Annotated in this window: 62 protein-coding genes (2 of these 62 running past the window's edge); 29 read left to right on the top strand and 33 right to left on the bottom strand. The window is 64.6% G+C overall.

What is annotated here, in order from left to right; genetic code table 11:
* Positions 1 to 64, top strand: the 3' portion of a protein-coding gene (locus tag GC148_RS08925) for a DUF885 domain-containing protein (protein WP_291070328.1). Its footprint begins 1811 nt before the window's first position; 64 of the gene's 1875 nt are visible here — the last part of the coding sequence; its start codon lies off the left edge, out of view; it ends in the stop codon at positions 62 to 64.
* Here GC148_RS08925 and GC148_RS08920 read toward each other — a convergent pair.
* The 3 genes from GC148_RS08920 to GC148_RS08910 form a co-directional block, all read right to left on the bottom strand.
* On the bottom strand, positions 61 to 396 hold the full coding sequence (locus GC148_RS08920) for a hypothetical protein (protein WP_291070327.1): 336 nt from the start codon (positions 394 to 396) through the stop codon (positions 61 to 63). The genes GC148_RS08925 and GC148_RS08920 overlap by 4 nt on opposite strands.
* A gap of 97 nt (positions 397 to 493) precedes the next feature.
* Positions 494 to 829: a DUF2794 domain-containing protein gene (locus GC148_RS08915; protein ID WP_291070326.1), complete on the bottom strand. Its 336-nt coding sequence runs from the start codon at positions 827 to 829 to the stop codon at positions 494 to 496.
* 246 nt (positions 830 to 1075) lie between these two features.
* On the bottom strand, positions 1076 to 1687 hold the full coding sequence (locus tag GC148_RS08910) for a COQ9 family protein (RefSeq protein WP_291070325.1): 612 nt from the start codon (positions 1685 to 1687) through the stop codon (positions 1076 to 1078).
* Between the two features lie 133 nt (positions 1688 to 1820).
* On the opposite strand from GC148_RS08910, the gene rpsU reads away from it, so the two are divergent.
* Together rpsU and GC148_RS08900 are read left to right on the top strand one after the other, a co-directional pair.
* Entirely contained in the window at positions 1821 to 2030 is a 210-nt protein-coding gene (rpsU, locus tag GC148_RS08905) for a 30S ribosomal protein S21 (RefSeq protein WP_034739875.1), read from the top strand.
* A gap of 152 nt (positions 2031 to 2182) precedes the next feature.
* The gene (locus GC148_RS08900; RefSeq protein WP_291070324.1) at positions 2183 to 3883 is read left to right on the top strand and encodes a hypothetical protein; all 1701 of its coding nucleotides are present in this window, start codon (positions 2183 to 2185) and stop codon (positions 3881 to 3883) included.
* On the opposite strand, the gene GC148_RS08895 is transcribed toward GC148_RS08900, so the two are convergent.
* The 7 genes from GC148_RS08895 to GC148_RS08870 form a co-directional block, all read right to left on the bottom strand.
* Complete coding sequence (locus GC148_RS08895; RefSeq protein ID WP_291070323.1) at positions 3880 to 5265, bottom strand: ABC transporter permease; 1386 nt, start codon at positions 5263 to 5265, stop codon at positions 3880 to 3882. The genes GC148_RS08900 and GC148_RS08895 overlap by 4 nt on opposite strands.
* A complete protein-coding gene (locus GC148_RS08890) occupies positions 5265 to 6236 on the bottom strand; it encodes an ATP-binding cassette domain-containing protein (protein WP_291070322.1) in 972 nt (323 codons plus the stop codon). The genes GC148_RS08895 and GC148_RS08890 overlap by 1 nt, the downstream gene beginning before the upstream one ends.
* A gap of 123 nt (positions 6237 to 6359) precedes the next feature.
* On the bottom strand, positions 6360 to 6662 hold the full coding sequence (locus GC148_RS08885; protein ID WP_291070321.1) for an aa3-type cytochrome c oxidase subunit IV: 303 nt from the start codon (positions 6660 to 6662) through the stop codon (positions 6360 to 6362).
* Between the two features lie 98 nt (positions 6663 to 6760).
* Positions 6761 to 7207 (bottom strand): DUF1178 family protein, encoded by a 447-nt coding sequence (locus GC148_RS08880; RefSeq protein WP_291070320.1) that lies wholly within the window; start codon positions 7205 to 7207, stop codon positions 6761 to 6763.
* A gap of 16 nt (positions 7208 to 7223) precedes the next feature.
* On the bottom strand, positions 7224 to 7484 hold the full coding sequence (gene grxC, locus GC148_RS08875; protein WP_291070319.1) for a glutaredoxin 3: 261 nt from the start codon (positions 7482 to 7484) through the stop codon (positions 7224 to 7226).
* 49 nt (positions 7485 to 7533) lie between these two features.
* Positions 7534 to 7662: a hypothetical protein gene (locus GC148_RS15935; RefSeq protein ID WP_366063499.1), complete on the bottom strand. Its 129-nt coding sequence runs from the start codon at positions 7660 to 7662 to the stop codon at positions 7534 to 7536.
* The gene (locus GC148_RS08870; RefSeq protein ID WP_291070318.1) at positions 7647 to 8030 is read right to left on the bottom strand and encodes a hypothetical protein; all 384 of its coding nucleotides are present in this window, start codon (positions 8028 to 8030) and stop codon (positions 7647 to 7649) included. Before GC148_RS08870 ends, GC148_RS15935 begins: the two co-directional genes overlap by 16 nt.
* Positions 8031 to 8111: 81 nt before the next feature.
* Here GC148_RS08870 and GC148_RS08865 point away from each other — a divergent pair, with 81 nt between their 5' ends.
* Positions 8112 to 9023 carry a methyltransferase domain-containing protein gene (locus GC148_RS08865; protein WP_291070317.1) on the top strand — a complete coding sequence of 304 codons (912 nt, stop codon included), beginning with the start codon at positions 8112 to 8114 and terminating at the stop codon, positions 9021 to 9023.
* 3 nt (positions 9024 to 9026) lie between these two features.
* On the opposite strand, the gene GC148_RS08860 is transcribed toward GC148_RS08865, so the two are convergent.
* Genes GC148_RS08860 through GC148_RS08845 form a run of 4 tightly spaced genes read right to left on the bottom strand, consistent with a single transcriptional unit; the run spans position 9027 to position 11788 of the window.
* Complete coding sequence (locus GC148_RS08860; protein ID WP_291070316.1) at positions 9027 to 9167, bottom strand: Flp family type IVb pilin; 141 nt, start codon at positions 9165 to 9167, stop codon at positions 9027 to 9029.
* Positions 9168 to 9210: 43 nt separating this feature from the next.
* A complete protein-coding gene (locus GC148_RS08855) occupies positions 9211 to 9615 on the bottom strand; it encodes a (deoxy)nucleoside triphosphate pyrophosphohydrolase (RefSeq protein ID WP_291070315.1) in 405 nt (134 codons plus the stop codon).
* On the bottom strand, positions 9612 to 10862 hold the full coding sequence (gene argJ / locus GC148_RS08850; protein ID WP_291070314.1) for a bifunctional glutamate N-acetyltransferase/amino-acid acetyltransferase ArgJ: 1251 nt from the start codon (positions 10860 to 10862) through the stop codon (positions 9612 to 9614). Before argJ ends, GC148_RS08855 begins: the two co-directional genes overlap by 4 nt.
* Entirely contained in the window at positions 10859 to 11788 is a 930-nt protein-coding gene (locus GC148_RS08845; protein ID WP_291070313.1) for a peptidylprolyl isomerase, read from the bottom strand. The genes argJ and GC148_RS08845 overlap by 4 nt, the downstream gene beginning before the upstream one ends.
* 186 nt (positions 11789 to 11974) lie before the next feature.
* On the opposite strand from GC148_RS08845, the gene secA reads away from it, so the two are divergent.
* The gene (secA, locus tag GC148_RS08840; protein ID WP_291070312.1) at positions 11975 to 14722 is read left to right on the top strand and encodes a preprotein translocase subunit SecA; all 2748 of its coding nucleotides are present in this window, start codon (positions 11975 to 11977) and stop codon (positions 14720 to 14722) included.
* Between the two features lie 23 nt (positions 14723 to 14745).
* On the opposite strand, the gene GC148_RS08835 is transcribed toward secA, so the two are convergent.
* From GC148_RS08835 to GC148_RS08820, 4 genes are all read right to left on the bottom strand, one after another.
* Positions 14746 to 14874: a hypothetical protein gene (locus tag GC148_RS08835; protein ID WP_291070311.1), complete on the bottom strand. Its 129-nt coding sequence runs from the start codon at positions 14872 to 14874 to the stop codon at positions 14746 to 14748.
* 27 nt (positions 14875 to 14901) lie between these two features.
* Positions 14902 to 15144, bottom strand: coding sequence for a YdcH family protein (locus tag GC148_RS08830; protein WP_291070310.1), 243 nt, complete (start codon positions 15142 to 15144; stop codon positions 14902 to 14904).
* 73 nt (positions 15145 to 15217) lie between these two features.
* Entirely contained in the window at positions 15218 to 16120 is a 903-nt protein-coding gene (locus GC148_RS08825) for a hydroxymethylglutaryl-CoA lyase (RefSeq protein ID WP_291070309.1), read from the bottom strand.
* Positions 16121 to 16128: 8 nt separating this feature from the next.
* Positions 16129 to 16959 carry an enoyl-CoA hydratase gene (locus tag GC148_RS08820; RefSeq protein ID WP_291070308.1) on the bottom strand — a complete coding sequence of 277 codons (831 nt, stop codon included), beginning with the start codon at positions 16957 to 16959 and terminating at the stop codon, positions 16129 to 16131.
* Positions 16960 to 17070: 111 nt separating this feature from the next.
* Here GC148_RS08820 and hisI point away from each other — a divergent pair, with 111 nt between their 5' ends.
* Positions 17071 to 17472 (top strand): phosphoribosyl-AMP cyclohydrolase, encoded by a 402-nt coding sequence (gene hisI, locus GC148_RS08815; protein ID WP_291070307.1) that lies wholly within the window; start codon positions 17071 to 17073, stop codon positions 17470 to 17472.
* 35 nt (positions 17473 to 17507) lie between these two features.
* A complete protein-coding gene (locus tag GC148_RS08810) occupies positions 17508 to 18389 on the top strand; it encodes an N-acyl homoserine lactonase family protein (protein ID WP_291070306.1) in 882 nt (293 codons plus the stop codon).
* On the opposite strand, the gene GC148_RS08805 is transcribed toward GC148_RS08810, so the two are convergent.
* Positions 18386 to 20023: a DUF389 domain-containing protein gene (locus GC148_RS08805; protein WP_291070305.1), complete on the bottom strand. Its 1638-nt coding sequence runs from the start codon at positions 20021 to 20023 to the stop codon at positions 18386 to 18388. The genes GC148_RS08810 and GC148_RS08805 overlap by 4 nt on opposite strands.
* A 91-nt stretch (positions 20024 to 20114) precedes the next feature.
* Positions 20115 to 21812 (bottom strand): acyl-CoA dehydrogenase family protein, encoded by a 1698-nt coding sequence (locus GC148_RS08800; protein ID WP_291070304.1) that lies wholly within the window; start codon positions 21810 to 21812, stop codon positions 20115 to 20117.
* Positions 21813 to 22081: 269 nt separating this feature from the next.
* On the opposite strand from GC148_RS08800, the gene GC148_RS08795 reads away from it, so the two are divergent.
* Positions 22082 to 23404, top strand: a complete 1323-nt coding sequence (locus GC148_RS08795; protein WP_291070303.1) for a hypothetical protein — start codon at positions 22082 to 22084, stop codon at positions 23402 to 23404.
* A 143-nt stretch (positions 23405 to 23547) separates the two neighbouring features.
* Complete coding sequence (locus GC148_RS08790; RefSeq protein WP_291070302.1) at positions 23548 to 25959, top strand: hypothetical protein; 2412 nt, start codon at positions 23548 to 23550, stop codon at positions 25957 to 25959.
* Here GC148_RS08790 and GC148_RS08785 read toward each other — a convergent pair.
* The gene (locus GC148_RS08785) at positions 25956 to 26765 is read right to left on the bottom strand and encodes an SDR family oxidoreductase (RefSeq protein ID WP_366063525.1); all 810 of its coding nucleotides are present in this window, start codon (positions 26763 to 26765) and stop codon (positions 25956 to 25958) included. The two genes, GC148_RS08790 and GC148_RS08785, sit on opposite strands and share 4 nt — an antisense overlap.
* A gap of 177 nt (positions 26766 to 26942) precedes the next feature.
* Between GC148_RS08785 and GC148_RS08780 the strand changes: the two genes are divergently transcribed.
* The 3 genes from GC148_RS08780 (at position 26943) to GC148_RS08770 (ending at position 31862) form a co-directional block, all read left to right on the top strand.
* The gene (locus GC148_RS08780) at positions 26943 to 29426 is read left to right on the top strand and encodes a TonB-dependent receptor (RefSeq protein ID WP_291070300.1); all 2484 of its coding nucleotides are present in this window, start codon (positions 26943 to 26945) and stop codon (positions 29424 to 29426) included.
* A gap of 120 nt (positions 29427 to 29546) precedes the next feature.
* Positions 29547 to 30437: an alpha/beta hydrolase gene (locus GC148_RS08775; RefSeq protein ID WP_291070299.1), complete on the top strand. Its 891-nt coding sequence runs from the start codon at positions 29547 to 29549 to the stop codon at positions 30435 to 30437.
* A gap of 93 nt (positions 30438 to 30530) precedes the next feature.
* Positions 30531 to 31862, top strand: coding sequence for a carotenoid oxygenase family protein (locus tag GC148_RS08770; protein ID WP_291070298.1), 1332 nt, complete (start codon positions 30531 to 30533; stop codon positions 31860 to 31862).
* A 6-nt stretch (positions 31863 to 31868) separates the two neighbouring features.
* On the opposite strand, the gene GC148_RS08765 is transcribed toward GC148_RS08770, so the two are convergent.
* Both GC148_RS08765 and GC148_RS08760 read right to left on the bottom strand, forming a co-directional pair.
* A complete protein-coding gene (locus tag GC148_RS08765) occupies positions 31869 to 32843 on the bottom strand; it encodes a cyclase family protein (protein WP_291070297.1) in 975 nt (324 codons plus the stop codon).
* A gap of 59 nt (positions 32844 to 32902) precedes the next feature.
* A complete protein-coding gene (locus GC148_RS08760; RefSeq protein WP_291070296.1) occupies positions 32903 to 33850 on the bottom strand; it encodes a glutathione S-transferase in 948 nt (315 codons plus the stop codon).
* Positions 33851 to 33989: 139 nt separating this feature from the next.
* Here GC148_RS08760 and GC148_RS08755 point away from each other — a divergent pair, with 139 nt between their 5' ends.
* The 6 genes from GC148_RS08755 to GC148_RS08730 all read left to right on the top strand — a co-directional run bounded on the left by GC148_RS08755 (position 33990) and on the right by GC148_RS08730 (position 38068).
* On the top strand, positions 33990 to 34874 hold the full coding sequence (locus GC148_RS08755) for a methylated-DNA--[protein]-cysteine S-methyltransferase (RefSeq protein ID WP_291070295.1): 885 nt from the start codon (positions 33990 to 33992) through the stop codon (positions 34872 to 34874).
* Positions 34875 to 34924: 50 nt separating this feature from the next.
* Complete coding sequence (locus tag GC148_RS08750; RefSeq protein ID WP_291070294.1) at positions 34925 to 35383, top strand: hypothetical protein; 459 nt, start codon at positions 34925 to 34927, stop codon at positions 35381 to 35383.
* Positions 35380 to 35853 carry a VOC family protein gene (locus tag GC148_RS08745; protein ID WP_291070293.1) on the top strand — a complete coding sequence of 158 codons (474 nt, stop codon included), beginning with the start codon at positions 35380 to 35382 and terminating at the stop codon, positions 35851 to 35853. Before GC148_RS08750 ends, GC148_RS08745 begins: the two co-directional genes overlap by 4 nt.
* A gap of 193 nt (positions 35854 to 36046) precedes the next feature.
* Positions 36047 to 36343 (top strand): DUF1344 domain-containing protein, encoded by a 297-nt coding sequence (locus GC148_RS08740; RefSeq protein ID WP_291070292.1) that lies wholly within the window; start codon positions 36047 to 36049, stop codon positions 36341 to 36343.
* Between the two features lie 134 nt (positions 36344 to 36477).
* Complete coding sequence (locus GC148_RS08735) at positions 36478 to 36870, top strand: MAPEG family protein (protein ID WP_291070291.1); 393 nt, start codon at positions 36478 to 36480, stop codon at positions 36868 to 36870.
* Between the two features lie 100 nt (positions 36871 to 36970).
* Entirely contained in the window at positions 36971 to 38068 is a 1098-nt protein-coding gene (locus GC148_RS08730) for an SMP-30/gluconolactonase/LRE family protein (protein ID WP_291070290.1), read from the top strand.
* Between the two features lie 12 nt (positions 38069 to 38080).
* On the opposite strand, the gene GC148_RS08725 is transcribed toward GC148_RS08730, so the two are convergent.
* Positions 38081 to 38602, bottom strand: a complete 522-nt coding sequence (locus GC148_RS08725) for a phosphoribosyltransferase family protein (protein WP_291070289.1) — start codon at positions 38600 to 38602, stop codon at positions 38081 to 38083.
* 13 nt (positions 38603 to 38615) lie between these two features.
* Entirely contained in the window at positions 38616 to 39326 is a 711-nt protein-coding gene (locus GC148_RS08720; protein ID WP_291070288.1) for an MJ0042-type zinc finger domain-containing protein, read from the bottom strand.
* Between the two features lie 45 nt (positions 39327 to 39371).
* Between GC148_RS08720 and ftsE the strand changes: the two genes are divergently transcribed.
* The 5 genes from ftsE to GC148_RS08695 all read left to right on the top strand — a co-directional run bounded on the left by ftsE (position 39372) and on the right by GC148_RS08695 (position 43124).
* Positions 39372 to 40124, top strand: coding sequence for a cell division ATP-binding protein FtsE (gene ftsE / locus GC148_RS08715; protein WP_291070287.1), 753 nt, complete (start codon positions 39372 to 39374; stop codon positions 40122 to 40124).
* The gene (locus GC148_RS08710; protein WP_291070286.1) at positions 40121 to 40993 is read left to right on the top strand and encodes a cell division protein FtsX; all 873 of its coding nucleotides are present in this window, start codon (positions 40121 to 40123) and stop codon (positions 40991 to 40993) included. The genes ftsE and GC148_RS08710 overlap by 4 nt, the downstream gene beginning before the upstream one ends.
* 38 nt (positions 40994 to 41031) lie before the next feature.
* Complete coding sequence (locus GC148_RS08705; protein WP_291070285.1) at positions 41032 to 41775, top strand: lysophospholipid acyltransferase family protein; 744 nt, start codon at positions 41032 to 41034, stop codon at positions 41773 to 41775.
* On the top strand, positions 41772 to 42410 hold the full coding sequence (locus GC148_RS08700) for a DNA-3-methyladenine glycosylase 2 family protein (protein WP_291070284.1): 639 nt from the start codon (positions 41772 to 41774) through the stop codon (positions 42408 to 42410). The genes GC148_RS08705 and GC148_RS08700 overlap by 4 nt, the downstream gene beginning before the upstream one ends.
* Positions 42411 to 42560: 150 nt before the next feature.
* Positions 42561 to 43124 carry an HNH endonuclease gene (locus GC148_RS08695; RefSeq protein WP_291070283.1) on the top strand — a complete coding sequence of 188 codons (564 nt, stop codon included), beginning with the start codon at positions 42561 to 42563 and terminating at the stop codon, positions 43122 to 43124.
* Positions 43125 to 43129: 5 nt separating this feature from the next.
* Here GC148_RS08695 and GC148_RS08690 read toward each other — a convergent pair whose 3' ends face one another.
* The gene (locus tag GC148_RS08690) at positions 43130 to 45154 is read right to left on the bottom strand and encodes a glycosyltransferase family 39 protein (RefSeq protein ID WP_291070282.1); all 2025 of its coding nucleotides are present in this window, start codon (positions 45152 to 45154) and stop codon (positions 43130 to 43132) included.
* Between the two features lie 54 nt (positions 45155 to 45208).
* On the bottom strand, positions 45209 to 45763 hold the full coding sequence (locus GC148_RS08685; RefSeq protein WP_291070281.1) for a hypothetical protein: 555 nt from the start codon (positions 45761 to 45763) through the stop codon (positions 45209 to 45211).
* 203 nt (positions 45764 to 45966) lie between these two features.
* Between GC148_RS08685 and GC148_RS08680 the strand changes: the two genes are divergently transcribed.
* Positions 45967 to 46698: a glycosyltransferase family 2 protein gene (locus GC148_RS08680; RefSeq protein ID WP_291070280.1), complete on the top strand. Its 732-nt coding sequence runs from the start codon at positions 45967 to 45969 to the stop codon at positions 46696 to 46698.
* Positions 46699 to 46944: 246 nt separating this feature from the next.
* On the opposite strand, the gene GC148_RS08675 is transcribed toward GC148_RS08680, so the two are convergent.
* On the bottom strand, positions 46945 to 47562 hold the full coding sequence (locus tag GC148_RS08675) for an SCO family protein (RefSeq protein WP_291070279.1): 618 nt from the start codon (positions 47560 to 47562) through the stop codon (positions 46945 to 46947).
* A gap of 61 nt (positions 47563 to 47623) precedes the next feature.
* Here GC148_RS08675 and GC148_RS08670 point away from each other — a divergent pair, with 61 nt between their 5' ends.
* Both GC148_RS08670 and GC148_RS08665 read left to right on the top strand, forming a co-directional pair.
* The gene (locus GC148_RS08670; RefSeq protein WP_291070278.1) at positions 47624 to 48991 is read left to right on the top strand and encodes an ActS/PrrB/RegB family redox-sensitive histidine kinase; all 1368 of its coding nucleotides are present in this window, start codon (positions 47624 to 47626) and stop codon (positions 48989 to 48991) included.
* Positions 48992 to 49049: 58 nt separating this feature from the next.
* The gene (locus tag GC148_RS08665) at positions 49050 to 49622 is read left to right on the top strand and encodes an ActR/PrrA/RegA family redox response regulator transcription factor (protein WP_291070277.1); all 573 of its coding nucleotides are present in this window, start codon (positions 49050 to 49052) and stop codon (positions 49620 to 49622) included.
* On the opposite strand, the gene GC148_RS08660 is transcribed toward GC148_RS08665, so the two are convergent.
* Entirely contained in the window at positions 49619 to 50554 is a 936-nt protein-coding gene (locus GC148_RS08660; RefSeq protein WP_291070276.1) for a prephenate/arogenate dehydrogenase family protein, read from the bottom strand. The two genes, GC148_RS08665 and GC148_RS08660, sit on opposite strands and share 4 nt — an antisense overlap.
* 117 nt (positions 50555 to 50671) lie before the next feature.
* Here GC148_RS08660 and GC148_RS08655 point away from each other — a divergent pair, with 117 nt between their 5' ends.
* Together GC148_RS08655 and GC148_RS08650 are read left to right on the top strand one after the other, a co-directional pair.
* Positions 50672 to 51046 (top strand): DUF983 domain-containing protein, encoded by a 375-nt coding sequence (locus GC148_RS08655; RefSeq protein ID WP_291070275.1) that lies wholly within the window; start codon positions 50672 to 50674, stop codon positions 51044 to 51046.
* Between the two features lie 85 nt (positions 51047 to 51131).
* Positions 51132 to 51713: a hypothetical protein gene (locus GC148_RS08650; RefSeq protein ID WP_291070274.1), complete on the top strand. Its 582-nt coding sequence runs from the start codon at positions 51132 to 51134 to the stop codon at positions 51711 to 51713.
* 72 nt (positions 51714 to 51785) lie between these two features.
* On the opposite strand, the gene phaR is transcribed toward GC148_RS08650, so the two are convergent.
* Complete coding sequence (gene phaR / locus GC148_RS08645) at positions 51786 to 52364, bottom strand: polyhydroxyalkanoate synthesis repressor PhaR (RefSeq protein WP_291070273.1); 579 nt, start codon at positions 52362 to 52364, stop codon at positions 51786 to 51788.
* A 147-nt stretch (positions 52365 to 52511) separates the two neighbouring features.
* Here phaR and phbB point away from each other — a divergent pair, with 147 nt between their 5' ends.
* The gene (gene phbB / locus GC148_RS08640; protein ID WP_291070272.1) at positions 52512 to 53237 is read left to right on the top strand and encodes an acetoacetyl-CoA reductase; all 726 of its coding nucleotides are present in this window, start codon (positions 52512 to 52514) and stop codon (positions 53235 to 53237) included.
* A 7-nt stretch (positions 53238 to 53244) separates the two neighbouring features.
* Here the strand turns inward: phbB and GC148_RS08635 are convergent, their stop codons facing one another.
* The 3 genes from GC148_RS08635 to gloB form a co-directional block, all read right to left on the bottom strand.
* Positions 53245 to 53700 (bottom strand): hypothetical protein, encoded by a 456-nt coding sequence (locus GC148_RS08635; RefSeq protein WP_291070271.1) that lies wholly within the window; start codon positions 53698 to 53700, stop codon positions 53245 to 53247.
* Between the two features lie 70 nt (positions 53701 to 53770).
* Positions 53771 to 54214: a cupin domain-containing protein gene (locus GC148_RS08630; RefSeq protein ID WP_291070270.1), complete on the bottom strand. Its 444-nt coding sequence runs from the start codon at positions 54212 to 54214 to the stop codon at positions 53771 to 53773.
* On the bottom strand, positions 54214 to 54356 hold the 3' end of the coding sequence (gene gloB / locus GC148_RS08625) for a hydroxyacylglutathione hydrolase (RefSeq protein WP_291070269.1). It continues 628 nt past the right edge of the window; 143 of the gene's 771 nt are visible here — the last part of the coding sequence; its start codon lies off the right edge, out of view; it ends in the stop codon at positions 54214 to 54216. Before gloB ends, GC148_RS08630 begins: the two co-directional genes overlap by 1 nt.

Genomic DNA, 54356 nt, shown 5'->3' with positions numbered 1-54356 from the left:
GCCACGCCCGCTCGACATGGTCGAGGCCGACGTGACCCGCTGGTATACGGAAGCCGGGCGCTAGGCGGCTAGACGGACCACATTGTCCGAACGGTGGATCGGCTGGAAGCCGGCTTCGAGGTCGGCCACCATGTGCTTGCGCAGATCGCCTTCAAACTCGAGGGAGATGAACACCGCGCTGGCGCCATAGCGTTCCGCCTCGGCGAAGGCCCAGATCGGCTGGATGTCATGCGGCTTGCCGGAGAGTTCCATCACCCGGAAAATGCGCCAGCCGCAGGCTTCAGGAACCGCGAAGATGGCAACACCCGGCGCCCGTGCCCAGGGCGCATCAGCTGCCGCCCGCTGGAAAGACCATGCCTTGCCCGATTGACCGCGAAAGCTCACTGCGTTGCTCATGTTCCTGCTCCGTTCCGATGTTCTGTTCCTACTCTGTTCCAGATTGGTTCGCAAGAAGTTTTTGGTAAACAAGGGGTTAATTCCCGCGTGGAATCCGTTAACGGACGATCGTGAACTTGCGGCTCTCGAAGACGCGCAGCACCTGCTTGAGCTCACGTCCGCGCCGCAACACCTGACCGCCCAATCCGTAGACGGCATACTGGCCCTGCCGGTTGGCGAGAGCGGGTTCCTTCTCGATCCGCCAGGTCGGGCTTTCGGCATGACGCCGGAAGATTGCGAAGGTGGCCACGTCGCGCCCGAAGCCGATCGAATAGTCACGGGCCTCTCCGGCAATCACCAGCCGGCCGTACACATCCAGAATGGGCTGCAGCTCGCTCTTCTGGAAAGCGACCACGGGATCGGACGCAGGCTTGCGAGACGGGAACTCGGACATCGATGACAGTTCCGCATAGCTTGGCGCCGCCGTCCAGCCCTTCCAGGAGCTAACTGCGAATTAATCCGCTTTTCCCGAAAACGCCGCTTTTCGGACTTGCCGCCGACACAGCACACCGCCATCTTTGAATTGTCGGGCGGAGGCGTTTAACAGGTGCTCCAGACCCATCAGCCCCCCCAGCCCCCTGGGGCGCTTGATCAGCTTCTGTCCGACACCTCCCCCCATTGAAGACGAGCCGGTGCGCGTTTAGCGCTTGCCGAACCTTTCGAGCACGGGCTTCACGATCCGTCCGGCCTTCTGACCTATACCGGAAACGGTTGCGAGCCGGCGGGCGATGAAGGCGTCAAGGTCTTCCGGCGCCGGATGGTCGGCCCAATGCAGCACAATGGACGGCACAACCGCAGCCAGAAGGCCGCGCTTGGAATAGCGGTTATAGTCCTCTGACAGGTCGCCCGCCGCAGTCCAGATCAAGTCCGCGACTTTCCAGGTCCGCTCCAGCGCGGGGCCCGCGCCCCAGGGCAGGAAACCCCGGCTGGCGGCGCGGCGTACGGCTTCACGATTCGGCTCCAGCGCGTCCAGCCAGGCCAGGACACCGGTTTTCACACGTTCCGGAACACGCAGCGCGCCCATGTCGACCTCCGCCAGCGCGGCGCGGGCCCGTGCTTCGGCATCGTCAAAAAACCCGTCGATGAGGTCGACGACACCGTTGGGCGCCGCGAGGGCGCGTTCACCTTGTGTAAGCCCGGCACGCACCGCTGCGGCATCGGCGGCAGCTTGGGTCCACCCTTCGAAAGGCACATCCGGGACCAGTTCGTCCAGCCAGCGGCGGCGAAGAAGTCCGGAAGGCGTTTCAGTCATCGTAAATTCCCCGCAGGCTAGGGCTTGGCGGAACGGCACAGCCCGTGATATAGGCCGCGCTTTCCGGGCTGTCAGGCCCTGTCTGCCCCAATTCCCGGGCCGTTGCCCGAACCGAACCTGATGGAGAAGTCCTATAGTACAGATCGTCGTCCGCGATAATAACGTCGAACAAGCCCTGCGCGCGCTGAAGAAGAAGATGCAGCGTGAAGGTCTGTTCCGGGAAATGAAGGCGCGTCAGGCGTTCGAAAAGCCGTCCGAGAAGAAAGCCCGTCAGCGCGCCGAAGCCGTGCGCCGCGCCCGCAAGCTGGCGCGCAAGCGCGCCCAGCGCGAAGGCATCGTGTAAGACACCGGCGATCTGTGGATCGAACAAAAAAACCCCGTCAGCTCCGGCTGGCGGGGTTTTTTTTGCCGCGCAGAAAGTCCGAAGCTGACAAGAGTTTCACTTGCGATCCGGGCCGCCATTCCTTTGCAACGAGTGCCGATCAGGAGCCTCCCATGCGTTTGAAAACCCTCGTGTCTTTCGCTGTCTTGCCGCTTCTCTTCGGCGGCGCATCGCGGCCTGAGCCCGTCAACTGGCAGGTCGTGCCGGTCGTGACCGAAGGCGTTATCACCGGTTTCGACATGTCGCTGAGCTTTCCGGGCGACCAGGACGGCGAGACCATGCTCCGTCTGCCCGATGACTGGGGCGGTGAACGGGAACTCTATCGCGGACTTTGGGACATCAAAGCCCCGGGCACCGAGCTTGTCGCGAGCGAGATGCCCGGCGAACTTGTGTTGCGCCACAAACCCGGCGCACAGTTGACCCTCAACTGGAAAGTCGGCGGCGGGCCGGACACACCGCCGGCCAAACAGGGCGGCAATGATTACCGGCCGCGGTTCACGCCCGACTACATGCTGGTGATCGGCTATACGGCCCTGCCCTGGCCCGAGACCCTCAGCAACGAGACGCCCGCACACGTTGTCCTCGAACGGCCGGACGGCATCACGTTGATCTCGGACCTCGACCATGCCGCCCCCTCAGGGCGCACCACGTTTGGCGACCTCGCCCAGAGCGTGATGTTCGGCGGCAATGTCCGTGTCATCTCCGCCGGCAGCGCGCGCCTCGCGATCACCGGGCAGTTCGAAGAGATAGACGACGCTTTCTGGCAGGACACGTTCACGCGGATCGCCGCCGCCGAGCGCCGGTATTGGAAATCAAAGGACCAGCCCTTCCTCGTTACCGTGATTTCAGAACCTTACGATCCGGAGGTCCTTTCGTTCGGAGGCACCGGACTCGGAGACGCCTTCTCGATCTTTGCGGGTGCCAACATGCCGCGCGCCGACGTCGCGCCGCTGATTGCCCACGAAATGATGCACAGCTGGATTCCGCACAAGATCGGCCGGATGCCGGAGGAAGACGAAGCCCGGATGTATTGGCTGTCGGAGGGCTTCACCGAATGGTCCACGTTCCGGCTGCTGACGCGTGCCGGCATCTGGTCTGCAGACGACTTCGCGGCGGCCTTCAACAAGTCGGCCGAAGCGTTTGACATGTCATCCTTCCAGGAGGCCACCGCCGATGAGATTTCCGATGGATTCTGGTCCAACCCGGACATTGGCCGCCTCCCCTACCAGAAAGGACTGCTGATCGCGTCCTGGCTCGATGGGCAGGTGCGCGCGCGGACCAAAGGCAAGCGCGATCTCGATGATGTCCTGCTCGCCATGCAAGGCGCCGCAAAACGACATCCCGACGCGTCCGCTCACGATCTTCTGATCAAGTCGGTCATGAAGGTCGCACGCTGGGATCCGTCAGCAGAGATCGAGGCGATGGCCATGCAGGGCGGGGCCGTCGATCTGCCTGCGGACTTTTTCGAACCTTGCGGCGAGATCACAGTGTCCGGGCGGAAAATGTGGGAGCGAGGTTTCGACTTCTCGGCCACGGCCGCCAATAGCTGGAAGATCCAGGGCGTCACCGAGGGCAGCCGCGCCTATGAGGCCGGGCTGCGCAACGGGATGGAACTGCGCAAATGGTCCGAGAGTTCCGACGACCGCGACCCGGCAAAAGAGGCCACCGCAGGTGTCACCCATGGCGACGGGGTGAAATTCATCACGTGGCTACCGGAAGGCCAGGACGTCCGGCAGGTGCGCAAGCTCGAATTGTCCAACGGATTGTCCGCCGGGCAGGAGGCCGCCTGCCTGAAGCTGCTCTCGGGGCTCTAGGCTGTCTTGGGCTTCAGGCCGATCGCCGCCTTGATCATGCCGCCAAGATCGCCAATGCCTGCGCCATGCACGGCCCCGGCGCGGTAGACCTTGGTCGCGCCCCACACTATGAGCGCGGTCGTGATCGCCATCAGGCCCATCTGCGCGAGGATCTCCCAGAGCGGCGGATCCTGCGGAATGCGCAGGATCAGCAGGAACGGCGTGAACAGCGGGAACCAGCTCGCATAGTCGATGATCGGCGAGCCCGGATCCTGGAACGCGATGAAGATCGCAAACATCGGCAACATCAGCAGGATCATCATCGGGCTCAGCAGGGTCTGCGCTTCCTGGATCGTGTCGCAGAGCGAACCGAGCGCCATGAAGATGGCGCCGTAGAGCACATAGCCCAGCATGAAGCTGATCAATGCAGGGATGATCAGGCCGGGATTGGTCGCTGCCGCAACGAAGGGCGCCACCATGTCCATCAGCGCGGGTGACTGGCTCGCCGCGAAGGCCGAACCAGCGGCCGCAAAGACCGACCAGGACAGCATCATGGTTGAAGTCACTGCAAACACGGCAAGCAGCTTGCCCGCCAGAAGTTCCGGCAGTTTCACCGAGGTCAGCAGCGTGTCGAAAATCTTGTTCGACCGCTCCTCAATGGTGCCCATCAGCAGGTACTGGATGATCGAGAACACCATGAGCCAGAGGAAATAGGCAAGCGCCCCGGCGACAATCGCCGGCGCGCGGTCGGCCATGGTGACTTCGGAGCCGCCGGTTTCGGGCTCGGCCTCACTGCGCAAGCGGAATGCTGTGACCGGAAGCGCGGCTTCATCCACCTTCTTCAGGAAATCGGCGCTCAGACCCGCTGCCAGCAAGGCATCGCGTCGGCCAAGGTCGCGCATGGCCGTCTCGGCGGCATAGTGCAACATGGTGACGTTGACGTCGGTGCTCCAGTACTGGAGCGCGCCTCCGTCTTCGGTCAGCAGGAAAACGGCAAACAATGGCTTGTCGCCGTCGGGCCCGGCCACCGTTTTCTCGCCGAGCAGATAGGGCCGCAGGTCCTCGATCGTCCGGGCGGGCGGCGCGACCTGGATGAATTTGCGGGGCGTGGCTGCGGCGACCTGCGCGCTCGAGACATCGACCTGCATATCTGCCGCCAGGGCGGCCGTTTCTTCCGCGGCGCGGGCCTCGCTGCGGGCAAACTCTGCATCAATGGCCTCGGAGATGACGCCCGACGGTTCAACCACCGCATAATAGCGCACCGGCGACGAAGAGGCCGCGAAATAGCCGAAGCTGCCGCCGATGATGATGAACAGCGGCACCGCCGCCAGGCTGAGCCAGAAGCCCCAGGCTTTGACATAGCCGAGGAAGTCGCGCCGGAAGATCAGGTAGATATTGCGCATCAGGCAGCCTCCACTTCCGTCACGGACGCAGGCGCATCGAGCGCAGCCGCCTCCGCTTCGCCGACCAGGGAAACGAACACGTCGCGCAGGCGGGCTTCTTCGGGCTGGAAGCCCAGGATCGGTGCACCGGCTTCCAGCGCCGCGCGCAGCGCGTCCTGCGCGCCAAGACCTGAAGGAAACTCAACCCGCCAGCTATCGCCCGGGCCCTTGTCGGCGGCGCGGTGCGCCTCGAACCCTTTCGGGCGCATCACCGCTGCGAGGTCAAACCCGTGCTCCACCGCCATGCGCGCGCCCTGCCCCAGCGTGGCATAGGCCGCGTCCAGCGAACCATCGAACACCTTGCGGCCGCGGGCCAGCATCACGATCCGGTCGCACAGGCGCTCGGCGTGTTCCATCACGTGCGTCGAGAACAGGATCGTTGCGCCGCGTTTGTGTTCGGCGCGGATCAGGTCTTCCAGTGTCTGCTGATTCATCGGGTCGAGCCCCGAAAAAGGCTCGTCGAGGATCAGGAAATCCGGCCGGTGCGCCAGTGTGGACAGGATCTGCACCTTCTGCGCCATACCCTTTGAGAGTTTCGAGATGCGCGTTGCCTTGAAGGCACCCAGACCGGTCGCCTCAAGCAGTTCGTTCGCGCGCGCCTTCGCATCCGCCGCACTCATGCCTTTGAGGCGTGCGAAATAGGTGATCGTGTCGCGTGCGCTCATCTTCTTGTAGAGGCCGCGCTCCTCGGGGAGGAAACCGACATGGCGCAGGTTGGAGATGTCCGGCGCCCGGCCGAACAGGGCGACCGACCCTTCATCCGGCTGCATCACACCCAGCGCCATGCGCAGGCTGGTCGACTTGCCGGCGCCGTTGGGTCCCAGGAAGCCAACGATCTGACCTTGCGGGACATCGAAGGAGAGCGCTTTGACGGCCGTGAACGCGCCGAAGCGTTTGGTCGCGCCAGACATGACCAGTGGTGCGGCACCCATGGGCGACCTCCTTGAACGGCTGATATCGAGACTTTAGGGCTGCTCGATAAAGTTCAAGGGGTATGCCGCCGAAGCCCTTAGGACCCGGTTAAGCACAAGTCTTCGATTGCGGGCGGAGACGCTTTAAAGAACCGCGCCGAACAGCCAGATGAACGCCTGAACGACCAGTGCGAGGCCGATCAGCACGACAACCGTCGCCATCCAGCGTCCACCGAGGTTCATCAGGAGGCCCGCGGCAAAGCCGACAATCGCCATCAGGCCGAGCGAAATCGTCCAGTCGAGGCCGATCGCGAGCGACAGCACCGCATGTCCGACCATCAGCACGGTGATCAGGCCGCCCCAGACGCTGCCCGTCAGGAAGCCGTGCCAGGTCGCCTGCTGGTCCCGGATATCCATATCGCCGTGGTGATACTCTTGGCTGGCCATGATTGCCCTCTCCGGTCCGGTTTGTTCGCTTCTGCCGCCTTCTAGCGGGCACCGCACGCGCCATCAAGCGCGGCAAAGCGCCCCTCCGGATCGCCGGTTCAGTTGACGGGCTGACGCGATTTGCGTTTCGGCGGTTTCGGCGCGAAAGGCGCAGGCAGGGGCACGGCCGGAACCCCCTCTTCAGCCAGCGATTCGCGCTCCTCAGGCGTGGTTTCGCCCCAGATCGGCCGGTCGTCCTGCTCGCCATAGAACATCGCGCGCGCTTCCTCGGCGAAATCGCTGCCGACATAGTCGAAATTCTCGGCCACATGGGCGCGCGCCTTGGCCGCAAATTCAGCCAGCAGCTTTTCGGGATCCGGCGCGGGTGTCTTGCCCTTAGTGGTTTTCACCGCGGGGGCCATGATCTGTTTTTCGACCTTGCGTCCGTCGCATTCCGGGCACACCATCAGGCGGCGTTTGGCCTGTTTGTCATAGGCATCTGAGGAGGCGAACCAGGCCTCGAATGCGTGGTCACAGTCGCCGCAGGCCAGAGCGTAGCGGATCATGAACGAGCCCCTCCCCTCAGGCGCCCGCCAGCAGCGGGTCCAGCTTGCCCGCACGGTCCAGCGCCATCATGTCGTCGCAGCCCCCGATATGCGTGTCGCCCACGAAGATCTGCGGGAAGGTGCGCCCGCCGCCGGAGCGCCGGATCATCTCTTCCTTCTTGGCCGCATCCATACCGGCATCGATTTCATTGAAATCGGCCTTTTTCTCCTTCAGCAGCGCCACAGCGCGCGAACAATAGGGGCAGAACTGACGTGTGTAGATCGTGACCTTGGCCATATTATAATCCTCTCGCGTCCGGCACCTTCATTCTGCCGTCACTGGTTTATTATATGGTAACGTCCGTTTCCCGGACAACGCGGGCCCGCACAAGCACGTCAACCTGCCGCGCTCCGCCGTGTTTCAGGGCATGCGTGCACGCCGAAAGCGTTGCCCCGGTTGTCAGGACGTCATCCACCAGCAGCCCCCTTTTACCCGGGATCGCGGCCACGCGGCCGGACCGGACCTTGAAAGCCCCCGAAACGTTGCGCCGGCGGGCCCGGCCGGCCAGCCTGACTGGTTGAACCCGCGCATCACGAGCCGGGTGTCGTGCAGCGGCGCCGGTACAAGAACGTCCACCTCGTCGATCAGCACCCCGCCGGCTTGGCGCATCCAGCCGGCCAGCGTGGGCAAGCCGTCGCACCGCCCGGCCGGTTTCAGGTCCAGAATCGGTCGCCGGGAGGTCTCATCATTGATCAGGGCGACCCGCGCCCGGTCCCAGCGCGGCGGGCGGACCAGATACGCCGCACACCAGGTCTCGTCGCCCGTCCGGTAGTCGAGCGGCACGCCGCAGCGGTCAGAAGAAATCGGCCGCCCCCGCGGAGAAACGCCTTGGCCCGCGCCTGCCCCCCGGGCATATCCCTTGCCATGCCGCCGACCCCTCCTGCCCCGCCGCAGATCTTCGACCGCGCACGCCTTGCGGCGCGCCGCAACCGTGCGGCGAAAACTTTCGCAGACTATGACTTCCTGCGCCAGCGCGTCATCGCGGACCTTGAAAGCCGGCTGGACGACACACCGCGCCGCTTTGCGCGGGGGTTGGAACTGGGCGCGGCCGGCGGTGAGCTCTCCGCGCGCCTGGTGGCCAGCGGTAAGGCGCACGCGATGATCGCCGCCGATACCGCGCCGGACTTTGCCGCCGCCGCAACCGCCCGCGGACTGGAGACGGCACAAGCCGACGAAGAAGCCCTGCCCTTCGCGCCTGCAAGCTTTGATCTGGTGGCCGCGCCGCTCACCCTGCACTGGGTGAATGACTTGCCCGGCGCGCTGGCGCAGATCCGCCGCATCCTCAAGCCGGATGGCCTGTTCCTCGGCGCCCTGTTCGGGGCCGGCACACTCGCAGAATTGCGCAGTGTGCTGACGGAAGCGGAAACCGAGCTGATGGACGGGTTGGCCCCGCGTCTGTCACCCTTGCCCGGCCTGCGCGACATGGCAGGCCTCCTGCAGCGCGCCGGTTTTGCCTTGCCGGTAGCCGACCGGGACACAGTTACGGTTCGCTATGCGGACCCCGCACGGCTCCTGGCCGATCTGAAAGGCATGGGTGAGCGCGCCGCGTTTGCGCGGGGCACCGCCCGGTCGCTGCCGCGCCGTGTGCTGGCACGGGCGCTCGAGCTTTACACGGAACATTTCCGCGAACCGGACGGCCGCGTACCGGCCACGTTCGAAATCCTGCATGTTCTGGGTTGGGCGCCTGCGCCGAGCCAGCCACAACCGCTGAAGCCCGGAAGCGCAAAGATCAGCCTCGCGGACGCCGTGCGCAAGGCGCAAAAGGACGCCCCCTGAGGATCAGACCAGATTGTCTTCGATCAGTTTGTAGTTGCCGTCGTTGGCCATCGCGAAATTGGTTATCGCCGCAAGGATGCCGACGACCATCAGCGCGGCAATCATGCCGTACTCGACCGCCGACGCGCCCGATTCATCCGCCAAAAGCGACTTGAAGGTTCGAAGGTGCGTTTCCGTGTTCAGGTCTTTAGGTCCTTGATGCGAGCCAGTCGAACAGAGGCAGGTCTGCCGGTGGCGCGGGATAGTCTCTCAGCCTGGACGGTTCGACCCATGCGACGGCCTGGCCTTCGCGCGGGCGGATCGGTCCGGACCAGCTTGTGCAACCGTACAATGGCATCAAAAGATGAAAATGGGGGTAGCCGAAGCTGGCGAAAGTGAGCGGCGTCAGCGACGTATCGTTAACCTTGAGCGTCAGCTCTTCCTGTAGTTCCCGCACCAGTGCCGCCTCGGGCGTCTCACCCGGCTCAAGCTTTCCGCCCGGGAATTCCCAGAGGCCGGCAAGCGCTTTGCCCTCCGGTCGCTGCGCCAAAAGGATACGGCCCTGATCGTCGAACAGGGCCGCCGCCACCACCAGCAGGACCGGCGTGGTCATGTCCGGTAAGCGCCGTTGATGTCGACATAGCCGTGCGTCAGATCGCAGGTCCAGACGGTCGCCGCGAACTCGTCGACACCGAGGTTCACACGGATCGTGAACTCCGGCTTGGCGAAGACCGCGCTGGCGGCAGCCTCGTCATAGTCCGGCGCGCGGGCGCCGCCCTTGGCCACCTGGACATCGTCAAACCAGATGGCGAGTTCCTCCATCACGATCGGCTCCAGCGACTTGCCGACCGCCATCACCACGCGGCCCCAATTGGCATCGCCCGCCGCCATGGCGGTCTTGATCAAGGGCGAATTGGCGATGTGGCAGGCCACGATCTTGGCCGAAAGCTGCGAGACGGCCCCTTCAACACGCACTGTGACGAACTTGCTCGCCCCTTCCCCGTCCTTGACCACTTGCAGCGCCAGATCGAGGCAGGTGGCATGGAGCGCCGAGGCGAAAACCGGGAAGCGCGTATCATCGCGCGAGAGGATCGGCGGCTCGCCGGTTGCGCCGGTGGCGAACACCATCAGCGTGTCTGAGGTCGAGGTATCGCCGTCGACCGTGATCGAATTGAAGGTCTCGTCGACGATGTCTTCCAGAAGGTCCTGCAACAGGTCCGGCGCCACAGCGGCATCGGTGAATACATAGGACAGCATTGTTGCCATGTTCGGCATGATCATGCCCGAGCCCTTGGCGATGCCTGCAAAAGCTGTCGGCACGCCGGCGAGATCCACGACGCGGCCCGACCCTTTCGGAAAGGTGTCCGTCGTCATGAAGGCGCGCGCACACGCCTCCCAGTCCGGCAGCGCCAGTTTCGCAGCGAGGTCCGGCACGATTGCGCCGATGAAGTTCGGATCCTTCAACGGCTCGCCGATGACGCCGGTCGCCGCAAGGAAACAGGTCTCCTTCTCGACCCCGAGGGTCTCAGTCATCGCCTTCAGCGTTGCCTCGTTTTTCTCGACCCCTTTCGGGCCGGTGAACGCATTCGAATTGCCCGAATGCGCGACCAGCGCGCGGGCCTTGCCGCCGCCCGCTTTCAGCGCTTCGCGGCACCAGCGCACGTCAGCGGAGGCTGTTCTGGAGACGGTGTAGACACCGGCGCAGGTCGTGCCCTTCGGAAAGGCGAAGAGGAACACGTCGTTCCGCTCGATGCCCCGGCGGGCATAGAAACCGCGCGAACCGGCCGCGCCGCGCAGGCCCTTCACTTCAGGCAGCGACGGGAAGGATTCGGGCGCGAAGGGCGAAGGTGTCAGTTTCAAAGATCGTCTCCAGGCGGCAGGTTGACCGGCGCGGGGATCCCCGGCTCGGTGGTCGGAACGTATGTCTGGCCGGAACCTTGCTCGATCGTGGCCTCGGTCCGCAGGCGGCGCAGGATGCGGCTCACCTCGTTCAGGGTCAGGAAGGTCGCGATTTCGGGCCGCATCTCTTCGCGCGTCTTGGGCGGCTCGGTGCGCCGGTCCTTCACTTTCAGGATGTGCCAGCCTTGCGAGGTCTGGAAGGGCGGCGAGACTTCGCCCACCGGCGTGTTGGCAATGACCACCGGGAAGGGTTCAGCGAGATCGTTCGGCGCCACATAGCCGAGATCGCCGTTCTCCATCCGCGTGCGGGTGTCTTTGGAATGATTGAACACCAGGCTCTCAAACGTCTCGCCCTGCTCGACGCGCTGAAAAAGCGCGTCCGCCTCCTCCTTGGTATCGACAAGGATATGCGCCACCGAAACCTGGTCATTGGCCTGCTGCAGGAGGACCTGCTCGGCATACATCCGGTCGATCGCCTCTTCGGTGACCTGCTCGGAAACCAGGCTCTCGACCAGCAGGTTGCCCAGGATGCGCTCCTGCGCCATTTCAAGGCGCCGCTGGCTGGCTGGATCGCGGTCGAGAGCCCGGCGGCGGGCTTCCTGCGCCATCAGCTTCTGGTCGACCAGCTGGTCCAGGACGATCCGGAACTCGTCGTCATCCGGGCCGAAGTCCTGACCGGCATTGATCAGTCCCCGGGCCACAGCCTCCAGTTCCACGTCACCGGTGAAGACCGGATCACCGTTGACATAGGCTGCGACAGTCTGATCCGGGGCGGCGATTTCGGCCTGATCCGGCTGCGCCTGCTCGCACGCGCCAAGCGCTGCCACGAGGGCCAGCGCGGCCAGAACGGGCAAACGACCCGCTGAAATCAAAGGTCTGGTCGTCATGACAGGCACCCTCATCGACTGAGGGCGCCGCATTGACACCCTTTGGCGGCGTTCTTAAGTCTGCCCCGCGTGCTGGTCGAGTAGTTTCAGCCAGGGTAAGCGCGGTGGGAGTGGGTCTCGATATCCTGTAAGCTGGGCTTCAGGATTTGGAATTTTTATCCCCAAAACTGGTTGGTGCTGCCTCACATGCTCTCTATTGCCCGCAAGATTTTCGGAACCGCCAACGAACGGAAACTGAAGCCGCTGGTCGCCCGGGTGAACCGGATCAACGCGCTCGAGCCGATCATGGAAGCGCTGTCCGACCAGTCGCTGAAGGGCAAGACCCAGGAATTCCGCAAGCGCCTCGCCGATGGCGCGACGCTCGACAGCCTGCTGGAAGAGGCCTTTGCGGTCGTTCGCGAAGCCGCCAAGCGCGCCAACAACATGCGCCACTTCGACGTCCAGCTGATGGGCGGCATGGTGCTGCACTCCGGCGCCATCGCCGAGATGCGCACCGGTGAAGGCAAGACCCTCGTCGCCACGCTCGCCGCCTACCTGAACGCCCTCGAGGGCAAGGGCGTGCACGTCATCACGGTCAACGACTACCTCGCCGCCCGCGACGCCGAATGGATGGGCCGCATCTATGGCGCCCTCGGCATGACCACTGGCACGATCGTGCACGGCGTCACGGACGAACAGCGCAAGGCGGCCTACGCGGCCGACATCACCTACGGCACGAACAACGAGTTCGGCTTCGACTACCTGCGCGACAACATGAAATACTCGCTGGACCAGATGGCCCAGCGCGGTCACCACTTCGCCATCGTCGACGAGGTCGACTCGATCCTGATTGACGAAGCGCGCACGCCGCTGATCATTTCCGGCCCGACCGACGACCGCTCGGACCTCTACATCAAGATCGACAGTCTGATCCCGCGCCTTGAGCCGACCGATTTCGACCTCGACGAAAAGCAGCGCTCGGTCGTGTTCTCCGAGCCGGGCGTCGAGAAGATCGAGGCCTGGCTGTCCGAGCTCGGCCTGCTCGAAGGCTCGCTGTGGGAGCCCGGCAATATCTCGCTGGTGCACCACTCGAACCAGGCCCTTCGCGCCCACAAGCTGTATGCGCGCGATAAGGACTATATCGTCAAGGACGGTCAGGTGATGCTGATCGACGAGTTCAACGGCCGCATGATGGAAGGCCGCCGCCTGTCCGAAGGCCTGCACCAGGCTATCGAGGCCAAGGAACGCGTCGACATCAAGCCCGAGAACGTCACGCTTGCCTCGATCACCTTCCAGAATTATTTCCGCCTCTACAAGAAGCTCTCCGGCATGACCGGTACGGCGCTGACCGAGGCCGATGAATTCCTCGATATCTACAAGCTGGCCGTGGTTGATCTGCCCACGAACAAACCGATCCAGCGCAAGGACGAAGACGATGTCGTCTACCGGACGGCCAAGGCGAAGTATGCCGAGATCGTCAAGGAAGTGAAAGCCGTCCACGCCAAGGGCCAGCCGTTGCTTCTGGGTACAGCTTCGATCGAGAAATCCGAACTCCTGTCGAACCTGCTCACCGCGCAGCGCATTCCGCACAAGGTGCTGAACGCACGCTATCACGAGCAGGAAGCCTTCATCGTGGCGAATGCCGGTGTGCCCGGCGCGGTCACGGTGGCCACCAACATGGCTGGCCGCGGCACCGACATCCAGCTTGGCGGCAACCCAGACATGCGCCTTGCGCAGGAACGCGCCGAGAAGGAAGCCGCCCTCGGCCGCGCCCTCTCGGACGGCGAAGTCTCCCTTCTGTCGGCGCAGATCCGGGCCGATATCGAAGTCAAGAAAAAGCAGGCGCTGGACGCCGGCGGCCTCTACGTTCTCGGTACGGAGCGCCACGAAAGCCGCCGCATCGACAACCAGCTGCGCGGACGCACAGGCCGTCAGGGCGACCCCGGAAAATCGAAATTCTACATCTCCATCGAAGACGACCTGATGCGCATCTTCGCCGCCGACCGGATGGACGCCGTCATGCGCCGCCTCGGCATCAAGGAAGATGAGGGCATCACCCACCCGTGGATGAACAAGGCGATGGAAACATCGCAGCGCAAGATCGAAGAGCGCAACTTCGAGATCCGCAAGAACGTCCTCAAGTATGACGACGTCATCAACGACCAGCGCAAAGCAATCTTCGAGCAGCGCTTGGACTTTCTGCGCTCCGACGATGTGTCCGACACCATCGCGGACATGCGGGAATCCGTGATTGACACGCTGGTTACCCGCACGATGCCGGAAAAGGCGTATGCGGAACAATGGGACATTGAAGGCCTCGCCGAGGGCCTGCGCACCGATCTCGCGATCGACCTGCCGGTCAAGGAATGGGCCGCCGAGGAAGGCGTCGCCAACGAGGAAATCGCTGCACGCATCCTGAAAGCTGTCACCGAACAGTATGAAAACCTCACCGCTCAGGTCGGTGTCCAGCAGATGCGCCGTATCGAGAAGCAGCTTTTGCTTCAGGTGCTGGATCTGCGCTGGCGCGAACACCTGCAGCATATCGACCAGCTGCGCTCGGTCATCCACCTTCGCTCCTACGGCCAGCGCGACCCGCTGAACGAGTTCAAGAGCGAAGCCTTCAACCTGTTCGACACCCTGCTCGGCGAGCTGCGCGCGACGGTCACCCGCTCGCTGATGCACATCCGCGTGCAGGCGGCCCCGGCGCCGGATGCCGCGCGCCGCCCTGCCGCAGTGCCCCCGCCGCCCAAGGCGCCTCCGGTCCACGAAACAAAGCTCGATCCCGATACCGGGGTGAACGAGATGGACCCGGACGACAAGGATACGCCGCCGGGCCAGCCGCTCTACCAGGCCGAAGACGACTGGTCGAATACGCCGCGCAATTCGGCCTGCCCTTGCGGTTCAGGCAAGAAATACAAGCATTGCCACGGCGCGATCGAGACGCAGAAAGCGTAACGTCGCCGCGCGGCGGCCGGAGTCTATTTCTCGCCGGACGATTTGCCGGACTGGCGGACAACCCAGATCGTGATTCCGGCCATCACCAGGATCAGGACTGCGAACCCGGCTGCCCCGGCAACTGCAAGCGGGTCAACGGTAAGATTGTTCATCGTCATCATTACACATTTTCTCCCATCCTACCCTTCGGCCTTCAGCCGGGCGTAGATCTCATCCTTGAGCTTCAGGCGCTTCAGGCGCAGCTCGGCCTGCGCCGCGTCACTGGCCGGCTCGAGATCGGTTTCCATACGGTGAATCTGCCGGTTCAGCTCGTGATAGGTGTCGGCCAGCCGCGCGAAATGTGGGTCGGACGCCTTCAGGGCGCGGATCTGATCAACGGAGTCGGGGAATTCCTCGACGAGTTCGTGCGGCGTATGGGACATCGGCTAGGACCTTCCAGATTTGGATTTCTCCAGTCTTTCTGGGACATGGCCACGCCGTTCGGTATCGCGGAATCTACCTAGCTTTCGGAAATGCACCAGCCCGGCTGAGCGCGGACGAGACACCGTGGCCCAGCACCGATTCCAGCCAGCGCGCGGTATCGATCATCTGGGTCAGATCAATGCCTGTCTCATAGCCGGCCCGATGCAGCATCCAGATCACGTCTTCCGTCGCCACATTGCCGGTCGCCGCCGGGGCGAAGGGGCAACCGCCAATGCCGCCGCAGCTGGCATCGATAACATCGACGCCCGCCTCGACGGCCGCAAACACATTCGCTAACCCTGCCCCGCGCGTGTCGTGGAAATGCATGCGCAATGTCACGTCGGGCGCCTCGATCCGTACGCGGTCAATCGCGCGCTTCACGTCCCATGGCGTCGCAGCGCCGATCGTGTCGCCGAGCGCCAGCTCGGCGATGCCGGTGCGCTGCGCCTGCGCCGCAAGGTTTCCGACTACGCCGAGATCGACATCGCCGTCATAGGGATCGCCGAACGCCACCGAGATCGTCGCCGACAGCGGCAGGCCCGCCTCGTGCACCAGCGGCGCACACTTCGCGAGCATGTCGGCGCTGTCCTGCGGGCTCATGCCCTGGTTCTTTCGTCCGAAGGTCTCGCTCGCCACCAGAACGAAATTGATCTCGTCGGCCTTCGCCTCGATCGCCCGGCGCACACCGGTCTCGTTCAGCGCCAGTGCGATATGCTTTGTTTGCCCGCCCCGGTTCAGTCCGGCGAACACTTCCGGCGAGTTCGCCATCTTGGGCACGGCCTTCGGCGAAACGAAGCTGCCGGATTCCATCCGCGTCACGCCGGCCGCTTCCAGCCGGGCAATGAATTCCAGCTTCTCGTCCACCGTCAGGTTGGCCGGGTCATTCTGGAGTCCGTCGCGAGGACCAACCTCAACAATATGTATCTGACGTTTCATCCGTAGGCTTACTTCCCTGTGAACGCCGGCGCGCGCCGCTCGACGAAGCTGGCGACGCCTTCCTTGAAGTCGTGTGTGGCAAAACTCTTTTCCATTTCCCCATCCGCCACTGCGAGCGAGTCGGCATAGGACTGGAAATAGCTCTCGCGGATCTGGCGCTTCATGATCGCCACCGAGCGCGGCGAGACTTGTGTTGCGAGGTGCTCGGCAAGATCGTAAACAAACGGCATCAGCTCCTCCCCCGCCAGTGCGCGATTGACGAGGCCGAGCTTCTCTGCCTCTGCGCCGGTGAACTTGCGCGCCGTGAACAACAGATCGAGCGCATTCGCCTCGCCGACAAGACGCGGCAGCTGCCAGGCGATTCCATGCTCGGCAATCAGGCCGCGCTGCGAAAACGCCGTGGTGAACTTCGCATCGGCCGCCGCATAGCGCATGTCCGCAAACAGGGTGAGGATCAGGCCGATCCCGGCGCATGGCCCGTTAATCGCCGCGATGATCGGCTTCGGACAGGCGAACATGTGGCCGAACCGGCCGGGAAATGTTTTCTCGAGCTCGCTCACCGGTTTCGGCTTCAAGTCGGGAATCTTCGCCTGGTACTGCTCGCCCCCGCTCGCCTGGATCGACTGCAGGCCGTTCATATCCGCCCCCGCGCAGAAGCCCCGGCCCGCCCCCGTGATCACGATGCAGCGTACCGCGTCGTCGGTGCCGCCCGCGCGGATCGCGGTTTCGACCTCGGTCTGCATGATGCCGGTCCAGGCGTTCAGCCGCTCGGGGCGGTTCAGCGTGATCGTCAGGACACCGTCCTTGGTCTCAGCAAGAATTTCCCTGTATTCGGCCATCTTCGTCTCCTCGATTTTCTGTATTGCGACCTTAACGCCCTTTCGCCGTTCTTGTCAGCCGCTCCCGGCGGCGCTTGACCCGCCGGGAAGCCGCTCCTACGCCTCAACAGCATGACAGACTTTGCTCCTCCCCTCTCCGGTTCCGCCCAGGACGAAACCCTTGAGCTGCGTCCGAAATTCGACGCCAGTGGCCTGATCGCAGCCATCGCGCAGGATGCGGAAACCGGCGAAGTGCTGATGCTCGCCTGGATGAATTATGAGGCCCTGCGCCAAACGTTGGCCACGGGGCGCGCGACCTACTGGTCGCGTTCACGCGGCGCGCTCTGGGTCAAGGGTGAGACCTCCGGCCATACGCAAGAGGTCGCCGAAGTCCGCGTCGATTGCGACCAGGACGCTGTGCTGTTGAAGGTGCGCCAGACGGGCGGCGCCTGCCATACCGGCCGCGACAGCTGTTTCTACCGGGTCGTCGGCGCCGATGGCCGCGCCCTTTCCGCAGACGGCGAAGCGGACTAGGCTTCCCGCCAGACCAGACACGGAAAGGAAACGCCATGCGCCTCACCCTGCTTCTCACGACAGCGGCCAGCGCCGCGCTGCTTGCCGCCTGTGCGCCGAAGACAGAAACTCCTGCCCCGGCTGCCGAGCCCGAAGTGACGGAAGTTGCCGAGGCCGCGCCGCTTACCGTCAACGTTCTCGATTGCGGCACGATCGGCGTGTCCGATCTCGACGTGTTTTCGTCCAGCGGGGACTATGCGGGCCAGGCCGACGAATTCACCGACACCTGCTACCTGATCAACCATCCCAAAGGCCACCTTCTCTGGGATCTCGGCCTGCCGACCGCACTGATCGGGCAGCCGCCGTTCACCCAGCAGGTCTTCACCGTTTCGGTGGAGCGCTCGATCACGGACCAGCTGGCTGACCTCGGCATCGTGCCGTCGGAGCTCGACTACGTGTCGATCTCGCACAACCACTTCGACCATATCGGCCAGGTCGATCAGGTTCAGGGCGCCACCTGGCTGGTGAACCAGAAAGAATACGACGCCATGTTCCCGCCGGACGGCTCGCCCCCGGGAGATCCGTCGCTGGCTGCGAACTATGCGCTGTTCCAGCCGATGGAGCGCCAGATCATCCCGGAGGAATATGACGTCTTCGGCGACGGATCGGTCGTAATCTTCGAGACGCCCGGCCACACACCCGGCCACGCTTCGCTGCAGCTGATGATGCCGGAATCCGGTCCGATCCTTTTGACCGGCGACCTCTATCACCGCAGCGAAAGCCGCACGCTGTCGCGCGTGCCGCGCTTCAATTACAGCGAAGAGGAAACGCGCGCCTCCATGGCGGCCTTCGAGGAACGCGCCAACAGGCTGGGCGCGAGAGTGATCATCCAGCATGAACCGGCCGACATTGCGCCGCTCGGCGGCGTGATCCGCTAGCCAGCAGGCCGGATGAATATCTGATTGGTACGCTGGACGGCCGCGGCGCGGTCGGCCGGCGTACTGCCGCTGGCACGGTATTCCCCGACGATCCCGGTCTCCAGACCGGCCTTCTCCAGCTCCGTGGCCAAGGCCTCCGCGCGGCGATGACCGAGGCTTGCCTCGTTGAAGCCCTGCGCGGCGGATGGCGTCGGCAGGACCGCGACGACCTCGACGCGCGTCACGCCCCAACGCTGCAGGCCCCAGGCAAGGTCTGCTGCCAGCTGGGTTCTGATTTCTCCAAGGGCCGCCGAGTCGGGCGCAAATTCGATCGGCGGAATCTCGCTTCGCGGCGGATCCACCCGGATCATCCAGTCGGGGAAGTTGCGCGCCAGTCCTTCCTCCAGTCGCTTGTAGGCTGGCAAGCTCACGCCGGCGGTCGGCGCCGCCGAGAACACCGCGCGGCGCGTCTGCGGATTGATGTCCGCGCCGGCAAGTTCATACGGGAACGCAAGGCGCAACTCCCGTTCCGTGCGCCGCTCGGCCGCAATCGCTTCAAGCTGGGCCGTCTGGGCCCGCATGGGTGCTCCGAAGGAGGACTCGGCAACGGCTGCCAACCGCGCCGTTTCCGAACTGACGTCGTCATCGATGAGCAACTGGTCGACCACGACATTCACCTTCCTGCGGAAGCGCTCCGACAACTGCGCTGCCAGGCCGAGTTCAGCGTCCGGCACGCGCACCGGCGTCAGCACGGTCGCCCGCACATTGATCCGCGCCGGCCCGCTTCGCGGAAAGGTGACGTCGAAGTCGGTGACCCGCGCTTCGGAACTGTCGAACGGCGTCAGCAGCATGTCGCGCGCCACGTCTCGAACGCGTGCCTCATAGGCAATGTCGCGCAGTGACAGCCCGAGCGGAATCGACAGCGCGACGAATACGCCGACGATAAGAGCATTCTGCCAGGCCGTATGACGCGGGCTATGGCGTTCGCCGAAGCCATAGAAGCGCGACAGCACCGTAACCATCAGCGCGATGGCCAGCAGGTTGGTCATGAACAGGAAGAAGGCGCCGCCAGCGATCTGGAACTGGGCCGTGGCAAGACCAAAGCCGGTCACCGCCAGGGGCGGCATCAGCGCCGTTGCGATCGCCACGCCGACGATGGTTTCGCCCTTTCGATGGATCACGGCATAGCCGCCCGCAAGGCCTGAGAAGACCGCGACCATCAGATCGAAGAAATTCGGCCGGGCGCGGGAAAGGATCTCGGTCGTAATCTCCGTGAGCGGAGAAAAGAATACGATCAGGAAGGCTGTAGCCAGCGAGACGAGGGTTCCGACCGCCAGCGACACGACTGCCTGACGCAAGGCGGCGAGTTCAAGAATTGCGAGCGAGAAACCCATGAGCATGATCGGACCCATCAGCGGCGAAATCAGCATCGCGCCGATGATCACAGCCGGTGAGGACAATAGCAGGCCCAGGATCGCGATACCGCATGACATCACGTTCATGAAAATGTAGCGGCCCGAAAGCGCGCCCTCTTCATGGACGTGCTCGACCACTTCATTGTGATGGATCTGGCGGATGCCGCGCCAGCGCGCGACCTTCAGGCGCCGCCGCCATTCAGGCAGACGCGTGCGGCGGCGTTCTTCCGTCGTACTCATGTTGCGTCTCCTGAAAACCGGTTGATGCGCCGAACCCGCAGGCCGGCGCGGCGCCGCGGCGCACCTTTACCATATCCTCTGGCAGCTGGCTTCAGTTGCCGCCTTCAATCAACCGGCGGGCAATCACCATGGCCTGTACTTCCCCGGCGCCTTCGAAGATGTTGAGGATGCGCGCATCCTGCAGCACGCGGCTGATGGGGTATTCCAGTGCAAAGCCGTTACCGCCATGGATCTGAACGCTGTTGTCCGCCGCAGCCCAGGCCACGCGCGCGGCCAGCAATTTTGCCATACCGGCTTCGAGGTCGCAGCGCTTGCCGTCATCCTTCTGGCGCGCGGAATAATAGGTCAGCTGACGCACGCCCATCAGTTCGGCGGCCATCATCACCAGCTTGTTCGATACGCGCGGGAAGTTGAAGATCGGCTGGCCGAACTGATTGCGGTCGAGCGCGTAACGCAGACCGATCTCGAACGCGTTCTGCGCCACACCGACAGCCCGCGCGGCGGTCTGGATGCGGGCGCTCTCGAACGTCGCCATCAGATGCTTGAAGCCCTGCCCTTCCACGCCGCCCAGCAGGTTCTCGGCCTTCACCTTGAACCCGTCGAAACCGATCTCGTACTCCTTCATGCCGCGGTAGCCGAGCACTTCGATCTCGCCGCCGGTCATGCCTTCGGCCGGGAACGGATCTGCATCGGTGCCGCGCGGCTTCTCGGCGAGCAGCATCGACAGACCGGAGAAATTTTTCGTGGCCGGATCTGTCCGCGCCAGCAGCGTCATCAGGTCGGCCCGCACCGGGTGCGTGATCCAGGTCTTGTTGCCGGTCACCACATATTCCGTTCCGTCTGCGGACTTTACCGCGCGTGTCCGCAGCGAGCCGAGGTCGGAGCCGGTATTGGGCTCCGTGAACACGGCCGTCGGAAGGATCTCGCCCGAGGCGATCGCCGGCAGCCATTTCGCTTTCTGCTCCGGCGTCCCGCCGATCAGGATCAGCTCGGCGGCAATCTCCGAGCGCGTGCCGAGTGAGCCGGTGCCGATATAGCCGCGCGACAATTCCTCGGACACGACGCACATCGCCGTCTTGCCCATGCCGAGCCCGCCAAACTCTTCCGGGATGGTCAGTCCGAACACGCCGAGCTCAGCCATCTCGTTGACGACCTCCATCGGGATATAGTCGTTGGCGAGGTGCCAGCTGTGTGCCACCGGCTTGATCCGAGTCGCTGCAAATTTCGCGAACTGGTCGCGCACCATTTCCATCGTCTCGTCGAGACCGGTGAACTCCACCGTGTTGCGCGACAGCGCGTCCGGCAGGAACGTCGCCGCAGCGGCCATCACTTCCGGCGTCTTGCCTTCGAGGATGAAGCGCTGGATCGCGGGCGCGAACAGGAGCTGCATGTCCGCCTGCGAACAGCCGAGATCCGCCGGGCGCACCATCTCGCCCTGGTTCATCGGAATGCCGCCGATCAGCTGGGCGCAATATTCGCCGAACAGGACCTGGCAGAGCAGCGCCTCGACCTCGCCGAACTGGCCTTCAGCTTCGAGCCGCTTGGCCCAGCCTGCGGTCTGGCGAAGGGTTTCCAGATAGGTTGCGACCCAGGACAGGCCGTGCGCCCGGTGCTGGTGGCGTTCGAACGCGGCGCGGTCCGGTTTGCCGTTCGGCAGCGAAAGGCTTTCCCGGGCAGCGCGGGACGCGGCTGTGACATAGGTCTCGATGGCGGCGACGGCATCGGCCATCGCGGCGGTAAGGCCTGTCATCCTGACATCGGTTTTGTCCTGCACTGCGCTGGCGTCCATGAGCCGCTCCCTCCGGTGTTTTCGTTCGGTATGATCCCGACTGATTATAAGTCCCGCGCCGCAACTGGCGAGTCTCGATTTGTGCGGCGCAACAACGCTGGAGCCGGCCGCCGCGGCGTCAGTGCAAAAGTTAATCGAACCTGAAGCCCCGTTAACCAGCTGCGGGTTGATTAGGAACTCATTAACCATCAGAAAGTTAACAGAAAATTGGTGCGAGAAGCCCTATTCCCCCTGTCATCGCAATGTCGCTTCAAGGAGTCGCCGGACGGATGCACCCTTATTCACGTTTCAGGCTTATCTCGAACACTGCCGCCACTGCGCTCGTGGCCGCCGTGCTGTGCGGCGCCTGGCCGGTCGCCTCGGACATGCTCGCCACCGCCACCGGCGGCCTGACCCCGGTCTACTGGGCCGCTGTCGCCGGCATTGCCGCCCTTGTGGTCGTCGGCTCGCTGATGCTGACCGAATGGGTCTTCCCGCTGGTCTTCCAGTTGGGCCTCTTGCGCCGCATGGTGCTTGGCCGCGCCTACACAGAAGGCACCTGGCTGCAAGCCGAACGCGGCCCGGCCGGCAGCGAACGCCTCACCATCGTGCGCATCCGCCCGTCCGGCTTCGGCTTCAACCTGTCCGCCTATAGCCTCAACCAGGACGGCGAGATCGAAGGCACACGGATGATCGAGTATTCCAAGCTCGACGGTCCGGTGCTCAGCTATATCTTCCGCAACCTGATGCCCGACGGGGCCGGCAGCCAGGCTCAGGGCGCCAACGAGCTGATGTTCGAGCATGCCCGCGGCGCGCCGAAAACCTATGCGGGATACGGCCAGGCCGCGGGCGCTGCCCGCAAGTTCCAGATCGAGGGCGTGAAACTCACCCGCTGGTCTGAACGCCGCCGTCTGCGCAAGCTGGATCAGCGCGGCGACGTGATTGCAAAATACTGGAACCTCTACTTCGGCGCGACGAACATCGATGAAGACGAGATCGAACCGCCACGAGTCCACCGCCCGGTCATCGTCGATACAGCGCAGCCCGCCTTTGTCGAACGCCGTCACCCGGACAATGCCCCGCCCACGGACGGACCTGTCATTGCCCGCCGCCGGGCCAGCGACTGGCGCTCGGAAGACGCCACGCCGACCGCTGACCGGATCCGCGCCCGCTTTGCAAGCTCTTCTGCCCTCGAAGAAGACCCCGACGAAGAGGCGCTGGAAGACGATGACGTCTATGTCGCAGAGGCCGAGATCGAAGAAGACGATGTGATGATCGAGGACGAAGTCGACACGCTTGAAGACGACGCCGAATTCGACATCGTCGACGAAGAGGACGACGTGGTCGATGTCGCGGAGGATCCCGAGGACGAAGTCGGCGACGAAGACGCGTTCCTCGATGAGGAAGACGACATCGAAGCCGACGCAGAAGTCGATGACGACTTCACGGACGAAGGAGACGAATTCGAAGCCGATGCGGATGATGACGTCTTCGACGAAGAGGATGCCGACGCCGACGAGGCCGAAGAGATCGAAACCGGCACCGGCGACGCCCCGGCCGAGGACGACGAGCCGATCCGCATCCGCCAGCGCTACGCCCGCCGCCGCGCCTGAACGCCCCCCACCATTTCAGGCGGCCCCTCCCCCGGAGGGGCCGTTTTTTGTTTGCGCCGGGATAGTTCTCGCCAAGCACGAATCTAAGCTTCAACTTTTTCAACCCTGCGCTATGGTAAACAAAAGTTTAACCGGGGCGGGTCATGGCAGGGACGACGGAAGCAGGCGGCAAAGCCGTAAACTGGCGGCGGCACGTCACACTCAAGAACTGGACAGCGCTGGCCACGTTCGAGGCCGGGCTTTTAATGGTGCTGGCCCTGGCGATCGGCTGGCCCATCCGTGTGCCCGCCGACGCCGCCGGTCCGGACGCCTGGGCAGCCATCGGCTTCGGACTGGCTGCCTGGTTCCTGTTCCAGTGCGCGCGGCTGGTCCGTATCTGCGCGGACCAGCGCAGCGAGACCGGCAAGGCCTCTCCGGAAAGGCGCCGCATGATGCTGTCCGAATTGCTGATCTGGATGTTCGTGTCGCTGCTCGCGCTTTGCCTGTTCGCGTTGCTGCAGCCGAAGACGGGCGCGCTGAGCGTGCTGAAGCTCGAGTTGCCCGGGCGGCTTGCAATCTTCATGGCCCTGCTCGGGGCTTCGTTTGCACCAGCGATTGCCGGCATCGTCCACACTGAACGCCTGCTGGCCCAAGCGCGCCCCGGAAAGTCGATCCTGCGCAATGACGCCATCTCGGGCGGATCGCTCCTGTTCGGCGCCTTCACGATGGTCCTGATCGTTTCACTTGCCTGGGCCGCCGCGCATGACGCCTTCGAGGCGCTGGGGCCCAACATGGGCCTCATCGCCACCCTCTTCGTCATGTTTGCCTTCGTCTTCTTCATCGTGCTCTCATCGGTCACGCGCGGCCTGAACCTGTTTCAGGAGCGCGACATGACGACCAAGGCAGCGGCCTTCGGACCGGCCACATCCCTGACGACCCTGGTCAGCTGGATCGATTCCATCCTTGTGCGGATCATTTCGCCCCTGACCGGCGCGATCCAGGCACCGGACGGGCGCCATGGTCTCGGCTGGCACCATGCGCTGATCATCGGCGTGATGACGCCGCTGACCCTGCTCGGCTATGCCCTGCCCCAGCCCTGGGGATTGATCCCGATCGCGATGGCCTTCCTGTTTGCGCTTTCAGTTGGCCGCCGCTGGAGCTGGGTCGAGGGCGACCGGGAAACCGCATCTCGCCTGCGAACAACCAAAAGCAAGGACATCCATATCGGCTTCTCGAACGACCTGCGTGACGAAGCGCTGCTCAGCTACGCCTTCCTGTTCGTCCTCGTGCCGCTTACCCTGTTCCAGCTCAACGAAATGACGGGCGCCTTCTGCCTTCAGGATTTGTCCACGCTGGACAATCCCCGATGCCTCGCGAATGGGCAACAGGGTCGCTACGATGACTGGATCGGCTTTTTCGGGCTCGAACTGCTCAAGGCCGTTCCGCTCGTCGATTGGGTCGAGATCTACGGCCTCAAAGCCGAGCCGACCATCATGCAGAACCCGGAGCACCGGGAGGTCGCCCAACACCTGATGTTCGGGTCGCGCGTGCTGGTCGATTTCGTGGTGATGGCCGCCCTGTTCCAGGCCATCGCCATTTTCCAGCGCAACCACACCCAGCGGAAGCTTTACGATTCCGGCCAGCTGGATGTGCTGGATCCGATCTCGGAGGAAGATTTCTTCGAAACCGGCATGATCAAGGCCAGCAAGGCCGACTTCGAGAAGTGGGCGCAGTTACCTCCGAAGGAACAGGCGAAAAACCCCGTGATCGATCTGGGAAAACACGGCTATTTCACAGCCAAGCCCAGTTTCCTTGCCCGCGTCGAGCACCATGTCACCGAGCAGCGCATGGCGGGCATGCCTTGGCCGTATGACCGCAACCGGCTCAACGAACTGGTTCGCGACCCCCGCCCCGACCTGCAAGCCGGGGCGCGCTGGATGATTCGCAAGTTCGGTCTCCTCGCCGGCAACCCGCGCAACCAGGTCGGCCAGCTTGCTGACCGCTGGCTCCACCTGAAAATCGCTTCGGCAAAGGATGATGTCATCTTCGTCGAAAAGCAGAATTTCGAAGATGTCGTGAAATCCGCGCAGTCCACGCCTCGCGATTTCTCGAATCTCGAACTCGGACGCCTTGCCAGCCTGATGATCGAAACCTGCAACCGCCCGGAATTTGCCTATGCGCACATGCAGGCGTTCAAACTGATCGGTATGCTGAGGACACGCAATGCCGTGCTGTTGTTGGCCGCCAGCGTGCTGAAGCCTGATCAGGTGGAAGCTGACGCCGTATGGCGAGAGGAGATTCCGGGCGTCTTCAGTCTTGAATGGCGGCGGCTACGCCAAGGACAGGACGAGATGCGGGTGCACGCCTACGCCGCTCTCGAGGCCATGGCACTCAACGGCATCAAATATCCGATCTATGGCGTCGGCGCGTCGACTTATCGGCTGGCGCTTCATCTCGCCGAACAAGCCGCGGCGACGGAAGCATCCAAGTCCAGGGTCAGGGCGGCGGCTGCGCGCGATGCCCTGCTTCAAGTACTGGGCTCCGCCGTTGAGGGCGGCGACAGCGAAGACGCCTAGTCCATCCGCCGATAGCGGGAGGACTGGCTGCCGGCGATCGCGCGGACCATCGGCTCGGGCAGCAGGCGCGTTAGGGTGGCAAGGACCTTGTTCGCAAGTCCCGGCACAATCACCGGCTGGCCACGGTTGACCGCGTCGATACCGGCCTTCACCACGGGCGCTGCCTCCATCCACATCCATTTCGGCATTTTGTCCGTCTCGCTGCGCGTGCCGTTCACGTCGTGGAATTCACTCCAGGTGAAGCCCGGGCACAGCGCGCAGCAGTGGATGTCTGTTTGTCCGAGGGCGGAGCATTCGGCGTTGATGCTCTCCGAGAACTTGATCATTCCGGTCTTCACGCTGGCATACAACGTATGTCCAGCGCTGCCGGGCGCATAGCCGGCCAGCGACGCCACATTGATGATCCGCCCGAACCGGCGCGCCGCCATGCCGGGCAACAACCGATGGGTCAGTTCGACCGGCGCCGTGTACAGAACCTGAAGGAATGCCGCCTGATCTTCCCACTTCGTCGAAAAGAACGTGCCCGGCAGACCATATCCGGCATTGTTAACCAGCGCATCGACCTCCAGGGCCCGACCCGCAAGCGCAGCCACGATCCGCGCCGGCGCGCCGGGATCTGCAAGATCCTCCGCCATCACCGTCACTTCGACCCCATGCTCGGCGCGAAGTTCCGCCGCGAGCGCTTCCAGCCGGTCCGCTCGCCGGGCCGTCAAAACCAGGTTCCAGCCCAGCGCGGCATACTGCCGGGCGAATTCGGCGCCGATGCCCGCAGAGGCGCCGGTGATCAGACAGAGTCGACGTTTCAGGGCCAAAAGTTCACCTCCCGTGCGAAAATGTGACCGAAATGCAACAAAAGCCGAACTTAAGTGTGGCTTGAGCGTGACTGGGTTGTTGCTCCGCCGCACATCCACACCTTACGGTCCTGTAGGGGAAACACAACGCAACGTCGTTGCCACATATTCAAATCCAACGGAGCGGATAGCATGCAGTTCAAGAAAATCCTTCTCGCCGCCGTGGCGAGCATAGCCATCACGGCCGGGGCCTCAACCGCCTGGGCACAGGAAGACACCACGGAAGAAGCCAAGACCCTCGACACGGTTGTCACGATCGGTACGCGCGTTGCGAACCGGACCGCACTCGACACGGCTGCGCCGGTTGACGTCATCTCTGCCGACGCGATCCAGAACATCGGTATCGGTGAACTGAACCAGGCCCTTTCGGTCAACCTGCCTTCCTTCAACTTCCCGCGCCCTGCCCTCAACGACGGCACCGACTCGGTTCGCCCGGCCACGCTGCGCGGCCTGTCGCCTGACCAGACGCTGGTCCTCGTGAACGGCAAGCGCCGCCACACCGCCTCGCTCGTCAACGTCAACGGCTCGATCGGCCGCGGCTCGTCGGCGGTCGACATGAACACCATCCCGACCGATGCCGTCGGCGGCATCGAAGTCCTGCGCGACGGTGCGTCGGCCCTCTACGGTTCGGACGCCATCGCTGGCGTGATCAACGTGCGCCTGAAAGAAGCCTCCTCGGGCGGCGGCGCAGCCGTCAGCTATGGCTGGCGCGAAACTGAATACACCGTTCCGGTCAACGCCCCGACCGCGCCCGGCGTTCCCAACCCCGGCGCCACCGTGACGCGTGAGCGTTCCGATGGTCACGTCCTCACCCTGTCCGGCTGGAAAGGCCTCGCCCTCGGCGACGCCGGCTTCCTGACCGTTTCGGCAGAGTACAAGGACCAGCAGCACTCGGAGCGTTCCGGTTTCGACACCCGCCCGAACTATCCGGGCAGCCAGCCGGACGCTGAAGCCGTGATCAACCGCTTCAACGCCTGGACCGGCGAGCCGGAACTCGAGCAGTTCACGGTCTTCGCCAATGCCGGCTATGACCTCGCCAACGGCGTCGAACTTTATGGCTGGGCCAGCTATCAGGACCGCGACACCGTATCGGCCGGCTTCTACCGTCGCGCCCTGGACGCACGCAACGTCATCGAAATCTACCCGAACGGCTTCCTGCCGCTGATCGCACCGACCACGACCGACTATGCAGTTGCCGGCGGCGCGCGCTTCGACTGGGCAGGCTGGGACATGGACGCCTCGCTCGTTTACGGTTCGAACGAGATGGAATTCACCATCAAGAACACGCTCAACCGTTCGATCGGTCCGACGTCTAAAACGGTGTTTGATGCCGGTGGCTTCCGGAATGGTCAGCTCACGGCCAACCTCTCGGCTTCTAAAGGCTTCGCGGTCGATGGCCTTGCCTCCGACCTCAACGTGGCCTGGGGCGTTGAAGCCCGTCAGGACACGTACGAAATCTTCGCCGGCGAGCCGGACTCTTACCGCAACGGCGGCGTTCTGCTGAACGGCGCCCCAACGGCTTCCGGCGCACAGGTCTTCCCGGGCTTCCGTCCGGCCAACGAAGTGGACGAAGACCGCACGGCTGTCGGCGTCTATCTCGACCTCGAAGCCAACCTGACCGACAAGCTGCTGGTGGCGGGTGCCATCCGCGGCGAGTCCTATTCCGACTTCGGCGAAACGGTCACCGGAAAGCTTGCCGCCCGTTATGACTTCAACGACATGTTCGCGCTTCGCGGTTCGATCCAGAACGGCTTCCGCGCTCCGTCGCTGCAGCAGCAATACTTCGCCACGACGTCGACCAACTTCATCAACGGCGTGCCGTTCGACATCACGACCTTCCCGGTTACCGACCCGGTCGCGATCGCCCTCGGCGCCAAACCGCTTGATGCTGAAACCTCGGTTAACTACTCGATCGGCGCCGTGCTGCGGGCAGGTGGCCTGAACGTGACGATCGACGCCTACCGCATCGACGTTACAGACCGCGTCGTGCTGTCGGAAAACCTGACCCAGGCGAACGTCCGCGCCTACCTGCAAGGTCAGGGCTTCATCGGCTCGGGCGGCGGCCGCTTCTTCCTGAACGGTGTGGATACCGAAACCACCGGTGTGGACATCGTGACCAACTACGCCTTCCCGGAAACCGCCTACGGCACGTTCAACGTGACCGCCGGTGCTAACTTCAACAGCACCGACGTCACCGCCATTCCTGCCATTCCGACGCTGACGGCCCTGTCGCCGGCACCGGAACTCTTCGGCCGCGTCAACATCAAGACGTTCGAAGAAGGCACCCCGGCTGACAAGTTCACCGGCTCGCTGGATTGGGAACACGGCCCCTTCGGCGCCACGGTTCGTGCAATCCGCTACGGCGAAGTGCTCGTGCCGAGCTCCAACCCGGCGAACGACTACACGATCAGCCCGAACACGCTGGTCGATCTCGAAGCCCGCTACACCTGGAACGACATGGTGACCCTGTCGCTCGGCGCGGACAACCTGTTCGACGAGTATGGCGATCCGGCACCGGCCGCTCAGAACGGCACCGGCAACACGCCGTTCTCGGGCTACATCCCGTACGGCAGCTCGGGCCGCTTCGTGTACATGAAAGCGTCCGTGACCTTCTGATCGGATCTGCCTGATCCAGAACCAGCGCCGCCTCCTCCGGGAGGCGGCGTTTTTTGTTGCCGCTTGATCGCGGCCCCCACGCCCCTACTGTCAGCCCGCAACCGGCAAAGGATCACGCCCATGGCACGCGCCAAAACCAATGGCATCGAGCTCGAATACGACACGATGGGCAGCCCGAACGATCCCGCAGTCCTTTTGATCATGGGTTTCGCGCTGCAGATGACGCGCTGGCCGGAAGCGCTCAAGCGCGGCATTGCCGATGCCGGCTTCCGTGTCATCTGGTTCGACAACCGCGACGTCGGCCTCTCCACCGAGATCGCCGGTTTCACACCGCCGAGCGCGATGGAGATCATCCAGGCGGCGATGGCCGGCAAGGATACGGCAAAACTGGTGCCCTACACACTCGACGACATGGCCACCGACACGGCCGGCCTTCTGGATGCGATCGGCATCGAACAGGCTGACATCATCGGCATGTCGATGGGCGGCATGATCGGCCAGCTGATGGCGCTCGACCATCCCCGCAAGGTGCGCAAGCTCGTGGCGATGATGACGACGTCGGGCAACCCCGCCCTGCCGCCGCCGACCCCTGAAGCGATGGCGGCGCTTTCAGCCCTGCCCCCTGTGCGCACCGCTGAAGCCATCGGCGAGATCGCCGTCGTCGCCCAGCATGGCATCGGCTCGCACCCTGACCTGCGCAACAGCGCGGAGATCATCCGTGCCCGCGCCATCGAGGACTTCCACCGCTCCGACCGCCCCTTCGGCATCCTGCGCCAGAACGGCGCGGTCGTCGCCCAGAAGCGCTGGCATGAACGGCTCGGCCAGGTGACTGCGCCGACGCTGGTCCTTCATGGTGCGGACGATCCTCTGGTCCGCCCCGCCGCCGGCGAAGACATCGCCCGGCGCATTCCCGGCGCCGTGTTCAAGCGCTATCCCAAATGGGGCCACGACCTGGCCGACAGGATGTCCGACACGCTGGTCTCGGACATCGTGCCGTTCCTTAGGGCCTAGGCGATCCTTGTCAGCAATGGGCGCCGCCGCTAGGTTTCCGCTTGCATGACAGGGCCCGGCAGAGGCCCTGCGCAACGGGAGGCATAGAAGGCGATGGCCGATACCGGTCTGGCACTACCCTGGCACCTCAGGGGAAACTGGGCGCCGCTTCAGGACGAACGCACCGACGGCGCGCTGGAGGTTGAGGGCAGCATTCCGCCGGAATTGAACGGCACGTATATCCGCACCGGCCCGAACCCGAAATCGGGAAGCTCGGCGCACTGGTTCTTAGGCGACGGCATGGTGCATGGCATCCGGCTGAAGGGCGGCAAGGCCGAATGGTATCGCAACCGCTTTGTCCGGACACCGAGTATTACCGAGCCGAAGGCACCGCCGGTTCGCGGCGACCTGCGGCGCGGCACGGGCAACACGCATGTGCTGGCGCATGGCAAGCAGATCCTCTGCCTCAATGAGAGCGCCTGGCCCTGGATGATCGACCAGGACCTGAATACGGTTGGTTGCCAAAACTATCAGGGAAAGCTGCCCTGTTCGATGACGGCCCATCCAAAAGTGTGCCCGGAGACCGGCGAGCTGCTCGCCTTCTCGTATTTCTCGTTCCGGCCGCCCTACCTGCACTACATCCGGGTGGGCGCAGACGGAGAGCTGAAACAGGTTGAGGGCATCGACATTCCGAACATGGTGATGATGCATGATTTCAGCATCACCCGGAATTACGCGATCTTTCTGGACCTGCCGCTGGTGTTCAACCCTGCCCTGCTGGCGAGCGGCATGCCGTTCAAGTTTGATGCGAAGGCCGGCGCGCGCGTCGGCGTGATGCCGCGCAACGGCACGGCGCGCGATATGCGCTGGTTAGAAATCCCGCCCTGCTATGTGTTCCACACCGTCAATTCGTACGAGGACGGACGGCGCATCATCATGCACGTCTCGAAGATGGTGTCGGCCTTCGGCGCGGATTCAAACGACTATTCGAATGTCGCACGGCTGTGGAAGTGGACGATCGATCTCGACAAGGGCACGATTGCCGAAGAGCAGGTCGATGACCAGCCGGGCGATTTCGGCCGCGTGAACGAGGCGCGTGTCGGCCTCAAGGCGCGCTACGGATACCTGATGTCGCTGGCGGGCGAAGGCAATTCGGAGGAACCGATCTATGGCTCCCAGATGCTGAAGTATGATCTCGGCAGCGGAGCGCGGGCCGTTCACGACCTCGGCGAGAACGTGCGCGGGGGCGAGCCCGTGTTCGTATCCGGCGGGGCCGGCGAGGATGAGGGCTGGGTCATGGTGATCTGCCACGACACCGGCAGCGGAAAATCGAAATTCGTGATCCTCGATGCGCAGAACCTCAGCGCGCCGCCGGTTGCAACGGTCCACCTTCCGGGCCGCGTGCCTTACGGGGCGCACGGAAGCTGGGTGCCGCTGCAGACCTGACCGGCGTCAGCGAATGGCCACCGGATTGATGATGGCCTGGACCGCGCCTTCAAGGCGGGGCGCGCCGAGCGTGAAGAAGAATTCGGTCACGCCGTCGGCGGCGAGTTCGGTCGTCACCATGTTCTCCAGGATATAGACGCCGTTCTTGGCCAGCAGCGTCAGGTGCACGTCGAAGGGGCGGGCTTCCTTCTCGAACGGGATGACCTCCAGCGCCCAGGTGTCGGCACCGATGGCCACCACGCCGAGATCGGCAAGGTATTGCGCGCCTTCAACCCCGAGACCCGGTTCGACCGGCGCGAGTTCGGCGTCGTTCTCGGTCGCCTTCATCGTGCCCGTATGGAAGAGAACAATATCGCCCTCGCCGATGCTGACGCCGGCGGCCTTTGCGGCGGCTTCGATCTCGGCGCGATTGAACGCCGTACCCGGAGCAACCGGATCGCCGAACGTCTTGGTCATGTCCAGCAGCACGCCTCGGGTGGCGACCGGCGGCAGGGTATGCGTGCCATACTGGGTGAGGCCCCCGGTGGTGACGAATTCCGAAACCGGAACGCCGTTATAATAGCGGTGGTCGATGCCCATATGGCCGAGACCGTCGATCTGGCTGCCGATGCCGATATAGGTGTTCACAAGGTCGTCATTGCCAACGGCCTTGTTCTCGCCAAGTGGCGTGCCCGAACCATCCGACAGCTGAAGGATGGTCATGCTGAACTTGCGCGGCCCGTAGGCCGGCGTCTTTGCGCCGGTCACCTGGCCGAGCGCGTAGGTCTTGCCGGTGGTGATCAGCTTGGCCGCTTCGGCTGTTTTCGCTGCCGATAGGTTGTTCATGGCGCCCAGCCGGTCGTCGGCGCCATAGCGCGACGGGTACCAGCCGTCGGACTTGATCTCGGTTTTCGCCGTTTCGGCGAGCGGCTCCGCCACGCCGCTGGACAGGCTGCTGCAGGCAGCCAGCAGCACGCTGGTCGCGATCAGGATGCGTTTCATGTGTTCCTCCCATTTGTTTTGGGAAGAGCCTAGCCCCGCACTGCCGCTTGGCAAGCGTTTCAGGCGCGCCGCACCAGGAAACCTGCCCGCGGGAAGTGTACGTGGATCGTCTCGGCCTCGGGCGTGAACAGGCGCAGGATGATGCGCTGCGAATCGGCATGCACCAGTTCGCCCTCGACCCACACCTGACCATAATCGTCCGGCGCCACCGCCACCGTTTCACCCGGCGAGAATTCCTGCGGCTCGTTGCGCGTCGTCGCCGCCACCAGGCGCGGCGCGGCATCCTTGGCGATGGCGAGCGCTTCGCCGGACGTGATCGTCTCCGGTTCCTGCCCTTCCACTTCGGCCAACCGGCGATACCAGGCCGCCGTCAGCGGCGCATTCTCGAGGCAGGCATCGGCGAATTCCGGCACGGCCTGCTTCATCCACCAGACGTTCATGTAGGCGTGGACATCCACGAGCCCGGCTTTCGCGCCGATCAGGAAATTGCCCGAGCCCGCGCCCTTGCCGCCGGCGAGGCGCTCCTCCACCAGCATGAGGCGCGCGCGCCACTGGTCCTTCATCATCGGCGCAGCAGCTTTCATCGCCTCGATGTTGAACGGCCGGCCGGAGAGCTGCTCGCGGTCCTTGATGAAGGCTTCCGGCACGCTGTCGCCCATATGGCCGAAAATCACCGCGACCGACGACTGGAACCAACGCGAATCGGCCCAGCCCGCCACCATTTGCGCGAGGCCCTCATGCCCGGGCAGTTTCAGCGTGTAGAGCGGATAGCGCGCCTCGATCTCGCGCAGGATGATCGCCGTGTCGCAATACACGTCTGCGCCGATCTGCATCACCGGCGTGCGGCGATACCCGCCCGTCAGCGGCATCAGGTCCGGCCGCGGCATGATCATCGGAATCTCGACGCGCGCATAGGCGAGGTTCTTCAGCCGCAAGGCCAGGCGGACCTTCTCGGAAAAAGGCGAAGACGGGTATTCGTGCAGAATGATGCTGCGTGCGTCGGCCATATGGTTTCGCAAACCTCCCCGTGTGCAAGCGCCGCACTTTGCGCGTGATCGCGCGGCGCCGTAAAGAGCAAAAATCGCCGCCGCCCCGCAGCGCAAGAAACGGGTGGCGCAGCGGTCCGCCCGGGGCCATTTTGGTCCCATGTTCGACGCCCCTGCCCCCCTCGATGAACGCGCCCGCGCCTATGACCGGATGGCGAAAGCCCTCACCTGGCTCGGCGATACCTGGCCGGACTGGCCCGATCTTGACGCCGCCGCGTCCGCCATCGGCCTCTCGCCGCACCATTTCCAGCGCGAGTTCACCCGCTGGGCCGGTATCAGCCCGAAACAGTACCAGGGCGCACTGGCGCATGGTGCGGCGGGCGACCTGCTGCGCAGCGGCGCCAGCGTGCTCGATGCTGCGCTGGAAGCCGGCCTGTCGGGCCCGGGTCGCCTGCACGACCTTTTCATCGCCCATGAAGGCCTTACGCCCGGTGAAGCCAAGGCGGGCGGCAAGGGCGCAGACCTTGCACTCGGCCGCGCCCCCACCCCATTTGGCCTCGGGGCCTGGCTGATCGGCCCGCGCGGCCTCGTGGCGCTGGGCTTCATCGATGACGGCGCGCCCGCCCGCACCGGGTTCGAGCATCAGGGCCGCGCGCAGGACGCCGCCTTTGCCGATCTCGCCGCCCGCTATCCCGGTGCCTCGATCCGGCGCGACGATGCCGAAGCCGAGCGCATGGCCGCGCGCGTGTTCGACAGCGGCGAGCCCCTCCCCGTCTGCCTCTATGGCACGCCCTTCCGCCGTCAGGTCTGGCGGGCGCTGCTCGAAATCCCGGCCGGCGAGACCCGCACCTATGGCCACCTGGCGGCCCGCATCGACGCCCCGAAAGCCGCACGCGCCGTCGGCGCAGCAGTCGGCGCCAACCCGGTCAGCTGGTTCATCCCCTGCCACCGGGCCCTTGCAGCCGATGGCCGCCTGCATAACTATCACTGGGGTGTGGCACGCAAACGCGCCATGCTTGTCTACGAACGCGCCCACACGGCCTGATCCGGGATCCCGGGCGGCCGTCGCCGAACCCGGAACCAGAGCCGCCCGCCATGCCTGTCTACATCGCCCTCGTCATTGCCGTGGTTGCCTGGGGTGTCCTGCTCGGCCTGCGCTGGAAGAAGGCGAAAGACTTCGCGCCCGAGCTGCTGCAGGCCCGCAAGAAAAGTGGCGAACTGCCGGAGGCCGTGAAGGAAGACGAATTCACCGACCTCTACCTGCGCGCCGAAGGCCCCCGCGCGAGCACATACATCTACGCTTGCGCCGCCTTCATGACGGTCTCGCTGGCGCCCATCTCGACTATCTTCAACACGGTCTGGAATGCGCTCTGGACCCTGTCCGGCCGCTCGCCTGTCTTCGAACAGGGCACCCTGATCCACACGTTCAGCTTCTTCCTGACCGTGATGGGCATCGCCATCGCCCTGCTCGCCCTCGCCATGCACCGGTATTACACGCTGATGCCGCCCAACCTGAAACAAGTGATCCGCAACCTGCGCGAGGCCCATTCATGAGCACACAATTCCTGCACACGATGATACGCGTCGGCGATCTCGGCGCCGCCTTGCGCTTCTTCTGCGACGGGCTCGGCCTCACCGAAATCGGTCGCTACGATAACGAAGGCGGGCGGTTCACGCTGGTCTTTCTGGCCAGCCCGCCTGACATCGCGCGCATGGGCGGCATCCCGAAAGGCGTCAGCCCGACCCAGATGGACATCCCCATGGTCGAGCTCACCCACAACTGGGACGAGAAGGACTATGCCGGCGGGCGCAATTTCGGCCACCTCGCCTACCGCGTCGACGACATCTATGCCGCCACCCAGCGCTTTGTCGATCTCGGCGTCCCGATCAGCCGCCCGCCCCGCGATGGCCGCATGACCTTCGTGCGCTCGCCGGACGGCATCTCGGTCGAACTCCTCCAGAAGGGCGAGGCCCTGGCCCCCCAGGAGCCTTGGGCAAGCGCCCCGAACATCGGCGTCTGGTAAGCCCGGCGGCCGCCCGCACATGTTAAGTTATATTATCACTGTTTAAGTTTTCGCGGGCGCCCGTCTGCGCCATACATGACCTCGAAACCGGGACGTGCCGTCGGACCCCGAAGCAGGTCTCCGCGACTCGACAAGCCTGACGGTTTCGCAATGCGCCGGTCGGACCCGGCGCAGAAGAAGGCTTGAAGGACTCATGCGCAACTACATCCTCCCGGCGGCTCTGGCCGCAATGATGACGCTTGCCCCGATTGCATCGGCGGCGGCGCCGCAGACACCGGCTGCAACCCAATCCAGCCTGCGCGACACGAAGGCTCACGGGGTTATCCGGAGCATCGGCAGATCCAGCCTGACCTTCACGCTGGATGACGGCCGCACATTCGCCTTGCCCGCCGGCAGCACGTCCGAGCTGAAGACCGGCGAAAAAGTTGCCATCCACTGGGTCTGGAGCGGCCAGCTACGCCTGGCCAAGGAGGTGCTGTCCGACTACTGAACCCCGGAATTACCCCTGTCCCTCCTCCGTTCGCCCCGCAATGCCCCTCGCTGCGGGGCGCTTTTTTGCCCCGGAAACCGCGTGACGGCTTCGCGAACCCCGTTAATGTCGCGGCAAAACCGGAGGAAAACCCCATGACCGCGATTGCTGCTGCCACCCTGTATGCCGGCCTGTTCGGCCTTCTGATGATCCTGTTGAAAGGCAATGTCGGCCGTGTGCGCACGTCCGAAAAGGTCGGGTTCGGGGACGGCAACAACGAGGCGCTGCAACGCGCCATCCGGGTTCAGGGCAATGCGGTCGAGGACGTGCCGGTGGTGCTGGTCGGCCTGCTCGCGCTCGGCCTGATGAACGCGCCCGTCGTCTTGATCCACGGACTGGGCGCAACCTTCCTCGTTGCCCGCATCCTCCACGCCATCGGCCTCGGCGGCTCCTCGGGCGGCAGCCCCGGCCGCATGTTCGGCACCCTGCTGACGTTGATCGTGATGCTGATCACCGCCGGCGCCTGCATCTGGTTCGCGCTGACCTGACCGGGCCCGGAACCTTCTGTTCCGATCTTCACTTGAGTGTTAGCGTCGTCTCCAGCCGCGCATGAGCCGCGGCATCAGACACATCCGGGGAGACATCAGGATGCACAGGACAATTTTCTGGACTGTCGCCGCGCTCGGGCTCGCAGCCTGCGCGCCCGCCGCCGTGAAGGACACCGCCGCCCCGCCCGCCGCCGAAGCGCCCGCTGAAGCTGCTGAGGCGGCGTGGACCTTCGATGACGGCGCAATCTTCCCGGCGGACCGCTCCCTGACGCGCCCCGAATCCGGCGTCGTGCTCGCGGACGGAACCGTCGTGGTGGTCGACCAGGTCAACGGCCTGACGGCGATCAGTCCGGACGGCACCACGCGCCCCTATGGCAACTTTGCCGCTGCCGGTTTCACCCATCTGCCGCCGGATAATCCGTCCGGCCCGAATGGCGCGACCTTCGAACCGGACGGGCGCCACCTACTGGTCGCCGACGTATTCACCGGCGCGCTCTGGCGCACCGACACGCAGACCGAAACGACCACGAAAATCTACCAGCATCCCTTCGGCATCAACTATGCGCACCGCGATTCGACCGGCGCGCTTTGGTTCACTCAGTCTACGGAGAATGCGCCGCCGGGATCGGAGACCCGCCTGTTCGCGGCGCTCGACATGCCACTGACGGACGGCAAGCTGCTGCGCATCGCCCCGGCTGCCGACGGCGCGCTGCCTGGAGCACCCGAAGAAATCCTGACGGGACTCCAGTTCGCCAACGGCTTCGCGATCGACGAAAGCCGAGGCAAGCTGTTCATTGCAGAGACGGTGGGCGGCCATGTGTTGAGTTTCACCGTCAACCTGGCGACCGGCGCGCTCTCCGACCGCGCCGTGCTGGCACCCGTCACGACACCGGACAATGTCGAGCAGGCTGAAGACGGTATGCTGTGGGTGGCGTCGCCAATGGCGAACCAGGTGCTGGAGATCAATCCCGACACAGGTGAGACCCGCGTGGCGTTCTCGGCACAGACCGAAGCCGGCGCCGCAGCGCTTGCCGAGTTCAAGCGTCGCGGCGAGGCCGGTGAACCGCGCGCCGCGTTGTTGGGGCCGGATGTGTGGTCGCCGATGCCGGGTCTTGTGACGGGCGTGATCCATAGGCCGGGCGGCGGACCGGCCTATGTGTCCGGGCTCGGCGACGCACTGCTCAAGATCGAGGACTAGGCGCGGCGGCGCTCAGTCCAGCGCGCCGATATAGGGCAGGCCGCGATACAGTCCGGCATCGTCCATGCCATAGCCGACCAGGAATCGTCCGGGCGCATCAAAGGCGCAGAAATCAACGCCCGCCTCGCCGCGCGGCGCCCAGGGTTTCTGCGTCAGCGCGACCGTCAGAACCTCGCGCGCGCCTTTGGCCAGCAGGTGCTGCTTGGCAAAGTCGAGCGTCCGGCCTGTATCGAACACGTCGTCGATCAGCACGATGCCGCGCCCGTCGACCTTGCGCGAAACATCCGCGCGCACGACCACGCGGCCCGAGCTTTCGCGCTCGTCATGATAGCTTTCCAGCCAGAGCACATCGAGCATCGGATGGACGCCGCGCCGCGACAGCGCTTTCATCAGGTCAGACGTAAAGGGCGTCGCGCCGATCAGGATGGACACGGCCGTCCAGTCGCCCGTCAGGCGCGGCGCCAGTCGGTCGGCCAGCGCATCCACGCAGGCCATCAGATCGGCTTCGGAGAGCACGACGTCGATTCTGGGCATTTGGGCATTCATGTCAGACCGGATCCTCGGTTTCAGGTTGTTCGTCATCCGGCGGCGGAAGCGCATCTTCCGTTGGCGGCTCGTCCGGAACGTCGGCGCGCTCCACGAAACTGACGACGATTTCAAAACTCTCGACCGGTGCAGGCTCGACCACGACGCCGAACTGGCCGGACGCGCCGGGCTCCAGCGCGCTGGGCGTCACGAAGCTGTACTCGGTCGCCACCACCTTGCCCGCCTCATCGCGCAGGTCCACCCGCACGCCGGGCGTCTCGACCCGCGTGCGCGCCACATTCACGGCGCGGCCGGTGACCGTGACGATCGGGATCGTGTCGTTGAAGGTGCGCGCGCGCTCGATATCGGCGAAATCGAGCCCGAACCGGTTCACATCCAGCCCGGCGAGCTTGTAGGCGGCCGCCGATTGCGGCCAGACCTTCACCACATCATTGCGGAAAAAGAACGCAGCGACCGTCGCGCCGGCGAAAATTGTGCCTGTAATGAGCCAGGAAAGCACCGCCGCGACGCGGCTTTTCTCCCGCCGCTGCTCGCGCAAGCGCTCCCGGTAGACCTCGTGCGCCGGGGCGGCCGGCTTGTCTTCGGCCAGCGATTTCGGCTGCACAAACCAGGAATGCCCGCAGGCGGCGCATTTAACAGTGCGGCCACTTTCACCGATTGTTGAGTCATCGGCGAAATAATGGGTGCTGCACGAAGGACAGGTAAGGATCATTCTGTTCGCCCCGCTCGACCAACCTTGGACCCCGGACCCCGCTCAATGACCCAGCTTCGCCCGGACATGTTTGAAGAGGCCGCCGTCAGACTGGACAGCGTGTCCCTTCGTTACGATTCGTCCGAGGAAATCCTTAGCGGTATTGATCTGGTCCTGAAACCCGGCAGCTTCAGCTTCCTCACAGGTGCCTCGGGCGCAGGCAAGTCCAGTCTCCTCAAGCTTCTCTATCTCGCGCAGTCGCCCACCCGGGGCGAGGTTTCGCTGTTCGGACGCCCCACCAGCCGCCTGTCGCGGGACCAATTGTCGGCGCTGCGCCGCCGTGTGGGCGTGGTTTTCCAGGAATTCCGGCTGCTCGGCCACCTCACCGCCTATGAGAACGTGGTCCTGCCGCTGCGGGTGATGGGCCGCAAGGAAACGCAGTACCGCCGAGATGTCGAAGAATTGCTCACCTGGGTCGGCCTCGGCGAACGCCTGCACAAACGACCGGAAACCTTGTCCGGCGGCGAGCAGCAGCGTGTGGCCATCGCCCGCGCGGTCGTCACCCAGCCGAGCCTGCTGATCGCCGACGAGCCCACCGGCAACGTCGATCCCGACATGGCGGCCCGCCTAATGCGTCTGTTCTACGAACTCAACAAACGCCTCGGCACCACCGTCATCATCGCGACGCACGACCTTGGCCTGATCCGTCAGATCGACGCGCCGGTCTACCGGCTCGCCAACGGGCTGCTGGTGCAGGAAAGCGGCGAAGCTGCGCCCGCCGCGCGCCGCCGCACCGATCCGATGAGGGCCATGCCATGAAGCCACGCGAAAACTCGCTCCTGCCGCTCGAGGATGCCCGCGAAGCCGCGCTCTTCTTCGTGGTCGGCGCGCTCTGCTTCCTCGCCGCGCTGGCCGCCCTGTCGGCCAAGTCCACCTATGGCGCCGCCCGCGCCTGGACGGCTGAAGTCGAAGGCGAATTCACCGTCTCCCTCAACGGCGCGGACGCCACCGCCTCCGCCGAGGCCGCCAAGCTGCTGGCCAAGGTCGAGGGTGTCGAGACCGCCCGCGCTTTCACGGACGCCGAAATCAACGCGCTGCTGGAGCCGAATTTCGGCCAGAGCGGCCTGCCGTCGGACCTGCCTGTGCCGCGCCTGATCGCGGTGACCGCCGAAAAGGGCACAGACGATCTCGGCCCCCGTCTTAGCCAGGCCTTGCATGATGGCGGCTATGACGCTGCCGTCGATGCCCACAGCGAATGGGCCGGCGACGTGCGCCATATGCTGTCGGTCTCGCGCATCGCGGCGCTCTCGATCGTGGCCCTTCTGTCGGCGACCGCCATCGCCGTGATCGCCTTCGCGACCCACGCGGCACTGCTCGCGCGGCGCGACATCGTCGATGTGCTGCATATTGCCGGCGCGCGCGACCGGTTCATCGCCGGCCTGTTCGAGCGCCGCTTCTGGCTGCTCGGCCTGCGCGCCGGCACCGTGGGCGCCCTTGTGGCGCTCGCCTCGGTGGCCGTGCTGATTGCGCTCGGCCGGTCAGGCGCGGAACGCACCGGCCTCCTGCCGCAGCTGAGCCTCGACTTCCCGGACCTCGCCGTGCTGGTCGTCACTCCGGTCATTGCAGGTCTCGCTGCCCGGATTGCCGCCGGCATCACCGTGATGCGTGCGCTCAGGACCGTCATGTAGTGACGCGGCGCTGACAAGCCGCTAGAGGCGGAGACGTCATGCAAACGATCCGGTCCTACCTCTTCCTGCTCTGGCTCTACGGCTGGATGGCGATCTGCGGCGTGCTGTACCTGCCGACGATCCTGTTTCCGCACGTCGTGACGCTGAAGGCCATCGGTATCTATGGCCAGATCATCCGGTTCGGCCTGCGCTGGATCTGCAGCATCCGCACCGAGATCCGCGGCCGCGAGCATATCGTTCCGGGTCCGGCCATCTATGCCGGCAAGCATCACTGCATGCTCGATGTGTTCATCCCCTTCATCGTCACGCGTGAGCCCTGCCACATCCTCAAGAAGGAGCTGCGCTGGACGCCCTTCCTCGGCTGGTACGCCATGAGCACCGGCATGATCGCCATCGACCGGGCAGGCACATCGAAGACGTTGAAAGGCATCGTCGATGCCGCGAAGAAACGCGCGGCCCAGAAACGCACGATCGTGATCTTCCCGGAAGGCACCCGCCGCAAGCCGGACGATCCGCCCGAATACCAGGCCGCCGGCATCTCAGCGATGAACAAGGCGCTCGGTGTGCCGATCATTCCGGTGGCCACCAATGCCGGCCTTTGCTGGCCCGCCAAAGGCACGCAGTTCAAGCCGGGCCTGATCGTCTACGAGATCCTGCCTGCCATTCAGGGCGGCTTGGATCGCAAGACCCTGATGGCACGCCTGGAAGCAGACATCGAGGGCACTTCCAACCGCCTGATCGAGGAAGGCCGCGCCGCTCAGGCCGCGCTCGGATCGCATTGAACCCCGCGCCGTCCCAGCGCAAGCTGAAGGCCGCCTGCGACCATCTCGCTACGACGGATCCCGCCCTCGCCCGCGCCTATGACGTGGTCGGCATTCCGGTCTGGCGCGCCAATGCGCCGAGCTATGCGCTGCTTGGCCGGATGATCTCGCACCAGCAGATTTCCCTCTCCGCCGCCGCGGCGATCTGGGGCCGTGTGGAGGCCTTGCTCGGCGAGGTCACCGCCGAAACCCTGCTGGAGGCCGATCCCGAAGCGGTCCGGGCCTGCGGCATGTCCCGGCCCAAGGTGGCCCATCTCACCTCGATTGCCGAAGCGATGGTGTCCGGCCAGCTGAACCTGGCGCGCGTCTGCACCGCGCCGCTGGACGAAGCCCGCAAGGAACTGCTGTCGGTGAAAGGCATCGGCCCATGGACCGCCGAATTGTTCCTGCTTTACGCGGCCGGCGCGATGGATGCCTTTCCGACCGCCGATGTCGGCCTTATGGAGGCCCACAAACGGCTCGGGCGTCATGAAATCCGCATGGATTCAAAGGCTTTTACGGCCCATGCCGAACTCTGGCGGCCCTGGCGCGGCGTCGCAGCCCACCTGCTCTGGGGCTGGCTGCACATTGACCGGGCAAGCGGCGCGGCGCCCTGAGCGGGATGAACGCCGCCCCTTGCGTTCGGGTCCGGGTGTCATAATCTCATGACAAGAATCGCCTAGACAGCGTTTCAAGCCGAAAAGGAGCGTCCGTCTTCTGTAGGATTATCGACGATACAAGCACTTCAAACCATGGGGGAGCCCCGCATGGCTGAAATCGTTGCTACCCCGCCGAACGGCCGTCCGGCCCTCGTCCTGAACGCGGATTTCAGGCCGCTGTCCTATTACCCCCTCTCGCTGTGGCCCTGGCAGGAAGTGGTGAAAGCCGTCTTCCTCGACCGTGTTGATATCATCGCCGAGTATGATCATGTGGTGCGCAGTCCGAGCTTCGAGATGCGCCTGCCTTCGGTCATCGCGCTGCGCGATTTCGTGCGCCAGGACCGCCCGCCCGCCTTCACCCGTTTCAACGTGTTCCTGCGCGACGGCTTTGCCTGTGCCTATTGCGGCGCGCACGAGAACCTGACCTTCGACCACGTGGTCCCCCGTTCGCGCGGCGGACGCACGACCTGGGAAAACATCGTCGCCGCCTGTAGCCCCTGCAACCTCGCCAAAGGCAGCCGCTTGCTGAAGGAAAGCCGCATGGACCTCCAGCGCCGCCCCTACCGGCCGAACAATTACCAGCTGCAGGAAATCGGCCGGAAATTCCCGCCCAACCACCTCCATGAAACATGGATGGATTATCTCTACTGGGATGTCGAACTGGAGGGGTAGTCCGTCTACGGACACTTTCCCCAGTCGAACCGCCAGGCGCGAAAGTGCACCGGATCGCCGTTTGAATAATTGATTGCGTAGTGCGAGTCACCTTCGGTGAGGCAGGCGCCTAGCCGACCGGCTTCCGCGCGCAGCCGCTTGGCCGTCTCCGTGATCGGCTCGCTCGCCTTCCGGTCCTCGAAGTTCAGGAGGTAGACCACAGGATAGGCCGACGCCTCCGTGGGCAGGTCCAGCGGTGTCTGCGGCGGGTGGAGGTTCTGCGTGCCCAGCGTCAGCACATAGGACGGCTCGGCATAGCCGAGCGTCAGCACACGCTCCGGGGCCGGAACATTGCAGAGGTCGCCCTCGCCCGGCACGCCGCACACATCTTCGAGTGCCAGGCGCGCCGTTTCGGTCGGCTGCACCCAGAGCTGCGAGGGCAGCATGAAAATGCGGATATGCCAGCCAAGCGCGATGCTGGCGGCGATGCCAAACGCGATGCCGACGGCCACATGCCGCCGCGCCGCCTCGATCAGCGCCAGCCCGGCGAGCGCAAACCCGCCCCACCACAGCCAGACCGGATAATCCCTGTACGGTGTCCAAGCCGCGAGGACCTCACCCGAGGAGACGGTGCGGAACTCGCCCGCCTGATCGGCCATGTAGGCCGTCGTCGCGCCCGGCCAGGACACGGCGAGCAACGCGATAGCCCCGATGGCGAACAGGACGTAGCCGGTCACGTTCGACACCGGCATCTTCACGCCGTCGATCAGGCGCACGGCCGCGTAACCGCACAGCAAGCCGAAGGCCGGATAGGCCGGCAGGATATAGTGGCTGAGCAGGGTCGGCATCAACTCGAAAAAGGCATAGGTCAAAAGTCCCCAGGCGAGGATCAGGCGCAGGCCCTTCACCTCATCGGACGGCTCAGGCGCGGCCGGAACTTCGCGCGACAGCCACCAGATGAGCCCGATCAACAGGAACGGCAACGCGGGCAATGGCTTCAGTGTGCGGAGGGTTTCGGCTACGCTGCCCGCTGCAAAGGGCGGCACCAGACCGAGACCGTAGTTGAGCGCCAGAAGCAGGGCGAACAGCGCCGCCGCCGCGAGGCCGTACCGGCGCACGGCGGGCGTCATGATCCCGCCCTGCCCCGCTACACGTTTCAGCGCTGTCACAATTCCGGCCACCAGCAGCAGGGTAGCCGGGAAGAACCAGGCCGGCATATGGGTCAGGTGATAGAAAGGCCAGCCGCCATGGCCTTCGGAGGCGCCGGTGAACTTGTCTTTGAGGTCCTTGCCGACTGCGCCCTCGATATACTGGCCATTGGTTGCCGCCTGTATCCACAGGAACCAGGGCAGCACCATCGCCACGAAGAGCACGGGGCCCTGCCACGCCGCCAGCGGACGCCACCAATCGCGGCCCTTGCCTTCAGCGGCGAGTCCCCAGGCCCAGACGCCGAGACCGGCATAGGCGACGACCATCATCGTTACCGGCCCCTTGATCAGGAAGGAAGCGCTGACCGTCAGCCAGACCAGGAAGGCCATCCGGCCGGGTTTGTCCGTACCCAGATAAAGCCGCCCGAGCGCGCCGATCCCCAGCGTCGTCAGGAAAACCAGCACACCATCCGTCTTGGATATGTGTGCCTCGGAGGTCAGCAGCAGGGTCGAGCCAAACAGCGCCGCGCCGAGGAAGGCGGCCCGCCGCCCGATCAGCGGAATGCCGGCCCAGAAACAGGCGAGCGTCGCAAAGGCCGCGCCGAGCCAGCTCGGCACCCGGTAGGTCCAGATCTGCTTGGCTTCCGGCCCGGTCAACAGCGCCGTCGAGGCCGCCTGCAGCCAGTGGATGCCGGCCGGCTTCTTGTTGCGCAGCTCGTCCTGGTACTGGATCAGGATGTAATTGTTCTCCTCCAGCATTTCCTTCGAGGCCTGCGCGAAGCGGCTCTCGTCCCGGTCGAGCGCCGGCAGCAGGAACACCCCCGGCGCGGCCGCGCCGAAGGTGATCAGGAACAGGAGGGCCCAGGCTTTCCAGCCAGTCGAGATGCGATCGAGAACGGTCATGGCACGCCTTTTAGCGGCGGCCCGGCCACTTGTCGCGGGTCGATTCACCGGTGCCTAAAGGATGAAGCCCAGCAGCGTGACCAAGACCGTGCCCGCAACGGTCGCGATAATCGTCGGCCGGCGATAGGTGTTCGCCAGCAGGCCGACAATGAGCCCGCCGACCACGACGATGAACAAGCCGATTGCCACAAGGATCTGGTAGGTCCGGTAGATGCGCGGTCCGTGGCCCTTGTGCAGTTCCATCAGGGCATAGGGGAAATCCGGCTTGCGCAGGCTTGCCGTCAGCCCCTCCGGGCCCTGCTCGAACGAGACATAATCGCGCGTGGTCGGCCGGGTCGTGCCCGAGTTGCCGCGGCCGCGCAGGTATTCGAACGACACATCGACGCCCTGGGCCTCCAGCAGGCCGCGCACCTGATCGGCGGCATCGGGACCCTTGAGGTCCAGCGTGGTGCCGGCCGGAAGGTCGATCGGCGTATCGGTTGTCTTGCCCTCGATGCCGACGAGGTAGAGGCCGCCCGAAATGGCGACGACCAGGAAGGCCGGGGCCATGAAGGCCGCAAGATAGAGGTGGACGCTGATCAGCAGGCGCCGGAGCTTGAGGGGGTTCATCGGGGGTCCTTCTTGAAAGTCTGGCCTTGCAGAGGCTGCGGCCACACGACCCTGAACGCGGGTCCGGCCGCAATCCGTCGCGGCAGCGCCGTAGTGCCGCAGGGCCTGCCGGGAACGCCGCTGCGGCCGGGTACATTCTCTTGGTTCTAATCACCGGATTTATGCTTTAGAGCAGGAAATCCATCAGGAAGGGCGGCTCCCGCGTGTCTGAATCTCTTGAATTTTCCGTCGTGGTGCCCGTGCATAACGAGGCCGGCAATGTCGCCACCCTGGTGGGCGAAATCGCCGCAGCGCTCGACGGCCGCGCCTTCGAGATGGTGTTCGTCGATGACGCCTCCACCGACGACACCCGGGCGCGGCTGATGGCACTGAAGGCGCAATACCCGATGCTGCGCGTGCTCGGCCACCGCCAGAATGCCGGCCAGAGCCGCGCGATCCGTACCGGCATCCTCGCCGCCCGCGCGCCGGTGGTCGGCACCCTCGACGGCGACGGCCAGAATGACCCGGCCGACCTGCCCGACCTCTACCGCCAGCTGACCCGCGCCGATGCACCGCACGGCCTGAAGATGGTGATGGGGCGGCGCGCCAGCCGCAAGGATTCGGCCTGGAAGAAATTCGGCAGCCGCTTTGCCAACAATATCCGCCAACGGATGCTGCGCGACGATTGCGACGACAGCGGCTGCGGCATCAAGGTGATGGACCGCGCGGCGGTGCTGCTCCTGCCCTATTTTGATCATACCCACCGCTACATGCCGGCGCTGATGAAGGCTGACGGACACCTCGTCGAGTTCCGGAACGTGAACCATCGCCCGCGCGGCGAAGGCAAATCGAACTACACCAATTTCGGCCGCTTGCGGGATGCGCTGTCTGACCTGCGGGGCGTCATGTGGCTCATCCGCCGGCGGAGGAATCCGGGCGGCGCGGACGAATACTAGCCGCCCATGCCCGGCGTCCTCGCGGCGGCGGCGCGAGGCAGGGTCGTTTTAAATTTCATACTTGTTCCTTGTCATCCCGGCGGAAGCCGGGAGCGAGATGTGTTTGCGCTCACTGGGATTCTGGGTCCCTGCTTTCGTGTTTCGCCGGGACGACAGACGGAAAGGATGGGAAAGACGGCCGGGTCTGTTGCGCAAGGCGGAACTTGTGCAACGAAATTTGGCGTTGAACCGTGACGGGCGCTGCGCCTACTGCATCACTTCCTGAAGGCACGCCGCGATGGTGTCTGGGGTGTCTTCGTGGGTGAAGAAGGTTTTCAGCTGCCAGTTATCGTCCATCAGGTAGAGCAGGCTTGTATGGTCCATCGTGTATTCGGACATGCTGTCGGGCTGTTCGACGCGGGCATAGTCGGCCTTGAACGCATCGGCGGCCGCGCGCACCTCTTCCGGCGTGCCGGTGAGGCCGAGGAGGTTCGGCGGGAAGGCCTTGTTCGACACATAGGTGGCGAGCGCTTCGGGCGTGTCGCGCTCGGGGTCCACGCTGATCAGCAGGGTCTGCGGCGGGGTCATGCCTTCGGGCAGCTTGCGAAAGGCGGCGGCTACGGTGGTCAGCGTCAGCGGGCAGACATCCGGGCAATAGGTGAAGCCGAAATAGATCAGCGTCGGGCGGCCCTTGAAGTCTGCTTCCGTGACGCGCGTGCCGAGGCTGGAGGTCAGCGAGACCGGTCCGCCAATTTCCGGATAGGCGCGCGACAGGCAGCCGGACTGTGTGCCGCCGGAACGGGCGCCAGGCGCATCGGTGGCCGCGCCGGGGCCGCAGGCGGCCAGGCTGGCGGCGAGAAGGGTGGCAAGAAGGGTCAGACGCATACCCGCATAAGCCCCGAAACCATTGCTTGGCGCAAGCGACAGCCTGCCGCATAAGCGCGGGATGGAAGACGCGGGGCGCGATTCGAGGGCGGGTTTCGAGGACGCCATTTTCACCTTGGCCCCGGAAGGGCTGGGATCGGCCCAGTCTGCCCTCGGCCGGACACGCCTTCGTACCTTCATTACGCTGCGCTGGCTGGCGGTTGCCGGACAGACCACGGCCGTGCTGCTGGTGTTTTTCGGTCTCGGCTTCCACCTGCCGCTGGCCCTGTGCCTGGCCATTATTGCCGCCTCGGCCTGGCTCAACGTTTTCCTCTCCTTCGCCTTCCCCTCCCAGCGCCTGACGCGCAGCTGGGAGGCCGGGCTGCAGCTGAGCTTCGATACGATCCAGCTCGCCTCGCTGATTGCGGTGACCGGCGGCCTGTCGAACCCGTTCCTCCTGCTGCTGCTGGCCCCGGTCACGGTGGCTGCGCTGAGCCTCAGCCTCGTGCGCGCAAGCTTCATTGCCGTGCTGGCCCTGGTGCTGGCCGCGACGATGCCCTTTGCCAGCCTGCCCCTGCCCTGGCTGGAACAGACCGGCACGCACCTGCCGATCCTGTTCCAGTGGGGCCAGTTCGCGGCGCTCGCGGTCGGCACGGTGTTCTTCACCGTCTCCGCCGGCCGGGTGAGCCAGGACGAAGCCCGCCTGGTGCGCGCGCTGGACGCGGCCAGCGTGGTGATGGCACGCGAGCAGAAACTGTCGGCGCTGGGGGCCATGTCGGCGATGACGGCGCACGAGCTTGGCACACCGCTCGCCACGATCCACCTTGTGGCCAAGGAAATGGTCCGCGACCTGGCGGCGGATGATCCGCGTGCCGAGGATATCCGCCTGATCGCCGAACAGGCCGACCGCTGCCGCTCCATCCTCTCCGCCATCCGCGAAGCGCGCGATGCGACCGATATCGTGCACGCCCGCATGCCGCTCGACGCGCTGGTCGAGGAGGCGGCGGCGCCGATGAAGGGCCTTGGCGTGGCGGTGATCGTGCGCGCCAGTGCCGGCGAAGGCGGCGAGGCCCGCACACCGGTGATCGAACGCAGCCCGGAAATCCTGCATGCGCTCGGCGCCTTCATCGAGAATGCGGTCAGCTTTGCGGCCACCCGCGTCGAGGCAACCGCCAGCTGGACGGCCGACCAGGTGATCATCACCATTCTCGATGACGGCCCGGGCTTTTCGCCCGAAGTGATCCCGAAACTCGGCGAGCCCTATATCTCCGACCGGTCCGAAGCCCGCCTCGGCGGCGGCGACATGGGCCTCGGCTTTTTCATCGCCAAGACACTGATCGAGCGAACCGGGGGGCGTGTTGCGTCCCGAAACCGCACACCGCCCGCCACAGGGGCCATTGTTCAGGCGGTCTGGCCGCTGAGCGCGCTGCTGCCCCGCGATTTGGACTAGACGCCGTTTTGGCCCTATATTTGCGTTTTGCTACGAATACATATTAGGACAGCCCCGTATGGATCGCCCCGCCCCCTCCAATGTACATCCGAGCCTCGAAACGCTCGAGGACAAATCCTGTCTCGTGATGGACGATGACGGGCCCTTCGTGCAGCGCCTGGCGCGCGCACTGGCACAGCGCGGTTTCATCGTGTCGGCGGTCTCCACGGTCTCCGAAGGCAAGGACATTGCCCGGCTGAACCCGCCCGCCTTCGCGGTGCTGGACCTGCGCCTGGAAGATGGCAGCGGCCTGGAAGTCGTCGAAGTGCTGCAGAAGGCGCGTCCGGATGCCCGCGCGGTCATTCTCACCGGGTATGGCGCCATCGCCACCGCCGTAGCCGCCGTGAAGGCCGGCGCGGTGGATTACCTGTCGAAGCCCGCCGATGTGGAAGACATCATCCGCGCGCTGACCGCCACCCAGGACGAGCGCCCGGCCCCGCCGGAAAACCCGATGTCGGCCGACCGCGTGCGCTGGGAACACATTCAGCGCGTCTATGAGCTGTGCAACCACAATGTTTCCGAGACGGCCCGCCGCCTCAACATGCACCGCCGCACGCTGCAGCGCATCCTGGCGAAGCGCGCACCGCGCTAGGCTTCATCCTTCGGCGCGTTCCGCCCGAAGTTCACCGACGCCGAATCCTGGCCCGCATCGATAATGGCCTTGCGGATCGTTCGGGCGCGCGTGAATTCGCGCATCAGCGTATCGCCGTCGCCCCAGCGGATGGCGCGCTGCAGGGCCGCCAGATCCTCCGAGAAGCGGCCGAGACATTCCAGCACCGCGTCGCGGTTGTTGAGGAAGACGTCGCGCCACATCACCGGATCAGAGGCCGCGATGCGCGTGAAATCGCGAAATCCGCCTGCGGAATATTTCACCACTTCGCCCTGCTCCACCGTTTCCATGTCGAAGGCGGTGGCGACGATGTTGAAGGCGATGAGGTGCGGCAGGTGAGAGGTGATGGCCAGAACGCGGTCATGGCGCGCGGCGTCCATGGACTCGACCTTGGCGCCCAGCGCGCGCCAGAAAGCCGTCAGCCGGGCCAGCGCTTCGTCCGCGCCGGCCACGTTGCCCTCGACCGGCGTCAGGATGTGCCAGGCGCCGCGGAACAGGGTGGGAAAGCCAGCTTCGGGGCCGGATTGTTCCGTGCCCGCAATCGGGTGGCCGGGAATGACATGGATCCGCCCATCGGCGGCGGCCTGGAGGGCCCTGGCCGCCTCGCCCTTGACAGAGCCGACATCGGTCAGGATCGCGCCGTCCTTCATGGCCGGCACGGCGCCAGCGGCGGCCCCGCCCAGCGCGCCGACCGGCACGCACAGGATCACGCAATCGGCGCCGGCCACAGCCGCCTCCAGCGTCGGGGCAATCTCGCCGAGCCCCAGCGCGCCCGCGCGGGTGCGCACATCGGGGTCGGCGTCATACAGGGCGATCTCGCCGGCCGCGCCATATTCGCGCGCGCCCCGGGCGATGGACGACCCGATCAGGCCCACCCCGACGATGGCAATGCGTGAAAAGGCAGGTTCGGTCATGCGGGCAGGTCTCCAGATCGCAGGCGGCTGCTCTGGTGGGCAATGGTCCGGCGCACGTCAAGGGGCGCGGGGCTTTGCCGCGTGGCGCGGCGAGCGGGCGCCCCCTATCTAGCGGCGATGACCAAGCCTGCTCCGATCCTCAATGGACTGCGCCTGCGCTGCGGCGCCTGCGGCCAGGGCCGCCTGTTTTCGGCCTATCTGAAGCTTAACGAGAGCTGCCCGAATTGCGAACGCGACATGCGCGCGGCCGACACGGCGGACGGTCCCGCCTTCTTCGTCGGCTTCGGCGTGCTGATCATCACGGCGCCCTTCCTGTTCCTGATTCCCATGAGCCCCCTGCCGGGCCTCCTGAAAGCCGGGGCGATCCTGTTGCTGGCGCTGGTGATCACAGGCCTGTCGATCTGGCTGCTGCCGGTGGCAAAGGCGATTCTTCTAAATCTCCAGTTGCACCACAAGTCGGGTGAGGCAGAATTCGAGCGCCCGGAGCGCTGATCCGGCGCCTGCTGCAAATCCGCTCGCGTCCTGCACAGTGATACGGTAAACACGGGTCTGTTGTCGGTCACTCCAGAGGGTGGACGTGGATAATCGCGATACAAAGATTGCGCTCACTGCCGCCGCCGTGTCCAAGATGGAACGCAAGCGCGCCGAGCGTGACAGTGACGGCGGCAAACAGAAACAGGGGTCATCCATGCGCTTAATTTTCGGGATCTTTCCGCTGCTGGTCATTCCGGTGGTACTCTACAACCTCCTCGCCCTGACATCGGGCGGGCCGGTGGAAACCACCAATGCGGCAGGCCAGCTGGTCACGTCGCAGGTTGCCCCGCTTGCGGCGATGCTTGCCGAAACCGCTTTCAGCCTGCCGATGATTTCTGGCGTCGAATGGGTACTCACCAGGGGCGACGCCATCGTCTTGCTCGCCGTGACCTTCCTGTTCCTTGAAATCCTGAAGTCGACCAGCACCGGCACCGCCACGATCATCAATCACGGCATTTCGCTGCTGCTCTTCATCATCTGCCTCGTGCAGTTCCTGCTGATGCCGAACTTTGCGACCTCCACCTTCTTCATCCTGATGTCGATGACGCTGCTGGACGTGCTGGCCGGCGTGATCGTCACCATCGTGTCCGCACGGCGCGACTTCGGAGTCGGCGGCGACGTCTGATCACAGCCCCGGAACGCAAAAAGGCCGGAAGCGCGTGCTTCCGGCCTTTTTTGTTGCGCAGAATTCCCGGTGTCAGTCCTTGCGGGTCAGGTCGCTCAGCTGTTTCTGGATCGCTTCCATCTGCTCCTGCATCGCCGCCAGCGCTTCGGCCTGATACTCGAAGAACGGGTTGGACGGCGTCTGCGACTGGCGCTCGGTCCGGCTCGCCTGGAACACGGTGGGCATGAACATCTTCATGGCCTGCTCGAACATTGCCATGTTGCGCTTCGCCTGAGCCTCGAACAGGTTCATCGGGTTGGCGGCCTTGCGCCATTCCTTCTGGGCGTCCGAAAAACTGTTCATCGACATCTCGAGGAAGGCTGGCAGGAAGGTCTGCGCGCCGCCGCCATAGAAGCCGATCAGCTGGCGCAGGAAGTTCAGCGGCAGGGCGCCCTGCCCCTTGGTTTCCTGCTCGAAAATGATCTGGGTGAGCACCTGACGGGTCAGGTCGTCGCCCGTCTTGGCGTCGCGGACTTCAAAGTCCCGGCCTTCGCGTACCAGGTCGGACAGATGATCGAGCGTCACATAGGATGACGTCGACGTGTCGTAGAGACGCCGGTTCGCATACTTCTTGATGATGATCGGACCATCCGACCCATTTGCCTTAACCATATCCTCGCCTCGCCGTTGACCGGTCTTCGCCAGCCAAGCAATTATTGTGCTAGTGCGAAATAGTCGCACAAAAGATCGGCTTGACCAATGCGGTATCGAAGTTGCACGCAGGGTCTGACTTAACAAAATCCAGGGAGGAATTCACGAATGGCGCGCACAGCACTGGTTACGGGTGGTACACGGGGTATCGGCAAGGCAATCAGCGAGGCCCTGAAGGCCAAGGGTTACAACGTTGCAGCCAACTATGGCGGCAATGACGCGGCCGCCGCAGAATTCTCCAAAGCCACCGACATCAAGGTCTTCAAATTCGACGTGGCCGACTATGACGCGGTCGGCGCGGGCCTGAAAGCCATCGAAGCCGAAGTCGGCCCGGTCGACATCCTCGTCAACAATGCCGGCATCACGCGCGACGCGCCGTTCCACAAGATGAGCCTCGCCCAGTGGCAGGAAGTGATCAATGTGGACCTCACCTCCGCCTTCAACGTGACCCGCCAGGTCTGGGACGGCATGCGCGACCGCAATTTCGGCCGCATCATCAACATCTCCTCGATCAACGGCCAGAAGGGCCAGTTCACGCAGGCGAACTATTCCGCCGCCAAGGCCGGCCTGATCGGCTTCACCAAGGCGCTGGCCTATGAAGGCGCCAAGAAGGGCATCACTTCGAACGTCGTCGCGCCGGGCTATATCGACACCGAGATGCTGCAGGCCGTGAAACCGGAAGTGCTGGACGGCATCATCGCCACGATCCCGGTCGGCCGCCTCGGCAAGGCCGAAGAAATCGCCTCGATGTGCGCCTATCTCGCTTCCGATGACGCCGCCTTCATCAACGGCGCCACGATGACAGTCAACGGCGCGCAATACATTGCCGGCTGATCCGGCGTTACGCCTTGCGGTGCCTCAGGCTGAAATAGATCACTGCGATCACAATCGCGGGGACAAACAGGCCTGAGGCGAGCAGGAACCAACCTCCGACAAAGAAGATCCCGATCCGCTGGCTGACCGACAACCGGTTCCACACCATGCGGAGGCCGCCTTCCAGCGCGGATCGCTCGCTTTGTCCGTCGCGCGCTGGCGTCAGCGTGGCCGGGCCGGTCTCGGGCGCGCGGCGTTCCGGCGTCTGGAGGCGCGGGCGTTCGCGCAGCTCGCTGAACGGATCCTTGCTGCGTCCGGTGAACAGGTCGAGCAGGGAGCGCGGCTGTTCCACGATCACCGGCGGCTTGACCCGCAACTGTCCCGAAGATCCGCTGGGCCGCAGCGACATCGGATCGATCCGGTCAGCGCCGAGATCCATGCGCACACCGAACGTGTCATCATATCTGGGACGTCTGGCAAACATCGTCTGGTTGATCCATCTTCGCGCGCGCCACCTTGCGGCCCAGTTCTCAATATCCGGCTAATCCGGCGCATCAGACCTCCGGCCGCCATCCCGGCGGCGCGAGTTTGAAGCCTGAAAATTCAAACCCCGGCGCGACCGTGCAGGAGACCAGAGTCCAGTGGCCGAGTGTCTCGGCCGTCTGCCAATGATCGGCCGGGATGATGCCTTGCGGACGCTGGCCGGCGCGCAGGTCCGGGCCGAGCGTCATCGATGCGGCGCCCTTCCCGTCCGGCGGCGAGAGGGTCAGCGCAAGCGGCCCGCCGGCATGCCAGAACCAGGCCTCGTCAGCGTCCACCTTGTGCCAGGCGGACACTTCATCGGCCTGCAACAGGTAATAGATCGCGGTCATCGCGCCGCGCCCGCGACCGCCGGACCGGTAGGTTTCAGCATAATGCCCACCTTCCGGGTGCGGCCTCATGTTCAGGAGGCGGATGATCTCGTTCACGCCGAGATCGCCGGACAGGGCCACCGGCATCAGAACTTGTCCTTCCGCCCACGGATTTCCCCGAAGGTCGCTACGGCGTCGCCCGGGTGGCCCATCGCGATCTGCATGATCTGCAGGTCCGCGCGCAAGAAGGGATTGGTCGCCAGTTCCCGCTCCAGCAGCGCCGGTACGG

The organism is Hyphomonas sp., assembly GCF_016125515.1.
Lineage (GTDB): Bacteria > Pseudomonadota > Alphaproteobacteria > Caulobacterales > Hyphomonadaceae > Hyphomonas.
Note: the sequence above shows the minus strand (reverse complement) of the source record. Positions and strands in the feature narration are given on the sequence as shown.

Excerpts from the sequence above, each read along its gene's own strand:
- GC148_RS08920 (WP_291070327.1), bottom strand. The coding sequence starts at position 396 with ATGAGCAACGCAGTGAGCTTTCGCGGTCAATCGGGCAAGGCATGGTCT.
- GC148_RS08915 (WP_291070326.1), bottom strand. The coding sequence starts at position 829 with ATGTCCGAGTTCCCGTCTCGCAAGCCTGCGTCCGATCCCGTGGTCGCT.
- GC148_RS08910 (WP_291070325.1), bottom strand. The coding sequence starts at position 1,687 with ATGACTGAAACGCCTTCCGGACTTCTTCGCCGCCGCTGGCTGGACGAA.
- GC148_RS08900 (WP_291070324.1), top strand. The coding sequence starts at position 2,183 with ATGCGTTTGAAAACCCTCGTGTCTTTCGCTGTCTTGCCGCTTCTCTTC.
- GC148_RS08895 (WP_291070323.1), bottom strand. The coding sequence starts at position 5,265 with ATGCGCAATATCTACCTGATCTTCCGGCGCGACTTCCTCGGCTATGTC.
- GC148_RS08890 (WP_291070322.1), bottom strand. The coding sequence starts at position 6,236 with ATGGGTGCCGCACCACTGGTCATGTCTGGCGCGACCAAACGCTTCGGC.
- GC148_RS08885 (WP_291070321.1), bottom strand. The coding sequence starts at position 6,662 with ATGGCCAGCCAAGAGTATCACCACGGCGATATGGATATCCGGGACCAG.
- GC148_RS08880 (WP_291070320.1), bottom strand. The coding sequence starts at position 7,207 with ATGATCCGCTACGCTCTGGCCTGCGGCGACTGTGACCACGCATTCGAG.
- grxC (WP_291070319.1), bottom strand. The coding sequence starts at position 7,484 with ATGGCCAAGGTCACGATCTACACACGTCAGTTCTGCCCCTATTGTTCG.
- GC148_RS08865 (WP_291070317.1), top strand. The coding sequence starts at position 8,112 with ATGCCGCCGACCCCTCCTGCCCCGCCGCAGATCTTCGACCGCGCACGC.
- GC148_RS08855 (WP_291070315.1), bottom strand. The coding sequence starts at position 9,615 with ATGACCACGCCGGTCCTGCTGGTGGTGGCGGCGGCCCTGTTCGACGAT.
- GC148_RS08845 (WP_291070313.1), bottom strand. The coding sequence starts at position 11,788 with ATGACGACCAGACCTTTGATTTCAGCGGGTCGTTTGCCCGTTCTGGCC.
- secA (WP_291070312.1), top strand. The coding sequence starts at position 11,975 with ATGCTCTCTATTGCCCGCAAGATTTTCGGAACCGCCAACGAACGGAAA.
- GC148_RS08835 (WP_291070311.1), bottom strand. The coding sequence starts at position 14,874 with ATGAACAATCTTACCGTTGACCCGCTTGCAGTTGCCGGGGCAGCCGGG.
- GC148_RS08830 (WP_291070310.1), bottom strand. The coding sequence starts at position 15,144 with ATGTCCCATACGCCGCACGAACTCGTCGAGGAATTCCCCGACTCCGTT.
- GC148_RS08825 (WP_291070309.1), bottom strand. The coding sequence starts at position 16,120 with ATGAAACGTCAGATACATATTGTTGAGGTTGGTCCTCGCGACGGACTC.
- GC148_RS08820 (WP_291070308.1), bottom strand. The coding sequence starts at position 16,959 with ATGGCCGAATACAGGGAAATTCTTGCTGAGACCAAGGACGGTGTCCTG.
- hisI (WP_291070307.1), top strand. The coding sequence starts at position 17,071 with ATGACAGACTTTGCTCCTCCCCTCTCCGGTTCCGCCCAGGACGAAACC.
- GC148_RS08810 (WP_291070306.1), top strand. The coding sequence starts at position 17,508 with ATGCGCCTCACCCTGCTTCTCACGACAGCGGCCAGCGCCGCGCTGCTT.
- GC148_RS08805 (WP_291070305.1), bottom strand. The coding sequence starts at position 20,023 with ATGAGTACGACGGAAGAACGCCGCCGCACGCGTCTGCCTGAATGGCGG.
- GC148_RS08800 (WP_291070304.1), bottom strand. The coding sequence starts at position 21,812 with ATGGACGCCAGCGCAGTGCAGGACAAAACCGATGTCAGGATGACAGGC.
- GC148_RS08795 (WP_291070303.1), top strand. The coding sequence starts at position 22,082 with ATGCACCCTTATTCACGTTTCAGGCTTATCTCGAACACTGCCGCCACT.
- GC148_RS08790 (WP_291070302.1), top strand. The coding sequence starts at position 23,548 with ATGGCAGGGACGACGGAAGCAGGCGGCAAAGCCGTAAACTGGCGGCGG.
- GC148_RS08780 (WP_291070300.1), top strand. The coding sequence starts at position 26,943 with ATGCAGTTCAAGAAAATCCTTCTCGCCGCCGTGGCGAGCATAGCCATC.
- GC148_RS08775 (WP_291070299.1), top strand. The coding sequence starts at position 29,547 with ATGGCACGCGCCAAAACCAATGGCATCGAGCTCGAATACGACACGATG.
- GC148_RS08770 (WP_291070298.1), top strand. The coding sequence starts at position 30,531 with ATGGCCGATACCGGTCTGGCACTACCCTGGCACCTCAGGGGAAACTGG.
- GC148_RS08765 (WP_291070297.1), bottom strand. The coding sequence starts at position 32,843 with ATGAAACGCATCCTGATCGCGACCAGCGTGCTGCTGGCTGCCTGCAGC.
- GC148_RS08760 (WP_291070296.1), bottom strand. The coding sequence starts at position 33,850 with ATGGCCGACGCACGCAGCATCATTCTGCACGAATACCCGTCTTCGCCT.
- GC148_RS08755 (WP_291070295.1), top strand. The coding sequence starts at position 33,990 with ATGTTCGACGCCCCTGCCCCCCTCGATGAACGCGCCCGCGCCTATGAC.
- GC148_RS08750 (WP_291070294.1), top strand. The coding sequence starts at position 34,925 with ATGCCTGTCTACATCGCCCTCGTCATTGCCGTGGTTGCCTGGGGTGTC.
- GC148_RS08745 (WP_291070293.1), top strand. The coding sequence starts at position 35,380 with ATGAGCACACAATTCCTGCACACGATGATACGCGTCGGCGATCTCGGC.
- GC148_RS08740 (WP_291070292.1), top strand. The coding sequence starts at position 36,047 with ATGCGCAACTACATCCTCCCGGCGGCTCTGGCCGCAATGATGACGCTT.
- GC148_RS08735 (WP_291070291.1), top strand. The coding sequence starts at position 36,478 with ATGACCGCGATTGCTGCTGCCACCCTGTATGCCGGCCTGTTCGGCCTT.
- GC148_RS08730 (WP_291070290.1), top strand. The coding sequence starts at position 36,971 with ATGCACAGGACAATTTTCTGGACTGTCGCCGCGCTCGGGCTCGCAGCC.
- GC148_RS08725 (WP_291070289.1), bottom strand. The coding sequence starts at position 38,602 with ATGCCCAGAATCGACGTCGTGCTCTCCGAAGCCGATCTGATGGCCTGC.
- GC148_RS08720 (WP_291070288.1), bottom strand. The coding sequence starts at position 39,326 with ATGATCCTTACCTGTCCTTCGTGCAGCACCCATTATTTCGCCGATGAC.
- ftsE (WP_291070287.1), top strand. The coding sequence starts at position 39,372 with ATGACCCAGCTTCGCCCGGACATGTTTGAAGAGGCCGCCGTCAGACTG.
- GC148_RS08710 (WP_291070286.1), top strand. The coding sequence starts at position 40,121 with ATGAAGCCACGCGAAAACTCGCTCCTGCCGCTCGAGGATGCCCGCGAA.
- GC148_RS08705 (WP_291070285.1), top strand. The coding sequence starts at position 41,032 with ATGCAAACGATCCGGTCCTACCTCTTCCTGCTCTGGCTCTACGGCTGG.
- GC148_RS08695 (WP_291070283.1), top strand. The coding sequence starts at position 42,561 with ATGGCTGAAATCGTTGCTACCCCGCCGAACGGCCGTCCGGCCCTCGTC.
- GC148_RS08690 (WP_291070282.1), bottom strand. The coding sequence starts at position 45,154 with ATGACCGTTCTCGATCGCATCTCGACTGGCTGGAAAGCCTGGGCCCTC.
- GC148_RS08685 (WP_291070281.1), bottom strand. The coding sequence starts at position 45,763 with ATGAACCCCCTCAAGCTCCGGCGCCTGCTGATCAGCGTCCACCTCTAT.
- GC148_RS08675 (WP_291070279.1), bottom strand. The coding sequence starts at position 47,562 with ATGCGTCTGACCCTTCTTGCCACCCTTCTCGCCGCCAGCCTGGCCGCC.
- GC148_RS08670 (WP_291070278.1), top strand. The coding sequence starts at position 47,624 with ATGGAAGACGCGGGGCGCGATTCGAGGGCGGGTTTCGAGGACGCCATT.
- GC148_RS08665 (WP_291070277.1), top strand. The coding sequence starts at position 49,050 with ATGGATCGCCCCGCCCCCTCCAATGTACATCCGAGCCTCGAAACGCTC.
- GC148_RS08660 (WP_291070276.1), bottom strand. The coding sequence starts at position 50,554 with ATGACCGAACCTGCCTTTTCACGCATTGCCATCGTCGGGGTGGGCCTG.
- GC148_RS08655 (WP_291070275.1), top strand. The coding sequence starts at position 50,672 with ATGACCAAGCCTGCTCCGATCCTCAATGGACTGCGCCTGCGCTGCGGC.
- phaR (WP_291070273.1), bottom strand. The coding sequence starts at position 52,364 with ATGGTTAAGGCAAATGGGTCGGATGGTCCGATCATCATCAAGAAGTAT.
- phbB (WP_291070272.1), top strand. The coding sequence starts at position 52,512 with ATGGCGCGCACAGCACTGGTTACGGGTGGTACACGGGGTATCGGCAAG.
- GC148_RS08635 (WP_291070271.1), bottom strand. The coding sequence starts at position 53,700 with ATGTTTGCCAGACGTCCCAGATATGATGACACGTTCGGTGTGCGCATG.
- GC148_RS08630 (WP_291070270.1), bottom strand. The coding sequence starts at position 54,214 with ATGCCGGTGGCCCTGTCCGGCGATCTCGGCGTGAACGAGATCATCCGC.